The following is a 57,671-nucleotide window of genomic DNA, read 5'->3' as shown; positions in this document are numbered from 1 at the left end:
GCCGGCCAGCGGGTCCTTCATGTCCAGAGTGGGAAAGGGCATTCCGGCCACATAGCCCTTCATCCGATAACTGCCGTCGCCGGTGGGCTCCAACGTTACCTGCTTGCTGTATTTCTCGGTTGCGTCCCAGAAGCTGTGCGGGACCGGATAAGAAACCGTGGGTTTGATTACGATTTGATAATCGGCAGGCATGCTGAGTTGCACCTGGTTCATGGTGCATTCATGCCCCAACACCTCGGTCATGTGATCGAGGTATTGCTGACAGTTGGCTTTGGTTATGACGGTGCCAACCGGGATTTTTGCGAAAGGGTCGGCGTTGGCGGTACCGAGCCCAGCGATTGCCAGTAGTCCCACCGCGACTACCAGACTAATCAGTCTATTCATCCTACTATCCCCCGCTAGTTATTCTTCTCAGATGCGTTTGCTGTCCAAGGGTTGCAAATGACTCTGGCGCGAAGGAAACGAGCAATCGCCATCTTCGCCCCGAGCCACTCGTCGCGGCGTCATCGGGCGCAGCACCGGATTGGCAAACAGGCCACCAGCACGCTCGCGCGGCTCGCGAAAAGCCGCAGGTTTGAGCAGCAACGTTACCGGCTTTAATTTAACCGGCCCGAAGCCCAGATTGAGATAGACGGAAAGCTCGTCGGAGTGATTCCAGTCCGAATTGCCGGCGATGCTAGTGGCTATCGGAGGAGGTGCGTGCAGCGCCTCCATGGCGTCGGCGGGTGGCAATGCGACCACCGCGCCAATGATGCTCAGCGCAAGTACGATTCTGACCAGCATGTGCGGCAAACTTTGTTCCCCCAGTGGGTAACGACCGTTCCCGACCCCAAGCTTCGAGCCGTAGGCCTCTCGCTCCGGCAGAAAGCTCGCACGTATCGCACGCTATGGCTGACCCCTACGCCCCCACTGTAACAAGCGGTGGCCATCTGCAATTGATCCATCCCCACGGAGCAATTGCCGAATTGCACGTACGCTACAAGGTGGGGTTCGCGATTGTCAAGGTGCGATTGCGGACGTGGCCGCGCCTGACGCTGCCATCGGGCTAACGCAACAATGCGACGTCTGACGCTTTGCCAAAGCGTCCGCGCTTTGTAAAGCTGCAAGATAACGCCAAGCTCCGGCTTCGCCGGGCGAGGAGAGAGAACATGGCCAGCCAGGTAGCCTCGCAGATAACCGCGCCGCTCAATTACCTGGGCGAGATGGACGAAGCGCCCTACAGCTATCGTTATGCACCGCCGGCTGGGGTGCCGATGACCAACGTTCGCCACGATCCTCGCCCGCAGCCGATCCATGATGGGCGGCCGCTGGTGGACGAGCTGAGTCTGGATCGCCAGGGCTTCATGTTGCTGCGCAGTCCCACTATGGTGCGTGATTTCTACGACGAACAGGAGGTGCGCGCGGTCTACTATCCGGAGATCGAAGCGTTGGCCAAAAGCGTGACCGGAGCGGAGAAGGTGCTGATTTTCGATCACACCCTGCGCTGCGCCGCCTTGGCCAAGCGAGGCGAGCGCGGGGCGCGCGAGCCGGTCCGCAACGTGCACAACGATTATACCGCTAATTCGGGTCCCCAACGCGTACGCGATCTGCTGGAGCCGGCCGAGGCCAAGCTGCGTCTTAGCCGCCGCTTCGCCGAGATCAACGTCTGGCGGCCGCTGTCAGGCCCCGTGTTGGAATCGCCGCTGGCAATCTGCGACGCTCGCACCATCGCGCCCGAAGACCTCATTCCCAACCAATTGCGTTATCGCGACCGCAACGGCGAGACTTATTCTGCACGTTTCAATCCCAACCATCGCTGGTACTACTTTCCGCGCATGGAACGCGACGAGGTGGTCTTGCTCAAGTGTTACGATTCGGCCCTGGACGGCCGCGCCCGCTTCACCATCCATACCGCCTTTGATGATCCGACCTCGCCGCCATGGGCTCCCGCACGCGAGAGTATCGAAGCGCGGATGCTGCTATTTTTCGCCGCCACCGCAGAGACCTGAACCCGGTTGGCGGCTCGAGGAAAGACCAGGATGCCATATGTAGAAGCGATCGACCGGACCCGCCTCTATTATGAAGAAGTGGGAGAGGGCAAGTCGGTGGTGTTCGTCCACGAATTCGCCGGCGATTACCGCACTTGGGAGTTGCAAATGCGCGCGCTGTGTCGGCGCTATCGCTGCGTGAGCTTTTCGGCGCGCGGCTACCCGCCCTCCGATGTGCCGCGCGACGGCCTGCATTATTCGCAGGACTTGGCGCGCCAAGACGTGATTGCGCTTATGGACCATCTGGGCATAAGCCAAGCCCATGTGGTGGGCCATTCGATGGGAGCCTATACCACCTTGCACGTCGGCCTGCTCCATCCCGAGCGCTGCCTGTCCTTGACCGTCACCGGTTGCGGCTTTGCCTCTCATCCCGACCAGCGCGCCGCCAGCCTGGAGCTGATCGAGCGCAACGCCGACTTGTTTGCGCATGCCGACATCAAGGTCGCTGCTGCCCAGTATGCCGACGCGCCTAATCGTCAAGCCTTCAAACGCAAGGACCCACGCGGCTATGCTGAATTCGTCAGCCGCTTAGCCGAACATTCGGGCTTGGGCAGTGCCCTGACACTGCTGGGTGTGCAGCGCCGCCGCCCCACCCTGTGGGAGATGCAAGCGGAGCTGAGCCGACTCAGCCTGCCCCTGCTGGTAATCTGTGGCGACGAAGACGAGGATTGCCTGGATGCTGGCCTGCTGCTCAAGCGAACCGTGCCGCGCGCCGCGTTGTCGATCCTGCCGCGCAGCGGCCATTGTCTGCCAGTGGAGGAGCCGGCGGCCTTTAATGCCGCCCTGTTTGACTTTTTTGCCACGGTGGAAGCGGGACATTAGGATCGACGGCGGAGTGACGCCGGGCCTGCACGCTTGGCGACGAGCTTGAATTCGACTCGCAAAGCAACTAAACAGCAGGGCATGAGCGCGGGCGCGGTGCTGCCGGCCGGTTATGCCTGTGCCACAGCCTTTACGGGTACTGTCCGCGCGCTGCAGCCGAGGTTATGACCGTGAGCATCCATCAACGCTGAGCAAGCCCAAGGTGCGGCCGTGGGCCGCCACAAAGGAGTAATTTTTTCGATGGCTCTATGGAAACCCGATCCCAGTTTTTATCCTTCGGCCCGTCAGGCCTCGCAAGCCCCGCCCGAAAAACTAGCCTACGTGGTTAGCTTCGATCCCCAGGCTGCTCTCGGTCAGGCTCATGGGCGCCATGATGCGCTCAACGTACTCGATCTCGATCCCGCCTCCTCCAGCTTTGGCAAAATCGCCGGCCGTTTGGAGATGCCAGGGATGGGCGACGAGATGCATCACTTTGGCTGGAACGCCTGCAGCGCCGCCCTGTGTCCCTATGCGCCTCATCCCCACGTCGAGCGGCGCTACCTGATTGCTCCCGGTCTGCGCTCCTCGCGCATCTATATCATCGATACCAAGCCTGACCCGCTGCGGCCGTCGATCGCGCGGGTGATCGAGCCCCAGGAGCTGGCGGCACGCACCGGCTACAGTCGCCCACATACCGTTCATTGCGGCCCCGACGCGATTTACCTAAGCGCCCTAGGTGCGCCCGACGGGAACGGGCCGGGCGGCTTGTTTTTGCTCGATTGCGAGAGCTTCGATGTCCTCGGGCGATGGGAAGTCGAACGCGGAGCGCAGAATTTGGCCTACGATTTCTGGTGGCATCTGGGCTACGACGTCGCCATCACCAGCGAGTGGGGCACGCCCAACATGATCGAGAATGGGCTCGATCTGGAACTGTTGACCGGTGGGCGCTACGGCCACGCGATCCACCTGTGGGACCTGCGCCGGCGCCGCCATCTCAAGACTCTGGACCTGGGCGCCGAGTATCAGATGGCATTGGAATTGCGCCCCGCTCACGATCCGACCAAGGCCTACGGCTTTTTCAACGCAGTGGTCTCGACCAAGAACCTCGCCTCCTCCATCTGGCTGTGGTCCCATGGCGCCAACGGATGGGAGCTCAACAAGATCATCGAGATTCCGCCCGAGCCCGCCGATCCGGCCCAACTGCCGCCCGCGCTCAAACCGTTCAAAGCGGTGCCGCCACTGGTCACTGACATCGTTCTAAGCCTCGACGATCGCTTTCTGTACGTCGCCTGCTGGGGGACTGGCGAAGTGCGCCAGTATGAGGTTTCCGATCCGCGCCATCCGCGCCTCACCGGGAGCGTGGCGATGGGCGGGATTGCTCGTCACGCCGCCCATCCCAAGAGTGGACCCCTCAACGGCGCGCCGCAGATGGTGGAACTGTCGCGCGACGGCCGCCGATTGTATTTTTCCAATTCGCTTTACGGCGCCTGGGATGCCCAGTTCTATCCCGAGGGAATCAACGGCTGGATTGCCAAGGTTGATGCAAACCCCGAGGGTGGGATGGCGGTCGATCCAAATTTCTTTGTCCCCTTTGAAGGCGAACGACCCCACCAAATCCGCCTGCAGGGTGGAGACGCTTCTTCGGATTCTTACTGCTATCCATGATCGCGGACTGGCCGTGGTTGGCGATTTGCCTGATGGGCGCCTACCACGGCCTCAACCCGGCAATGGGTTGGCTATTCGCGGTTTCGCTGGGCTTGCAGGAAGGAAAACGCACCAAGGTTGTTCAAGCCTTATTTCCCATCGCTTTGGGGCATCTGGCCTCGATCGCTCTGGTGGTCGCGCTGGTGGACTGGAGTCGACTGATAATCAGTCCGCGCGCGTTGGAATGGGGTGGAGGCTTGGCGCTCCTAGCCTTCGGCCTGTTTCGCCTGTGCTCCTCGCGCTGGCATTACCGCTGGGTCGGGATGCGGGTCAGCAGCCTGGACCTAGGCGTGTGGTCATTTCTTATGGCTTCGGCCCATGGTGCCGGCTTGATGCTGTTTCCCATCCTGATCAATCTGCCGGCCTGCGGTCTTACGCGTACCATTTCGACCGCGTCTACCTGGGCGGGCGTAATTGAAACCGGGAGTGCGGTCGTGATCGTCCATACCTTGGCGATGCTGCTGGTGATGGGTGCGGTCGCGCTGCTGGTTTACGATCGTCTGGGCCTGGCGATCTTGCGCAGTGCCTGGATCAATCTCGATAAGCTGTGGGCGGCCACGCTGGCTGCCTGCGGCCTGATCGTGCTGCTGGTCTGACAGCGATTAAATAAGCGAGTCCCGATTAAACGCTGCAAAAGATGGAAGGTCCGCCACGACGGCTCCTTTCGTCATTCCCGCGCGCCTGTCTGGCGCGCGCGAGGAATTCCGGATTACGGAAGCCGCGCGCGAGGATGAGGGGGAAGAATCGAGTAAAACAGCTCGGCCACTTTGACAGGCAGGGTTCGGTAATGATGGTAATGGACCCACGCCGGATCGTGAAGCTGCTCCGAATTGACCCCTGGGTTGGGACGCGCGACGCTGGAGCCTTTTTTGTGTTTTGCCGAGATAGTTTGAAACAAAACAACTTTACTGAATGTGCAAAATCGGAGAAAAACAAGATCGGCTCGAGAACCGGCGCGGAGGATTTCGCTGGCCGCGGTTATCTTTATTCACGATGGGTGTAGGGGCTCGTCAAGTCATTAAACGGGGAGTGCTAAACAATTTCATGGAACACAAAACGTTCAAATTCGTGGGCCTGTCGCTGGCTCTGCTCTTGACGTTCAGGGTTGGCGGGGCCCTGGCCGATTCGTCGACCCCGTTGCCGGTGGGCACGGTCATCACCAAGGCCAATTGCGCGAAGTATCTCGACCACATGGTTGAGGTGCTGGGTCACGAATGCACCTCAACCGCCGTCCAGACCAGCATTCCCAGCGACTACCAGATAGTGATTGGACCCACCGGTTCCTACCCCCTCCCCGCCAGCTATTGGGCAGCTACCGAAAAGTACAGCAAGCAGGTCACTTTGGTGCCCACCGCCGACGGCGGCTACCTCATCAAAAACTACATCGCGGGCCAACCTTTTCCCTTCGCCCAGCTCAGTACCAAAGATCCGCTAGCCGGCTACAAGCTGATGTATGACGCCTATTTTCAGTATCAGCCGGCGCGCATGATCGGCTACGGTCTGCGCTCCATCCTTACCGATCGCTACGGCAACCGCAGTGAAACCGACACCATCACCGGGGCCTACATGCTGGAACACAATACCGACCCCGCCTATCCGATGACGATGCCGAATTCGCCCGGTACCAAGCATGGAGTGTACATGGTGCTGTATTCGGAATTGCTTTTTCCCACTCAGCTTCAATATCTGTCCGGAGTGGAATGGGATTACAGCGATCCGGATCGGGTCCCCGAGAATTGGGCCTACATCCCCAGTATCCGGCGGGTCTTGGAACTTTCGCAGGCCGCTCGCTGCGCTCCCTACACGGCTACCGCCAACTTCAGTTATGACGACCATTCGCGCATCCAGCTACCCGCGGCTTGGTTCAAAGCCCAATACCTGGGCACTAAATATGAAATTGGCTACGTGGTCCCCACCGATCGGCTGAAGGCCTCCACCGAGGATAAGAATTGGGAATTTCCCTACAACCAATGGCCCTTGCCCTCGTTGGGCGGTCATTGGGAAACCCGCGCCTACTTGCAATTGGCCACCGAGCGGCTGCCACGTTACGCTACCGGCTATTGCGAAGCCAAGCATTACATCTGGCTGGACAAGGAGCAGACCGCGACGGTGGATTACGACGACTTTGACCAGAACGGTAATTTTTGGCGTGGCGAGTACAACTTCCTGCCAGTCAAGCCGGTTCCGGGGGGAGGCTATTCCTTTTATAACGGCACCTACGGCATGCAGAACCCCGATTTCCAGAACCTGAGCAACTCCACCCTGAGGCCGTTTCCCAAGTTCTGGTACAATCAGGATATTCCCACTCGCTTTATGAACCTGGATCGCTATGCCACTCCAGCGGGTCTCAACGAGGTCGTACAGTAGGCGATCGTTCCAGCGATCACTACTCGGGCCTCGGCAGGCCGCCTCCTGGATAAAAAAGATGGCCTGCTTTCTCAATCTTGTAACCCTGATTGGGGTGAAGAGCGAGGAAGCAGGCCGCGCGCTGTACGCCTCACACAGCTACTTCCAATTTCAGTTACGACAATCATTCGCGCATTTATCCGCGGCTTGGTTCAAGGCTCGATAAAGCCCGCGTCAGGACGGCTCTGAAACTGCCACCGGCTGCGCTCTTCGCCTGTCCAATTTTGTCATTAGCCTCCATCAGTCACTTTTAACATCGCGTGTAATCATAAAATTGCAGATAACAGCATAAATCTGCGTAGGTTAGAGGCTAAATTAAGATTTAGTGAATCATAATTTGTTATTGACATTTAAAATAAAGCTATTACTATCGCCAGTCGGCCTTAATGGCAGTTTGGTGTAGGCGTCGGCAAAACAAGAGGGCGGCATTGCGGCTCTTTCACATCTCGGAGGTCACAGCTGGGGCTAATTTGAGCCCAGAGAACGCTTTCAGAACAAATCGGAACAAAGAGGAGGATAGCCCGTGGAACGAAGTGTTCGCACGATTGAGGCTCTGTTAGTGTTCATTCTGAGCATGGTGTTGGCAGCCTGCTCGTCTGGCTCCAGTTCCAATCCCGCGCCAACGGCCGCGCCGACTGCGTCGCCGACGGCAGCACCAACCGCCGCCCCCACGCCCACGCAAATTCCCGCTACACCGACTCCGACCGCGACGCCATCACCTGCCCCGGCGGCGGCGGCAGGCGCGCCGATGGGCGCGATGGCGCTGGCTGTAACCGGTTCTTTCTCGCCCCCCTCGTTTGTACCCGTGATGCCCTCGGCGTTCCCGACACCGGGCGGTGGGATAGCTTCGGCGGCTGACCAACTGCCCAAGCCCGCGACCACGCTGGCACGGCTGGAGAATTGGATCGGCGGACAGGCCAGCCATTGGCGCCACCGGTTGGGGGAGCGCGAGGCTCTGGCCGCCACGCCCAGTGGCTACATCGCGGCGTACGCCCCGCTTGGGAGCTGGAGTGAGACCACCACCGGCGTAGCGCTAATTCCCATCGCGGGCAGTGGCGTTACCGGCGGCGTCATCGCGACTCCGGACGTAGTCAACTCGTGCTCGCTGGCTCCCAGCGGTACCTTCGTTGCGGGGAGCCCCAACCCCGAAGCAGTGTGCGTGGCCAACGGCACCGACATTTACTTGATCGATGGCACAAGCATCGTGAAAACTCTGACCAGCGGTGGCGCCGTCGGTCAGACGCTTAACTTCAGCGGCGGCTCTTGTACGACCTGCGGCGTGGTAGTGGACGCCTTAAGCGGCAACGCCGTCATCAGCGTGTCAACTGCGCCGGTCTCGGGGACGGTATTCGGCGGGTTTCAGTTGCTCAATTTGAAAAGCCAGGCGCTCAGCAACGTAATTGCGATAGGCCCCGATGATGCCATCGCCGAGCATTTCGGAGTTTTCCCGGTGAGCTCAGGGCTGTTCCTGACGCTCTCGCCGACCGAGGAAAATACCGGCAGCGATGGAGAAGACTATGACATCGTTGCCGTCGCACCGCCGTCCGGCACCAGTTCGGGTGGTAGTCTGAACTTGGCTTTTCTGGGTCGGTCGGCCCTCTCGTCCACGGCAATGGATACGGCGGCGCTGGATTCGACCGGGATCATTTACGCCCAGGACGAGTACACTGGCAATCTTTTCCTGGCCGATCTCACCCAGGCCACGGTCAATTCCTCGACCACTCCGCCCACTTGGAACGCACCCAACCAGATCCAGAGTTTGTCCGAGCTCAGCATAGGCCACATGGACGGGCTGGCGGTGGCCTTTGGGGCGCATGAGGCGCTGACGGAGCAGGAATTTGGCGCTAGCGCGTTCGGCGCGATCAAGCTACCCGCCCAAGCGGGCAGCGGCACGCCGGCGGCATCAGATTGGGTAATCGGTAGTATGCCTAACGATCCCTCAGGCGCGCCGTGGTCTAACCCGCTCGATCCTCACGGTCTGACCGCGGCCTTTGCGTCATACGCGGTGAGCAGCGGATCGATCACAGTTGGTCCGGGGCATGGCTTTGGGCTTCTGATGAACGATGCCCGGACGTACGTGGCGGTGATCGATCTCGATGCCATGCTGGCGGCGCCCCGCCAGGCCACTTCGGGTACGGGTTCGCACACCGTCAGCTCCAGCTATAACCTGGTGGCCAACGGCGTCGTGACGTTTGTGAAGTTTCCCTAGACTTCGGCTGGATTGACCCCTGGGAAGGGCTGGCGCGCAAGCCGCGCGCCAGCCCCGTGTCCCGTCGAGACTGCGGCTATTGCCGGCCTTTTGCGCCAGTTAAGACAGCCCCATCGCCAGCGCCATCGCGAGGATCAGGAATCCAACCCTGTGCCTTTCGTCGCGGTGTCTTCGAAAGGGCGCAGGTTCAGGCCCCATCTGCCTTCGGCGAAGTCCTTTCTCTGGCCGGTCTTGTATAAGTGCGGCAATCAAATCGTGTGCTTGACGGGCGGAGAGGGCTAGAGCGCAACAGGCTAGAGTTTTCGGATTGGTCGGGGCGGCCGGATTTGAACCGGCGACCACACGCACCCCAAGCGTGTGCGCTACCAGGCTGCGCCACGCCCCGACCCGCAAGCCTTTGACAGTATAGTGCGCGCCACCCTCCGGTCCAGAGCCCACGCCGCTCGCAAAGCCGCGTACGATTGCTCACCAGTTCCGTCCACGCCGAAGTTTCAGATTATCCCGAGTGGCCGATGCGAAGGGTGCCTTTCGTGGTAGCGCCGCGCTACAGGGCCTTAAAAGTAGAGCTCAGCTTTTGGGCGCGGGCGGCGCGGGGCGGCGGGCCGCGACCCGCGGCCGCCACTGCGTCGCCGAGCGCAGATCCAGGGCGAAGCTCCAGGCGTTGCGCGGTTGGCGGATCAGATGGACGATTTCGTCAGTGATGGCGGCCGGCGAGACAAAAGCGTCGGGCCCCGCTTCGGGTGCGGCCTCGCGCACGCGCGGGCTATCCACTGCGCCATCGACGTCGAGGGCGGCGGCGTGCACCCCGCGATGCATCAGCTCGTGGGCCAGCGACTCGGCCAGCGCGCGCTGGGCATTTTTCGAGGCGTTGTAAGCGGAATAGAGCGCCGGGCCGCCACGGCTCTCCGATCCCAGCAAAAAGATCACGCAGCCACCCTGCTGCCCTTCCGGACGCGCCAGCATCCGGCGGACCACCGCCTGGGTGCACAGAAATGGTCCGTAGGTGTTAACCTTGAGCTGAAAGTCGAACTCCTCGACGCTGATTTCTAGAAAACTTTTGCGCAGGTAGGCGCCAGCATTGTTGACCAGCACGCCGATCGGCCCCAATTCGCTTTCCACCGACGCCACCGCTGCTTCGACCTGCGCCGCAACCGCCACGTCTGTAGGCGCAACCAGCGCTCGTCCGCCCGCGCGGCGTATAAGGTCGGCGCTCTCTTCCAACTGCGACCGGGTGCGCGCGATAAGCCCGACCGCATATCCCTCGCGCGCCAAGCGCAAGGCTATCTCACGACCGATACCCCGGCCGGCACCGGTCACCAACGCCACTTTAGACTCCGCCATAACTCGCCATCTTAACCGCGGCGCGGGGTGCAGGAAAACGATCGCTCAAGCCAAGCGATTGAAAAAGGGCGGCAAACTCGGGTTGCATCGCGAGGGTATCCGCGCTGATCTTAAGAAGGTGGCGGAAAAAGGGCTTAAGTGGTGGGTTCGATGCTGATTACCGTTGACGTGGGCAATACCAACACCGTGATCGGAATCTACGAGGGGTCGCGTCTGTGTCACCATTGGCGGTTAGCCACCGTCAACGAACGCACCACCGACGAGTACGGCGCGATCCTGAACACGCTGCTGGGCGCGGCAGGCCTGGGCGGCGCGCTCCATCCTGACGGGGTCGCGATCGCCTGTGTGGTGCCGCCGCTCAATCAGGTGATGGAAGAGCTGGCGCAGCGCTATTTCCACAGCACGCCGCTGATGGTTGGGCCCGGGGTCAAGTCAGGGATGCCGATCCTTTACGAAAATCCCAAAGAGGTTGGCGCCGACCGGATTGCCAACGCGGTGGCCGCCTACGACCAGACCCACGAGGCCTGTATCGTGGTCGATTTCGGTACCGCGACCACGTTCGATTACATCACCGCGCGTGGCGAGTATGCCGGCGGCGCAATCGCGCCCGGGCTGGGGATCTCAATGGGGGCGCTGTTCGAGCATGCGGCCAAGCTGACCCGGGTTGAACTGGTGCGCCCGCGCGAAGTGGTGGGGCGAACCACCGTGGGCGCGATTCAGTCGGGCCTCATCTTCGGCTATACGGCGCTGGTCGACGGCTTGGTAGCACGCATCCGGCGCGAGCGTGGCGAGCCCGCCCGTATCATCGCCACCGGTGGCTTGGCCAGCCTCATCGCTCGTGAATCGGAAACGATCGAGCAGGTCGAGGAGTTTCTAACCCTGCAGGGCCTGCGCCTGATCTTCGAGCGCAATCGCAAGGGATGAATGGCGATGGCAGCGGGCGTTGAGCGGGTGGTCAAGGATTCGATGACGGGGCTCAAGCTGCCCGATTACACTCGCCATTCCGCCCTGGTAGCTAGTGTGTTGGGCCAAAATCCTGGTCCGTTCACTGGTCCCGGCACCAACACCTACCTAATTGGCCGCGGCGCCCATCCTATTTTGCTAGATACGGGACAAGGGATCGCAACCTATCCGCCAATCCTGGCTCGGGCGCTGGCGGAGTTGTGCGAAAGCGGCGCGCCCGAGCGAATCGTGCTCACCCACGCCCATCCCGATCACATCGGCGGGGTGGCCCAGGTGCGCGCGCGCTGGGGCGAGCTGGCGGTGCTCAAGCGGCCTTGGCCCGAGCGCGATATTGCAGCGGGGCTGTCTCCGACACCGATCGACGAGGGCGATATCGTCAAAGTTGCGGGCGCCACCCTGCGGGCCATCTTTACTCCTGGCCATGCCCCCGACCATTTGTGCTACTACTTGGAAGAGGAGCAGGCACTGTTCACAGGAGATGTGGTGTTGGGTGCCGGTACCACGGTAATTCCAGACGACAGCGGTGATCTGAGCCAATATATGGACTCATTGCGCCGACTGCTGAAGTTGGCCCCGCGCCGTATTTATCCGGCCCACGGCCCCGTGATCGAGGCGGGCGAGGCCAAGATTCGCGAGTACATCGCCCATCGCGAACTGCGCGAACGGCAGATCGTGGGTGTGCTCAAGGCGGGACCCGCGACGGTGGCAACAATCGTGCAGGTGATCTATCGCGATTTGCCCCAGGCGCTGCAGGGCGCAGCCGCCAGTTCGGTGCGATCCCATCTTAAGAAGCTGGCAAATGAAACGCGGGTGACGGTGGAGGCGGGAGCGGATTACTGGAAGCTTAGGGCATAGGGGCGCGCTTATGCGTAAACGCACAACCGCAATCCTTTTGCTGGCGACTGTACTGGCGACAGTGCGCTGCGCCCGTGCCGCCGGCGCTTCCCCAACCGGAGCCGTTGGTTCGACTCCAGTCATTCAGCCCAGCAACCCAGGCGATTCCGATTCCACGACCGTAATTCCGGTGGCGCCCAGCCAAAGCGTCCAGCCTGAACCCGGCCCCGACCAAACCGCCGCTCCGGCTCAGACCACCGCGCTTCCTCCGGTTTCAGCCATGCCCGACGAAACGGCTGTACCGCTTACCCCATACGTATACAGCCTGCAGGATTTCATGAACGAGGGGGGAGGACAAAATCCCATTGGGGTCGAGGTGCGTGAAGATTGCGGCCGGCTGCACCATGAAAAAATCTGCGGCCTGCAAGTGATGGGTGTTCAGCGCAATAGTCCGGCTTGGCGGGCCGGCATCCGGCCCTACCACGCACTGGGGCGCTATGTGCTCAACGGCGCCGGGATCGCCGCTGCGATGTTCTTTCCGCCCGTAATCGTAGCGGTGGGGATCATTGACCAGACCCACATCGGCGAATCCTATGACATGATCATCGGGGTCGATGGGCAGCGCGTGCGCCATATTATCGATTTAGAAGACTTGACCGCCAATGACAAACCCGGAGACACGCTTTACCTGATGATCGTGCGCGCCGGCAAGCGGATACAGGTCCCGGTGCAGTTGCCGGGCATGGGGGCGGCGACCGCAACGGCCCTGGCCCCTTTCACCAACTGAAAGCCGGCTCGTCCATTCGCGAGCCGGTTCCCATTGCCCAAGGCCTTCCAGTGAGCTTTACAAGCCACGGTCGGCTGTAATATTGATTAATCCGCTTGCGTCGAGGCATTTTGCCCGGCGAAAAGCAGCAGGGTGAGTGGTGAGGATGTAGCAGCCGCCGCGTTGGAGCAGCGGCTTGGTTGCCTGGATCCGTGACGGACCGGGACTCCGAGCAGGCCTGAAGTTGCAGCCTTTCGCACGGATCGCCGGTCGGCGGTCCGTTTTTTATTTCGGCGATTCCTTTTTGGTTTTAAAGAGGCCAGCGATGGAAGCGAAAGTGCGAGTGCCCGATCTGATTCGGATGAAGGAACGGGGGCGCAAAATCACCATGCTCACCGCCTATGACTTTCCCTTCGCCCGGCTCTTTGACCGGGCAGGAATCGACGTGCTGCTGGTGGGCGACAGCCTGGGCATGGTAGTGCAGGGAGAAGAGAGCACGCTGGCCGTTACGGTCGAGGATATAATCTACCATCTACGCATGGTCACTCGCGCACGCAGCCACGCCCTGGTAGTCGGCGACCTGCCTTTTATGACGTATCAGGTAAGCCCCGAGCAGGCGATTGCCAACGCCGGCCGCCTGGTCAAGGAGGGCGGCGCGGAGGCGGTCAAGCTGGAGGGGGGAAGCGCGATGGCGGCCACGGTCCGCCGCTTGGTCGAGGTCGATGTTCCGGTCATGGGTCATATCGGGCTGACTCCGCAATCGGTTCATCGCATGGGAGGCTTCAAGGTGCAGGGACGCGGCGTGGGCAGCGCCGCCGGCTCGCGCCAACGGCTTTTGGAAGATGCCGCCGCGTTGAGCGAAGCCGGAGTCTTTGCTCTGGTGCTGGAAGGAATTCCTGCGGAATTGGCGGCTGAAATCAGCGCCCAAAGCCCAGTACCCACCATTGGGATCGGCGCCGGTCCCGCCTGCGACGGCCAAGTCCTGGTGATGCACGATATGCTGGGTTTGAACGATACTTCCTCGCCCCGTTTCGTCAAACGGTATGCCGAGCTGTGGCAGGTGGCCAGCGAGGCCGCCGCCGCCTATGCCCGCGAGGTGCGCGAGGGAATTTTTCCCGGCCCGGAGCATTGCTATTCCCGCTGATTGGATAGCCGTTCGATGTTGACCCTGGAAAGCTTGGTCGCGATGCGCCAATGGGCGGCGCGGGCCCGCCAAAAGGGTGAAACGATCGCCCTGGTACCTACCATGGGAGCTCTGCACGCGGGTCATCTGAGCCTTATCCAGGAGGCTCGCAAGCGTGCCTCCCGGCTGGTGGTGTCGCTGTTCGTGAACCCCACCCAATTCGCTCCTGACGAGGACCTGGCACGCTATCCGCGGACCTGGAAGGCAGATCTGGCCTTGCTGGAAAGTGTGCCGGTGGACACTGTCTTCGCGCCCAGCGCCGAGGAGATGTACCCATCGGGCGCGCAGACCTGGGTGGAAGTCGGCGAGCTGACTCGCGAGTTATGCGGATGCTACCGGCCCGGCCACTTCCGCGGAGTTACCACGGTCGTCGCCAAGCTCTTCAACCTGGTCCAGCCTCATGTGGCAGTATTTGGAGCCAAGGATTACCAACAGCTGCTGGCAGTACGCCAAATGGTGCGGGACCTGAATTTCGACGTCGCAATCGTCGCGATGCCGATTGTGCGCGACGCCGACGGCTTGGCGCTGAGCTCGCGCAACGCCTATCTTTCGGCCGATGAACGCCGCCGCGCGCTGTCGCTTAGCCGAGGTTTGCGCGCGGCGGCCGCCCTCTTCGCGCAAGGCGAGCGCAACCCGCGATTGCTGGCCGCGGCTGTGCATCGGGAATTGGCGAGCGCCGAAGTCGAGCCGCAATACGTCGAGGTGCGCGATGCCGTCAACTTGGCGGCCGTGGAGCGGGTAGAGGGAGCGGTGGTAGTGGCGGTGGCCGCGGTGATTGGCACCACCCGGCTAATCGACAACGTTGTCCTGGGCCAATAGGGACGATGGGGCCCTGAGCCGAGAGCGGCTTACGCGGGTTAAGCAGCAAATCCGGCAATCGTTGTTAGCTTAACGTCATTCTTTGGGCGCCACGATTTTGGCGACCGGCAAAATTTTGCCGGCCGCGATAAGACCGGCCGAGGAAATAGGTTGGCTTTTCGGCGGCTTTATCCGGCACAACAATTGTTAGGGTAGCTGCCACGAGCTTGATGCTCGGATAAGGGGGCAGCGAGATGATAATCAACGACAACAAAGTGCTGACGGTGCGTGAACTTTCCGATTATCTGAAGGTTCATCCATCGACCATCTATCGTCAGCTCAAGCGCGGGCGCATTCCCGCTTTCAAGGTGGGGAGCGATTGGCGCTTCAATATTGAGTCGATCGACCGCTGGCGCCTGGAGCAGGATGCACCGGTCCACAATGGTGCTTCGGCGGCAGCCTGAGCGGGGCCTAAGTGGGCTGGGGCTGGAATCAGGCAGGGGCGGGCCCGGCGTATTCCAGCGCCAGCCATCCGCGCAGCGGATCGATGGTCACGGGGCGGACCAGAATCTTGGCTTGGTTGGGCAAATTGGGCGCGCCGCGCAGGGTGCCGCGGATAGCGGAGTCGGCCAATTCGGCACTGGCGCCCTCGCGCCAGACCAGCGCGGTGAGCGGGCCGTGCTGCGGCAATTCCGCTAACCAACGCAAAGACCAGTAGCGTTTGGCGCGTCGTTCCAGCTCCTTAGCCTCGGCGTCGGCGCTCTCGGCGCTGGCCAGTACCGCCAGCAGCTCTTCGCTACGATAAACTGGGGAAGGGCGTCCTTCGAGCGCGCCCAGCACTTGGCGCTGAAGCACCAAGTCGGCATAGCGGCGGATAGGGGAGCTGACTTGAGCGTAGCAGGGCAGTCCGATCCCGGCGTGAAAGGCCGGAAACAGCGATAGGCGTGGGTGCTGGTTGGCCAGTTCGCTGCCCATTGAGGGCTGGGTGCGGTAAATCAACTCAAGCTGATTTTCGGCCGCAAAACGGGCCGCCAAATGATTGGCCAGAACCATGTATTCGGCCACCATCAAACGACTGGGAGCGGCGGTATCAATCACCTCGAGCTCGATTTTTTCGCCGCGCACCCGAATTTTGCTCTCGCGCCGCGCGATCAGCAGCGCGCCCGCGCGCCGCCGCCGCTCGCGCAGCAAATTTCCCATTGCGGCCAGCGCTCGCAACATGGTGGCGGTTTGTTCCCCCGCCGGCGCGTTGGCCAGCAATTGATCGGCCTGATGATAGGTCAGGCGGGAAGAAACCACGTTCATACTCGGATAGATGCGAAAGTCGAGCACGCTAGCGTCCGCGCCAAGGTGCACTTCGGTGGTCAGCACAGCGCGCGGCAAGCCGGCGATCAGGCTGGCCTTGTCGCACGAGACTGCATCGGGCAGCATCCGGACAGTGGTCTCGGGCAGGTAGACTGTGGTGGCGCGCGAGGCCGCCTCGCGGTCCATCGCGCCTCCCTTGGGCACCAAAGCCGCAACCAGCGCGATATGGATCAGAACGCGCAGGCCGCCGTCGGTCATCGGCTCGCAGCTCAAGGCGTCGTCTATTTCCACCGTCTCTTCGTCGTCAATCGAAACGGCAAGCATTCGGTTGGCGGCTGGGTATTGCGGGGCGTTGACGGTTTGCGCCTCGTTCAGAACGGTTTCGGCGAAACCCGAGGGTAGCGCACCCACCGCAGCGAAACGTGGTTGCGCCGGCGCCTGTCCCAAGCGCTCCAGGATTTCGTAGGCAGCCTCGGCGGGGTTGAGGTCTGGGGCGGTCTGAGTCAGCTGCGCGGTCAGTTCGCTGGAACGAGTGTGGGGATTTTCGAGATAAGCGCACAATTGGACAGCCAGCGGCTTCGCCTCCTCGGCTGTAATCGCTTCTTGCGAAAGGGCGGCGCGCAGCAGGCTCAAGGTTTTACGGCTGCTTTCGCTCTTGAGCCGCAGCCGTTCGTGCTGTACGCGTAAACGCTCCACCCGCTCGGCGCTTTCAGCGCTGAACTCCAGATGGCGGCGGGTAAAGTACAGCCGGTCGTTGAGCAGGGCCTCCAGCACCACGCTGGTGGCAATTGGCGCCCGGCGGCCAAAAAACAATTCGGCCAACTCCTCGGCGCTGAACCCTCTCCCTTGTTCGCGCACCACTTCCCACAAAAGCTTCAAATCCAGTTCGGCGCTTAGGCGGGTGCGCTCCTGTTCCAGCTCGGCGACGGCGGCGGCAAGGGTAGCAGGCTCGACCGCGGCACGGTCGGAATGGCGCAGCAGCACCAGGTCGCGATGGATCAGCTTTTCGCGTCCGTCGGGCTGCAGCAGCGCCAGCCGTTCGCCCTGTTCGCGGACGATCAAGCCTGGTCGCAGCTTGCCTTGATCCAGAAACTCGACCAGGCGGGAGGGGTTTTTGATAACTTTGGTAGGCACAAAATTCAGCGAAAACAAAGATCCATTATACCTGACGCAATTCAGTGCGGCACATGCCGTGATGGCGCGGCTTGAGCGCTAATCCAGGCAGGTGGCTTTATTATGGGCCTAGAAAGCGTCTGCCGACGAGGATGTGCGCGAGCACAGCCGATGCTTCAGGCGCCCGCACAAATCACAGGCGAAAGCCTGTGCTCCCAAGACCAATTGGGGTGGACCAGAATCCTTCAGTGGGCGGCAGAGCGGGCGATCGCCATCGCTTGCTGGCGCGCCCGCACCAGTTGTAATTCGTTTTGCGCGTTTTGATATTCGGGTTCATAGAAGCTCAGGCGGCGCAACTTTTCTTCGGCTTGCATCAAGGCGTTGGTCAAATCGTCGCCGGTCACGTCCTCGGCCCGTTCGGCAGTGCGTGCCAACACCGTCAGTTGGCCGTCGCGTACCTCCGCCAGGCCGCCCGAAACAAGGTAGAAATGCTGGCCGCCGTCGGCCAGGACGACGGTTAGAATTCCCGGCAGCAAGGCAGTAATAAAGTTTACGTGCTCGGGCAGAACCCCGAACTCACCCCGCACGTTGACCGCGGTGACCTCGCGCACCGGCTGATCGAACAGGATGCCGGTGGGGGTGACGAGTTTGAAGGGCAGTTGAGCCGCGGCCATCGTGAACTCCTTAGCGAGCCTCGCCCCGGGCCAAGCGTTCGGCCTTGGCGCGGGCATCGTCGATCGTGCCGACCAGGTAGAAGGCCTGTTCGGGTAGGTCGTCGCACTTGCCCTCCAAGATTTCCTTGAAACCGCGCACCGTCTCCTTGCGTGGAACATAGGCGCCCGGCGTATTGGTGAACACCTCCGCCACATGCATCGCTTGCGATAGGAAGCGCTCGACCCGGCGCGCGCGCGATACTACCAGCTTGTCCTCGGCCGACAATTCGTCCATGCCCAGGATGGCGATGATGTCTTGCAGGTCGCGATAGCGCTGCAGGATTGCCTGCACCTGACGCGCGACCTGGTAATGCTCATCGCCCACTATCTGGGGGTCGAGGATGCGCGAGGTCGAAGCCAGCGGATCGATTGCCGGAAAGATACCCTTTTCGAACAGTCGCCGATCGAGCACCGTGGTGGCGTCCAGGTGGGTAAAGGTAGTGGCCGGCGCGGGGTCGGTCAGGTCGTCGGCGGGCACGTAGATGGCCTGCACCGAGGTGATCGCGCCTTTCTTGGTCGTGGTGATCCGTTCCTCCAACTCGCCCAGGTCGGTGCCCAGGGTGGGTTGATAACCGACCGCGCTGGGCATCCGGCCCAGCAGTGCGGAGACTTCGGAATTAGCCTGCACAAAACGGAAGATGTTATCGATAAAGAGAAGCACGTCCTTGCCCTCTTCATCGCGAAAGTATTCGGCTACGGTGACGCCCGACAAGGCCACCCGGGCGCGCGCGCCCGGTGGCTCGTTCATCTGGCCGTAAACTAGCGCGGTCTTGGTCAAGACGCCCGATTCCTGCAGTTCCAGATAGAGGTCGTTGCCCTCGCGCGAGCGCTCGCCCACGCCGGCGAACACCGACACGCCGCCGTGTTGTTTGGCGACGTTGTTGATGAGCTCCATGATGGTGACGGTCTTGCCTACCCCAGCGCCGCCGAACAGCCCGATCTTGCCGCCGCGCGCATAGGGGCAAATCAGATCGACCACCTTGATCCCGGTTTCGAAAATCTCGACCTCGGTGGCTTGCTCGTCGAAGGCGGGGGCGGGTCGATGGATCGGCATACTGCGGGCGCGGTCGATCGGTCCGGCCTCGTCCACCGGCTCGCCGATAACATTGAGCAGGCGGCCCAAGGTAGCTGGTCCTACCGGCACGGAAATGGGGCTGCCGGTGTCGGTGGCTGTCATCCCGCGCACCAGGCCTTCGGTGGAATCCATCGCGATGCAGCGTACGGTGTTCTCGCCTAGATGCTGTGCGACTTCCAGCACCAGGTTGCCAGGCTTATCGCCCAGCGCAGGATTACTCACCCGCAGCGCGTTGAAGATCGCCGGCAACTTGTCGCCGAACTGGATATCAACCACGTTCCCCAGTACCTGGGTAATCTGTCCTTGATTGTCCATAAGGTTTGGCTTCTCGAGCTGTCTGCGCGGGCTAACTGAGCGCCTCGGCGCCGCCCACGATGTCCATCAATTCACGGGTGATGCTGGCCTGCCGGGCCCGGTTCATTTCCAAAGTGAGCCGATCGATCAGATCCGAAGCGTTGCTGGTGGCGCTGTCCATCGCGGCCATTCGCGCCGCGTGCTCGCTGGCCTCGGCTTCCAGCAGACCGTGAAACAGCGCTTCTTCCACATAACTGCGCAAGACTTCCGGAACCAATTCTGCCCGCCCCGGTTCCATTAGGTATTGGTCCAGTCCGGTCTGTTGGTCGCCTTCGGCCGGCGGTTTGACGGGCAGAATCTGCTCGTAAGTAGGGCGCTGCGAGAGGGCGGAGCGAAACTGGCTATAGAGCACGCCCACCTCCTCAAACTTGGCAAGCTGAAACTGGCTGAGTAATTGGGTTGCCAGCGCGCTTGCCAACTCTACGGTGGCCAGCCGGGGATGGTTGTTGATCCGCTCGCCTTCACGCGGGTACGAGGCGCGGCGCAAATGGTCGAGGACCTTGCGCCCCACCGCGATAAAATGTACCTGGCGGCCGGCTTGGCTGCGCTGACGGGCGATCTCTTCCGCCATCCGCAACAGATTGGCGTTGTAACCGCCGCATAGGCCGCGGTCCGAGCCGATTACCGCGATTAGCACCGCCGGCCGCGCGCCGGGCGCCGGGGCGCGCAGCGCGGCCTCGCCCGCCAGCAGCGATTCCGCCACCCGGGCCAGGGTTTCCGCATACGGGCGCGCCCGCAGCAGTGCCTCCTGGGCGCGCCGGAGCTTGGCGGCCGAGACCAATTTCATCGCGCGCGTGACTTGCTGGGTGGATTTGACCGACGCGATTCGGCGCCGGAGCGCTTTAAGGGTTGCCATCTATCGGGTGTCAGCCTCTCACGCGGCCTTGGCGCTGGCGTGCTCGGCGCTGAAGCTGGCCGCGAACTCATCCAGCGCTTTGAGCAAACCCGCCCGCAACTCCTCAGACAGTTCGCGCTTGGTGCGGATCTCTTCCAGCAAGCTTGCATACTTGGCGTCGAAAAAGTTGTACAGCTCGTGCTCGAAGGCGCTTACCTGATCGATGGCCAGCTTGTCCAGGTAACCCTGGTTGCCGGCCAGGATGAGTACCACTTCCTTCTCCATCGAGACCGGTGCGTACTGGGGCTGCTTAAGCATCTCGGTTAGCCGCTCGCCGCGATGGAGCAGGCGCTGACTGGAGGGGTCGAGGTCGGAGCCGAACTGGGCGAAGGCCGCCATTTCGCGATACTGGGCCAGATCCAACTTGAGCGTACCGCCCACTTGCTTCATCGCCTTGGGGGCGGCTGAAAAACCCACCCGCGACACCGACAGGCCGACGTTGACCGCCGGCCGAATGCCCGAGTTGAACAAATCGGTGTCCAGCACAATCTGACCGTCGGTAATCGAGATCACGTTGGTCGGGATATAGGCCGAGACGTCGCCAGCCTGGGTTTCGATGATCGGCAGCGCGGTCAGCGAGCCGCCGCCGTACTCCTTGCTCATCTTGGCGGCCCGCTCCAGCAGGCGCGAATGGAGATAGAAGACGTCGCCCGGATAAGCCTCACGCCCAGGCGGCCGGCGCAGGAGCAGCGAGAGTTGGCGATAAGCTTGGGCGTGCTTGGACAAGTCGTCGTAAATCACTAAAGCGTGCTTGCCGCTGTCGCGATAATATTCACCGATCGCGCAGCCGCTGTAAGGCGCGATGAATTGCAGGGGGGCCGCTTCGGAGGCGGTCGCCGCCACCACCGTGGTGTACTCCATCGCACCATGGCGCGACAGCCGTTCCACCACCTGGGCCACGGTGGAACGCTTCTGGCCAATGGCGACGTAGATGCAATGCATGTCCTGGCCGCGCTGATTGATAATCGTATCCAGCGCTACCGCAGTCTTGCCGACCTGGCGATCGCCAATAATCAGTTCGCGCTGACCGCGACCTATCTGGATCATCGAATCGATCGACTTGATGCCGGTCTGGACCGGCTCCTTGACCGGCTGGCGGCTGATGATTCCCGGCGCTTTGAGCTCGATCCGCCGCTGCTGGGTCCCCTTGAGCGGCCCCTTGTCGTCGATCGGCTGGCCTAGCGCGTTGACCACCCGCCCCAACAGCGCCTCGCCAACCGGGACTTCGGCAATCCGGCCGCTGCGTCGCACCTCATCCCCTTCGCCGACCGCCTCGGCATCGCCAAACAGCGCTGCGCCCACGTTGTCGTCCTCCAAGTTGAGGACCATCCCGTAGATCCCGTGAGGAAATTCCAACAATTCGCCGGCGGCAGCATTCTGCAAGCCATAGACACGGGCGATTCCATCGCCGCACGACAACACCCGTCCGGTTTCCCGCACGTCGACGTGACTTTCGAAGCCCTTGATTTCGGCTTTGAGAATTTCGCTGATTTCTGCTGGTCTTATCTCGGCCATAGCTTTTTTGGTTCTTTAACTGGTTTTCGTCATGCCGCCTGAAATTCAAGCGCTTTCAGGCCCGAGCGAGGTCTGAAGGGCCCCGTGGTTCGCATCGATACTTTCACGAGATCAATTGGCTTTGCAGCCGTGCCATCGCGGTTGCCAAGCTGGCATCGTAGGTGCGTCCTTCGACTTCCGCCATCACCCCGCCCAACAAGTTGGGGTCGATTTTGACCGTGGCCAGGACGCGCTTGCCGCTGCGCGCTTCCAGCGCGGCCACTACGGCGCTGGTCTGCTCGGGGGTGGGGGCGATAGCGAACGTCAACTGTGCCCGTACCCGGCCCAAATGACGGTCGAGCAGGTCCTGGTAGGACAGCGCTATCGCGGGCAGATCGGGCAGGCGGCGATGGCGCGCCACAACCATCCCGAACGAGCGCAAGGGAAAGCTCAGACCCAGCTTCTCCCCGATCAGGGCGACGGCCTGTAAGCGCGCGCTGTCGGCCAGTTCAGGAGAAACCAGTTGCGCGGCCAATTCGGGCGCGCTGATTAATTGGGCCAGACGGGTCAATTCCTCGCCCCAGGCTTCGAGCTGGTTCTGCTCGAGCGCCAGTTCGAGCAAGGCGCGGGCGTAGCGGTTAGCCACCGTGGAGCCGGTCACTGGCGTTCCCCATCGCGTACGACGTCCATGAATTCCTGGACCAGGCGGGATTGATCTGCCGGGCCGAAATCTCGTGCGACCAGCTGGCGCGCGCTTTCGATGGCGGCACGCACCAAGCGCGCGCTCAACTCGCGCCTGGCTCGCTCGGCGGCGGCTTGCGCGGTCAATTCACCATCGCGCCTGATCCGTTCGGCGGCGGCGCGAGCCTGCTCCTGGATCCGCCGGGTCTCGTGCTCGGTCTCCGCGCGCATCGCACTCTGCAAAGCCGCCTTTTCCGCTTCCAGTTTGCCCAGCGCGGCACGAGCCTGCTGTTCCTCGAGTTGAGCGGCCTGAAAATCGCTCTGCAAGCGATTGAGATTGCCCCGAATAGCACTCGCCCGCTCGTGGAAGAAATTGCGTGCCGCAGGCGCTGCGTAATGGGAGACCAGATAAACGAAAATCGAAAAATTGATGACGTAGAGTAGCCACACCAGCCAAGAGCCGCCCGCCTCGGCTGTCGCTGGCGCGGCCCACGCCAGAGCTGGCAGCATCCAAGCCGCCAAAGTAAGAGCTGCGATCGACGGTCGTTTCATTCCGCTTTTAGTTATCCGAATAGACCTGGGGGCCGCGGCCGCGCAGGGGCCGGCCTAGCACTTGTTCCGCCAGTTCCGCCGCCAAGTTGTCGCTCAGCGTACCCAATTGTTCTTCGGCCGCGCGCAATTCGCGCTCGATTTGCGCGCGCACCCGCTCCAATGAATCTTTGGCTGCCACCCGCGCCTCCTCAAGCACTTTACCCGCCTGTTCCTCGGCCTGCCGCCGCCGCTCCTCGCGTTCCAACAGCGCTTGCCGACGGGTTCCACTCAATTCCTCCTCCCGTCGCTGGCGTGCAGTGCGTCCTTCTCTGAGCAGCAACTCGGTGCGCTCTTGCAAGCTTTTCAACGTGCGCTCGCGATCGCTCAGAAGGCGGAGGAAAGGCTCGAACAAAAGACGTTTGAAAATAAACCAGAAAACCAGAAAAGAAACAATCAGGACCGCGAAGGTCCCCCAATTTGGTGGTAAGCTGAGCATAATTAGGCGTCTCCCGTGCGGGACGTCTGAGTGGCTTTCATCTGTAAGCGAACCGGGCTGGAACGGGACAAGGTCTAGGTGCTAGGCCTGCTTTTGACCGCCCGCGGCCTGCGCCACGCGCTCCTCCTTGGCGATCGGGGTGACTTTGCGTTCCTCGCGAGCGCTCTCCGCCCGCATCGTGCAATGTCCCTCGAACAGCGCACCCTCATGGACCGCCAGCAGGGGCGTGGTCAAATTACCAAAGACCCGCGCCGTGGGACGAATCTCCACCCGCTTGTTGGCCGTAATGTCACCGCTTATCTTGCCCGAGACCACTACCGACACTGCCTTGATTTGGGCGGTTACAATCGCCCCTTCGCCGATCGTGACCTCATCATTGGCGCTTATCTCGCCGTCTACCTGGCCGTCGATCCTTACCGGTCCCTCGAAGAACAACTTGCCGCTGATCTTAGCGCCACGGTCCAGGTAGGCCCGTGACTCCACGCCTGCAGCCGGCGCTGTGCGCGGCGCAGGATGGGCTTCAAGAGGAGGACTGATGGGCGGGACCGGATTGGCGATAGCCGGCGCGGCGAACTTGTTATTGTCCGCAGGTCGATTCTTCTCCGCCTCTTTATTAAACAGCGCCATGCTTCGCTCCTTAGCCAGTATGCACGCCCGACGACCGCGCTCCGCAGTTCTCAAGGGCTATAACCGATGCCCTGACCGGAGTCAATTTTTGGCCCTACGCATCGGTTAAAAAATAGTGTCAGGCCGAGCCCTCGACGGTCAAGAGCAGACGCTGGCATCCCTTGCGATTAGGGCCCAATAATGGATTGATTGAAACTCGTCCCGGCCCAGGAGGGGCACTGTCATGGCGAGCAAGATTCCCGCTAAATACCTTGATTTGTTCACTGATAAGGTCGCCTTCGCGGTGTTGGCCACGGTGATGCCCGACGGCTCGCCGCAAGCCACTCCGCTGTGGTTTGACTTCCGTTCAGACACGCTGCGGATTAATACCGCGGTTGGCCGGCGCAAGGAACGCAACCTGGATTCCAACCCCAAGGTTGCGTTGGTAGTGATGGACCCAGCCAACCCCTACCGTTATGTCCAACTGCGCGGCCATGTAACTCGACGCACCGACGGGCCCCCAGCCGAGCAACATATCGACATTCTGGCCAAGAAGTATCTCAACCAGGAGCGGTATCCCCATCGCGCTCCGGGCGAGCGGCGAGTCATGTATGAGGTCGCGATCGATAGCTGCCAGGTGATGGGCTGAGCTCACTGCGCGGGATTGCGACGAGAAGCGCGCGATATCCGCTAATACGTTAAAGATAGCTAATCAACGACTACCAATGGAAGCTCCAGAGGCGCGGCTGGCGCCATGCCTCCTGGAGCGCGCCCGCGCGCTACTGGCGGGTCCACTCGCCCGAGAGCTGGGCCACGTTGGCGTTGAGGTTGGAGGTCTTCACTAATTCGCCCCCCTGCGCGATGACCAGCGCCTGCGTGAGCGAGCCCTGGCAATTGGCGTCGCTGTTGTTGGTACCGTATTTGAAAACCGCCAGGCCGGTGCCGTTGGGATTGATGGTATAGGTCCCGCTCAAAGCCAAATTGGAGCAGACGTCACCCTCGGTGTCCGTGTAACTCTCGCTGCCGCTCAAGTTGCCGTTGCCGTCGGCCACCATTACCCCGTTACCGCCGGTGTAGGAGATCGAACCATTGCTGCTGCCCACCGCGACCGCAAAGGAAAGCGCGTAGCTGCCTTTGAGGCTGGCGTTGTTATAGACAGATTGGGCCGAGCTGTTCGAACTGCACCCCGTTAATAGTAAGCCGAGCGAGGTCAAGAGGCACCACGGGACGGATATCTTGAAGTTCATCGAACCCTCCTAAAGCCGCGGACTGGGGCGCATCGTAGCCCACAGGACCGTGCTAGGCGACCGGGTGGGAGCGAGATTAACTCCCAGGCAAGCGCGCCGCCCAACTGTTGAGAACGGCGCCGGCGGTGTAAGCTTGGAGCGCTATGATAGCGGTTACCCAGGTCATTATCGGCACCGCCGGCCATATCGATCACGGCAAGACTGCGCTCATCAAGGCCCTCACCGGCCAGGACACCGATCGCCTCAAGGAAGAAAAAGAACGCGGCATTTCGATCGACCTGGGCTTCGCTTATCTGAGTCTGCCCAGCGGGATGCGAGTGGGAATCATTGATGTGCCGGGGCACGAGCGCTTTATCCATAACATGCTTGCAGGTGCCCATGGCATCGATCTGGCGCTGTTCGTGGTGGCAGCCGACGACGGAGTGATGCCGCAAAGCGAAGAGCATTTCGACTTACTCCATCTGCTCGGTGTGCGGCGCGGCATCTTCGTCATTACAAAGGCTGACCTGGTACCTGCTGCCCGCTTAGGCGAGGTCGAAGAAGAGATTCGCATCTTGGCCGAAAGTACCGTGCTGGCCGAGGCGCCGGTCATCGCGGTGTCGGCGATCAGCGGACAGGGTATCGAGGATCTTCGCCAAGAGATCGCGCGCCAACTCGCCGACTTCCAGGCGCGCCGTGCCACTGGTCTGTTCCGCCTCCCGGTCGATCGCGCCTTCGTAATGAAAGGGCATGGCACCATCGTAACCGGCACGGCTTTGGGAGGCTCGGTTCACAACGGACAAAAGCTGCGCCTTTTGCCCGGCGGGGGCGAGGTGCGAGTGCGCTCAATCCAGGTCCATTCACAGCCGGTGGAAGAGGGTCAACCCGGCCAGCGAGTGGCGCTCAATCTGGTCGCGCCCGAGAAGCTAGAGATCAGCCGCGGTGCGGTGCTGGCCGACGAACGGTTGGACGTGCAGAGCGATCGGCTCGACGTGCGGCTGGAGGTGCGGCCTGCGGCTAAGCGGGCGCTAGCCAACAACACACACATCAGGCTGTTTATTGCCACTGCCCAGGCTCTGGGCCGGGTTATCGTGTTGGAAGCCGAGGAAGAAATCGCGATCAAGTCCAGTGGCTTGGCCCAACTGGTGCTGCAAACCCCGGTGGTCGCGTTGGCCGGTGATCGCTTCGTGATTCGCGATGAAACCAGCCAGCGCACCCTGGGTGGCGGGGTCGTGCTCAATCCGCTAGGCCGGCGCACGCGCCGCCCGCGCGAGCTCTATCGCCAGCGCCTGCAATTGCTGGAAGGACCACCGGACGCGGCCGCGCTGGAGGCATTTTTGAATCTCCAGGACAGCTTCGCGACGGCGGCCCATCGCGTAGGCATCCTGCTCAATCGCAGGCCCGACGAATTGGCCCCAGCGCTGACCGATCCGCGCCTGATTCGCCTGACCCTGGGCGAGGAGGAAGTCTATACCACCAGCGAGAAATGGAAGGAATTGAAACGCCTGAGCCTGGCGGCGGTTCGTGAACATCATCAGGCCAATCCGCTCTCGCCGGGACTGGAGATGGAGCTGCTGCGCGCCCAGCTACCTTTTGATATCTCGGCGCGGGTGTTCCGCACCGTGATCGATAAACTCGGTACTGAAAGCGAGCTGGTGCGCGACGATAGTGCGCTGCGACTCAAGAGCCATCAAATCCGGCTGGCGGGCGAGGATGCACAACTGGCCGACCGCATCGGCACGGTGCTCAAGGATGCAGGATTGCAGCCGCCCGAAATTCGCCAACTCAGCCACTACACGGGCCTGACCGATCAGCGGATGCGCCCGCTGCTGACGGCGCTGGAGCGGCAGGGGCGTATCGTGCGCCTGTCGCCGGAACACTATATCGAGAGTACCCAGCTTGAGCAGGCCCGGCAAAAGCTGCTCCAGGTGCTGGGGCGCCAATCCGGGATCGCGGCCGGCGCGTTTCGGGACTTGGTTGGGGTATCGCGTAAATTCGCGATTACACTGCTAGAATATTTTGATCGCTCCGGGCTGACCGTGCGGGTAGGAGATGAACGCCGGCTGCGCCAGCCCCAAGCGAGCATCCAAAAGTGAGGGAAGCGTTGGTGACGGAGCAGAAGGGCGTGGACCCGCAGCATCGCTTGACCGCGCGCTGCCGGGCCGCGGGTTGAGCCGGAAAACTCGGTCCGGCGGACCTGCACGAAATCCTCGGCCCGCTTAAGCTCAAGGGCCATCCCGATTTGCTGGTCGGCATCGCTACCGGCGACGACGCTGGGGTCTATCGACTTACCCCCGACTTGGCGCTGGTCAACACGGTGGATTTTTTCACCCCGGTGGTGGATGATCCCTTCACTTACGGCCAGATCGCGGCGGCCAATGCTCTGTCCGATATCTACGCGATGGGCGGAGTGCCTCGCACTGCGCTCAACATCGTCTGCTGGCCGCAAAGCGGATTGCCGGCCGAGATGCTGACCGAGATTTTGCGCGGCGGCGCGGCCAAGGTCGAAGAGGCCGGAGCCGTGATCGTGGGCGGCCATAGCGTGGCGGACGAAGAGGTCAAGTATGGCTTGGCCGTCTCCGGCACGATCGACCCGCGCCGCATCATTCGCAACGTTGGCGCGCAGCCCGGCGACGCCTTGCTGCTAACTAAGCCGCTGGGTACCGGCGTGCTGATGACCGCGCTCAAGCGCGACCGCCTGCGTGAGGAGTTCTATCAGCCCGCGGTGCGCACGATGGCGCAGCTCAATCGCGCGGCGGCGCAGGCGATGCTCCAGTTTCCGGTCCACGCCAGCACCGATATTACAGGCTTTGGCCTGATGGGCCATGCGATAGGGATGGCCGAGAGCAGCGGGGTAACGCTGGTGTTCGAGGAGTTCGACTTGCCGCTACTGCCCGGTGCGCTGGAGGCTTGCGAGGAAAAGATGTTGCCCGGCGGCGCGCTGCGCAACCGCGACTACTTCGCGCCACGGGTTGCCATTGGCGATGAGGTGGTAGAAAACCTGGCTACCCTGACCTTCGATCCACAAACTTCGGGCGGATTGCTGATTGCGCTGCCCGAGGCTCATGCTGCCGACCTGCTGGCGGCTTTGCAGCGCGGCGGTTGCCTGGAGGCCGCGATCGTCGGCCGGGTCATTGAAAAGCGCGCCTTCGCGATCGAACTGCGCTAGTTGCTGTCTCGCGAATCTCGTTAACAAACGAAGCTGCTGACTCGTCATCTTGATGCGTGCAAGGCTAACGCCCGCGAGCCTGAGCGGGGTGGGCAGCCGGTGCCCGCGCTAACGATTGGCGGGCACGGCGGCCTACCCCACCAAGCCGGTAGCGGTTTCTGCGATCCCCAAGCGCTCCGCGTAAAATAAGTTGATTTCGAAACTTCAAACTTGCCAGTCGCCTTCCCGCTACGGAAGCGTCCGACTCGCTATTATTGGATATTTAGCGGTTGACGTGCTACTAAGCGTCTGATATCTGATAGCTACTCTAAAAGCCACCCGCGTACCCGATGGCGGCAGCACCTGATCTGCCGTAGGACGCCTGGAGTTCCGCAATGTTGGGATCTCGGCGGATGGCTTGTCGGCGTAAGATAAATTCCCTCCGAGTCGCGTTACCCGCAAAGTCCGTCTTTGCCTCGCCTCGTGCTCAGGCGCACCCGGTGAATCAGTTCCCCCGTCGGCTGCTGTCCGCTAACGAGGATCTGGCGCGATGAGGCATCGATCGCGTATCCGACACTGGCGTCCGGTTTTCAGTCACTCGCGCGGCGACGCCAAGCTATTCTTCTACGCTCGGGCCAGACCGGCCGAAGGACTGTTCTTCTACCATCACCATCACGGTGACCAACAGCCCCATCTGCATCTGGCACAGCCTTCCAGCGGTGCCCGCCGCCATAATGCCATCCACAGTGTCGATCGCCCGTTAGCCGGCGGTGAGCACTCAAGTTCGCATCGGGAAGGCGGCCACTGGCATTTCGCGCCTGCCGCCGCTCCCGTACCCGGCATTCCAATCTTGGTTCTCGCATCGCAATGGATTGTCGAGCCTTCTCATGAGTCTGTGGGCCCGGCGCTTTCGTTAAGCCGCAGCCAATGGGCTCGCCCACCACCTCCGACCGTTTAGTCCGAAAATCTTGGTTTTAACTACCGCGCGCGACGCAATCGCGCCGGTAAGTGGCTTGCGGCCTTGGCTGACCAAGCGGGCGCGGTGTTTTGCCCAGCGTTCAGCCCTGAACTGTCAGCGGCGCGCAATTGCCTTAATGCGCCCCAGGTCGCCCCCGAGCTTGGTTTGGAGGATCAGATGGCCTTCGCGCGATCGCGAGTTGCCAGAGGTATTACCGCGCCTGCTGCGCGGCTAATCTCGACACACATTTTCGCCACCTTGGTGCTTATGGCTTCGCTTTTGTTGCAGGTGCTCACATGCATCCAGGTTTGCGCTGGCGAATTCCAGTTTTCGGGAGTGGTGAAAGACGCCCTGGGTCGGCCACTAGCGGGAGTGCGGCTCGAACTACGAAATCAAACTCACCACCGCTTGATAGCGGCTTCGGACGCCAAAGGTCGTTTTCACTTCGCGCTCAAGCAGCCGGGAGATTACACTCTCAGTGCAAAGCAATCGGGCTTTCGCGCCGCCCGCATGGATGTGATGATCCCGGCTCCGGCACCTATTGAGTTGGTGATGGAGGCGCGGCGAACCCTGACTGTGCCGATCAGCGAAAAGTTGTTGGCCGCGCAAAACGGCCTAACCGCAACCGGGACGAGCAAATACACCCTGACGGCCAAGGACATTCAAAACCTGCCGGCTGGAGAATATACCCCGTTTAACGGCGTGCTGCTGCAAATGCCGGGAGTCGCGCTGGATCAGAACCAGGAAATCCACATCCGTGGCGAACACATGGGCATTCAGTATCAGATAAATGGCGTCATGCTCCCGCTGGATGTCAACAGCGATCCCACCTTCGTGCAGTTGCTCAACGCTTTTTTCGTCAATCGCGTCAGCCTGGCTGATGGCGTCCTACCACCGCGTTATGGCTTTCGAACCGCGGGGGTGATTGAGGTCCAAACCAAAAGCGGTTGCGACTCGGGTTCAGGAAATCATTTCAGTGTCATGGGGGGTCAGCGCGACACGGCCTCGCCAAGCTTCGAAGTGGCCGGATGCCGGGGAAAGTTCAGCTATTTTTTGACCGGACTCTATCAGCACGACAACCTTGGCTTCAGCTCAGCCACTCCCGGGCCTGATCCGATTCACGATCTTAGCGATCAGGGCCAAGGGTTCGCCTATCTCACTTACGACGCCAGCCCATTGACCCGCTTTAGCCTGCTCGCGGGTAGCACAATTTTTAGCTCGCAATTTCCCAATCGACCCAACGAGCCGCCGCTATATATGCTCAACGGCGTCAACCCGGACACGTACCCATCGACCGCGATCGACTCCGGGCTCGACCAGCAGGATTATTTCGCGGTTTTGGCCGCAAATGGCCTGATCCAAGTGGGCAACGGAATTAGCTATCAGCTTGCCTACTCGGCGCACTACAACGCGCAGCGCTTTTATCCGGATCCTGTGGGCGATCTAATTTACGAAGGAGTCTCTTCGCGCGTATTTAACAGCGCCTTGAGCAACAGTCTTGAAGGGGAACTGTTTTACGACGCATGGCAAGGGCACGCCTTGGCGGCGGGCTTTTATATGGGCGAGTACGGCGTAGAAAGCGACGATTTCTCCCTGGCTTTTCCGGCCCCCAACGGCGTGCAGACCTCGTCTTATCCACTAGGCTTTACCAGCAACCTGAACAAGATCAATCTGCTCTACGGAGTGTTCGTCCAGGATACCTGGCGGTTGACCGAAAAGCTCAGCGCCAGCTACGGCTTGCGCTGGGACGGAGTCAGCGGTTTCGCCAACGGCACGCAATTCAGTCCCAGGATTAATTTTACCTACAAGGCACGCCCCGCCACGACCCTGCACGCCGGGTTCGCCCGCTATTTCCAGGTGCCCAACTTCCAAGGTATCGCGCCCGAGACCTATCAAACTTTTGCCGGTACTACTGCCGCTGTCGGCTCGCCCGGTGCGACCTTTCCCAAGCCGGAGCGGGATTATTACTGGGATGTCGGCCTGATTCGGCGGCTCAGCAACACGCTGACGGTGACGCAGGACAACTATTTCCGTCTGGATCATGATTATCTTGATGAAGGGAATTTCGGCTTCGTGCCGATCGACGCGCCCTTCAACTATCGCCACGGCTACGGCTGGGGCGTGGAAAATTCAGCCTCCTACAATCTCGCCACGCTGGCATTGCGGGTGAGCGTATACATCGCGCGCGAAGAAGACGAAGGCGTGGCCACTGGTCAGTTCAATTTCACGCCAGCCGAGTTGGCATACATGAACAGCCATTACTTTATCTTGGATCACACGCCATTGGTGGGAACGTCGGGAGGTGCGGCGTATCGTTGGCGCCAGTACCTGTTCACGGTGGATACACTCTATTCAAGCGGCTTGCGCGGGGGATTCGCCAATACCAACGGCCTGCCCGACGTGTGGCAGGTCGATCTCAGCGCGGCGCGTGATCTGTGGGTGCCCATTCTGGGCAAGATCAACGACCGCATCATTTTGCTCAACATTTTCGACCGGACCAATTTGATTCGACCTCCCACCGGGATTGGGGTCTTTCAGTCCGCATACGGGCCTCGTATTACCGTATACGATGCCTTGACCATCCCCTTGCCGTCGTTTTAGACCGTGCGTTTATTGCCGCCGCGAGACTTACGGGAAGCTCGGCGCTGACGTCTCCGACTCCGCTTAAGAGCGCGGCAGTGCTTCGGCCGCGAAGCGCATTTCAACGGACCGTCAGCTATGAACCAAAATTGTTCCCAATCCCCGCTTGCCACTAAGCGCGACACGATTGGGTTGGAGGGCGTGCTGGAACCGGCGCAACCGAGGCCTCGGGTGGAACGATGCCACCCTATAACCTTAGGTCTCGCGGCCCCAGCCGCCGATCCATTATATCGCCGAGTTCGGGGTGGGGGCGCGAAAGAAATCAGGTAGCGAAGGTCGTGGGTTTCCCGGGTAGGGTTCCTTATTTCTTGGCCCCGGCGCGCCGCCGCTCGCCGCTGGTGCGGCGCCCGACGCTTTTCGCTGTTTTGGCTTCGCCCTCCACGGGCGGGGCCTTTGGCTGCTCGGCAGCTTCGCCCAGCTTCAGCCCGCGCTTCTCCAGCGAAGCCTTGAGCGCGCCCATCAAATCGATCACCTGGCCGCGCCGCGGCTCGGGCGCGGCTTCGGTCACCTGCTGGCCCGCCAGCTTGCGCTGCGCCGCTTCGAGTACCCGCTCGCGGAAGCCGTCGTGGTATTTTTCGGGCTGGAAGCTCTTCTCCGCCAACTCGCCGATCAGGCGCTTGGCCAGAGCCAGTTCGGCGGGTTTGACCTCGGCGTTGAGTCCCCGATCGACCTCGGTGGCGGCGCGCACCTCGTCGGCATAGAACATGGTATGCAGAACCAGGCCTTCGGACAGCGGCCGAATCAGGACCAGATGCTCTTTGCCGCGCATGGTGAAGCGGGCCAAAGCCACCTGCCCGGTCTGCGCCATCGCTTCGGTGAGCAGGCGATAGGCCTTGGCCGCGACCGGTTCGCAGGCCAGCCAGTAGGCGCCCTCGAAATAGAGCGGATCGACTTTGTCCAAAGGCAGGAAATGATCGATCTCGATGGCGTGATCGTCCTGAGCCTCCAGCGCCTTTAGCTCCTCGTCGCTGAACGTCACATAACGGCCTTTTTCAACCTCGTAGCCGCGCACCAGCTCGCTGCGATCGATTATTTTGTCATCTACCGGGCAATAGATCTTCTGCTGGATACGGCTGCCGTCCTTGTTGTGCAGCAGGTTGAAGCTGACCTGCCTGGAAACCGTGGCGGAAAATAACCGCACCGGGATCGAGACCAAGCCAAAGGAGATCGTGCCGTTGGAAACCGGTCGCGCTGCCATTTAAGTCGCCTCCCCGCGGGCATCCCCAACCCCGCTACCATTTTACTGTATAATCCGAGCAAGGCTTTGGCCAACCGGGAAATCGATGGCTCTTGAACGATACCGCGAAAAGCGTAACCCCGAGCGTACCCCCGAACCCTTTGGCTCCGAGCCCTTCGTTACAGGCCAGCGCGGCGGCATCTTCGTCGTGCAGAAGCACGCGGCGCGCCGGCTCCATTACGACTTCCGCCTGGAGATGGAAGGAGTGCTGCGGTCGTGGGCGGTGCCCAAGGGTCCCTCGCTCGATCCCAGCGTCAAGCGACTGGCCGTGATGGTGGAAGACCATCCGCTGGAATATGGCGACTTCGAGGGCATCATTCCCCAGGGCAACTATGGCGCCGGCGCGGTCATCGTCTGGGATCGCGGCGTGTACGAGGCCCTTGAGCCGGATATGCCGGTGGCGAAGGCGATCGCGACCGGCAAGCTGGATTTCATCCTGCGCGGCTACAAGCTGAACGGCGCCTTCACCCTGGTGCGCACCAAGTTCGGCAGTGCCGATAAACCGCAATGGCTGCTGATCAAGAAGCGCGACGAAGCCGCGCTCCCGGGCGACGATGTGCTCACCGCCCATCCTCGCTCCGTGCTCTCGGGGCTGCTGGTGGAAGAGATGCACGAAGCGGCCCGGGTCCAGGAGAAGACGCTGGCGACTCTGGGCAAGCTTGGGGCCGCGCGCCACGACGGGCCGCTGCGTTCTGCCGATTTCCCCCTGGCGCTAGCCAAACTAGTCGAGCAGCCCTTCGACGGCGATCAGTGGCTGTTCGAAGTCAAATACGATGGCGTGCGCGCGCTGGCGATTCGCGATCAGGGCCGACCGCGCCTGTTCGGCCGGCGCGGCAACGACATCAGCGCGCAGTATCCCGAAGTTGTGCTGGCCGCCAACGCCTTGCCTTACGGCCGTTTTATCTTTGACGGCGAAATCGTCCAATTCGACGAGCAGGGAAAGCCCAGCTTCCAGCTCTTGCAGCGACGCATCCATCTGAACGATCGGCGCGCGATCGCTCGGCTCAGTTTTGCCCAGCCCGTGCGCTACTTCGTTTTCGATTTGCTCGCCTTCGGTTCCTACGATCTGCGCGGGCTGGTGCTCGAGCGGCGCAAGGAGTTGCTCAAGGATCTGATCAAGGGCGAAGGTGTGCTGGCTTACTGCGATCATCTGGTCGGACAAGGTAAGGAATTTTTTGCCGCGGTTGCGGAAAGCGGTTTGGAGGGGATCGTGGCCAAGCGCCGTGCGGCACCTTACCGCGGCCGGCGCAGCGACGATTGGCTCAAGATCAAGGCTCCGCGCACCAGCCGTTTTGTGATCGGAGGCTACACCAGGCCCGCCGGCAGCCGAACCCATTTCGGTGCTCTCCTGCTGGGACAGTACGAGCGCGACGGACAGCTACGCTTTATCGACAAGGTTGGCACGGGCTTCGATCGCGAGAAGTTGCGAACTATTTACGCGCTGCTGCACCCGCGTGAGCGCTCCAGCTCGCCTTTTCGCCCTTCCCAGCCCGGGCAACCAAAGCCGCCGCGCGCCGCCACATTCTGCGAGCCGGAGCTCGTTTGTGCCGTCCGCTTCGGCGAATACACCAATCAGGGTGGAATCCGCCATCCCAGCTTCCAGCAATTGCTGCCTGAGGTCTCGCCCCGTGACTGTATCTACGAGGGGCCACAGGCCGAAGCCGCGCAAACAGCCTCGACCAACGGCGCCGCACCCGCGATAGATAGCCCGCTGCAACAAGCCGCGGCCCCGGCGCACGGCCCGGTTCATCGCTTTAGTATTACCAATCCCGACAAGATTTTCTGGCCCGAGGAAGGTTACACCAAAGCCGATTTGATCGACTACTACTTGGGGATCGCGCCTTGGATGCTGCCTTACCTGAAGGAACGGCCGGTGATGCTGACGCGGTATCCCGATGGCATCACGGGCAAGAGTTTCTATCAGAAGGATGCGCCAGGCTTTGCCCCTTCCTGGCTGCGCACCACCCGGATCTATTCACAAGAATCGCGGCGCGAGCTTGCCTTCTTTGTCCTGGACGACGCCGAGGCGCTGGCGTATGTCGCCAACCTAGGCACTATCACGATTCACATCTGGTCCTCGCACCTGCCCCAGTTGGAACATCCCGACTGGCTGTTGTTCGATATCGATCCCAAGGGCACTACGACCGCGCGCGCGATCGAGGTGGCCCGCCGGGTCGGCGACGAGTTGCGCGCCCTCGGCCTGAGGCCGAGTCTGAAAGGGTCGGGGCAGGCCGGCTTTCACGTCGTGGTGGGCCTGCAACCGCGCTACACTTACGAGCAGGCGCGGATGTTCTCCGAGCTGGTGGCGCGCCTGGTAATCACGCGCATCCCCGAGCTGGCGACGATCAATCGCAATCCGCGCACGCGCCAGGGCAAGGTTTATATCGATTATCTGCAACTAGGCCACGGTAAAACCATCGCCGCGCCCTTCGCCGTGCGGCCCCAACCGGGCGCGCCGGTTTCGGCGCCACTTAGTTGGGAGGAGTTGGAGCCCGGTTATGATCCCTCCGCGTTCACGATCAAGACGATGCCGGCGCGAATGGCGCGGCTTAGAGAAGATTCGTTTCTCGGCGCGCTGCAGGATAAGCAGACACTGGAGCAGGCGTTGCCGCGACTGGAGAGCGCGCTGCGAAAGCCGTGAAGACCCCGGCCGATTTTTGCGCCAACAAGCACCGCCAACCTCTATTCGAGGAGGATGGGCGTCGCGTTCCTCATTGGCGCGAGGCCGGAGCTCGATCGCGGGCGGGCTGCGCCAACTTCGCTCTCAAGGCCGCGGTTGCGCCCGCGTCCACTTGTCCCTGCTCGTCGATCACCACCCCGTACAGCTGGCGGGCCTGCTCGCGGCTGACATACTCCTGCGCCACGTCGTCGGCCACCCGGCGCGGGTCGCGTCGCAGGGGATCGCCGAAGCCACCTCCGCCTCCGGTGCGTACGACGAAGGCGTCGTCGGGTTGCAGCGGCTGGGTCAGCACCTTGGCGTTGGGCAAGTTGGTGATCTCTTGGCCTTGCAGGCGCAGGGTGACCTGATTACCCATTCCGTCGAGTCCGCCCGCCAAGCCCCAGGGAGGACAATGGACGCGATCGATCTGCATATTGACGGTGACCGGGGCGCGCGCCCGGATGATCTGCTCGATTCCCAAGCCGCCGCGAAATTCGCCCGCGCCACCGGAGTCGTTGCGCAAGGCGTGACGCTCGATCAGCAAGGGGTACTTGGCTTCCAGTTGTTCGATCGGATTGTTGTGGGTATCGCCGTCGTTGAGCGCCACGGTCGCGCTGACCCCGTCCTCGCCTAGCTTGGCGCCCCATCCGCCGCCCACCGGTCCGGTGCTGGCCAAAAACAAACGCTGATCGCGGGGCGAGATGCCATGGACGGTGGCCACTGCCAGGTCGGCATGATGGCCGGCGATGGTGCGCTCGGGAATCACCGTCGAGAGCGCCTTGAAGACGCTATCGACGATAGTCATGGGAAAAGTCATCCACCAGCGCATCGCGGCTGGCCGCACCGCGCTTACGATCGTGCCCGGCGCCAGCACTACCTTGAGCGAGCGGAAGCTACCCTCGTTGATCGGATAGTCGGTGGGCGAGGTCAGACATTTGTAGGCCACCTGCGCGCAGGCGTAACCCGTGGTCGCGCCCGAATTGTAGAAGCCGCGCACCTGCCGACTGACTTCCGACAAATCGATCGTCATTTCCTCGCCGGCTACTTCTACCCGCACTTTGAGTGGGATGCGTTTGCCGACCTCTACCCCGTCGTCGTCCATGTAGGCTTCGGCCTCGTAAACGCCATCGGGAATGGAGCGGGTGCGAGCGCGCGCGGCGGCTTCGGAATGATCCATGATACGCGCGATCGCATCGAGCACCGGTTGGCGACCGTAGCGATCGAGCAGCTCCAGAAAGCGCCGCTCGCCGGTGGTCACCGCGGTGATCTGAGCCCGCAAATCGCCCATCGCGCGCTCGGGCAGACGCACGTTCATGCGCAGGATATCGAGCAGGTCTTGGTTGACCACCCCGGCGCTCTGATACTTCAGCAGCGGGATCTGAATTCCTTCCGAATAGATATCGGTCGTGACTCCGCCCAGGGTCCCACCCACGTCGGGCCAATGCGCCATGCAGCAGGCAAAGGCCACCAGCACGCCCTGATGGAAGATTGGCAGGCTGAAGGTGAAATGGTTGAGATGGCTGCCGGTCAGATAGGCGTCGTTGGTAACCAAAATGTCGCCGGGAGCCAGTCCACCGGGCCCAAAGTGCCTTAGTTCGGCGCGGATGGTTTCGGCCATCCCGCGGATAAACATCGGCAGCCCCAGCCCAATCGATACCGTCTCACCGGTGGCGGTGAACAGCCCGACGGTAAAATCCAGCGCCTCGTAAACGATCATGTTGTAGGCAGTGCGCATCAGATTGGTTTTCATTTCTTCGGTCACTGCGATCACGCCGTTGCGAATGATCTCGGTCAGGACCGCATCGGCGCCCGGCGCGCTTGGACGCCGCTGGCCGCGCGCGCGGACCACGGCCCGGGGCGCGGACGCCAGCTTGAGTTTGTTTTTGGATTTGCCGCCAGCCTTTCCCACTTTCATTACGCGGTCCTTCCGACCTCGATTAACAGATTGCCGAACTGGTCTACGTGCAGACGATCGCCCGGTAGCACGACTGTGGTTGAAGCGTGTTCCTCGATCACTGCCGGCCCCTCGATCTGGTTGCCGGCGCGCAGCTCGGCGCGAGCAAAAGCGGGAGTTTTGAGCGCGCGATCCGGCTCGAAAAAGATGGGCCGGCTGCCGCGCGAGGCTGCTGCGATGGGGGTGCGCCCGCCGCGCCCAATAGCCTCGAGCGCCGGTTTTTTCATCACACCGGTTACGGTGGCGCGCAAGCTGACGATTTCCGCAGCCTCGCCCGGGGCCGAAGTGCCGTAGCGCAACTGGTGGACCTCATCGAAGCGCCGCTTGATCGCGTCGCGATCGCGGCGGGCGAAAATGGCCGGACCTAGTTCGATGGTGACCGCGTGTTCCTGGCCGACGTAGCGCATATCCACCGCGCGCCCCAGCACGACACGCCGCGGCCGTACCCGGCTGCGCTCAAGCGCTTGGCGCCCTTGGGCGAACAGGTTGTCGTAAACCTGCTCGATCTCGGCAAAGGAGGCACCCGCCAACGGGGTGAACCAGGTCCGCACGTAATCGTAGCGCAAGTCGGCAAACAACATCCCGAAGGCACAAAAATGGCCGGGGGCGCGTGGTATGATGAGCTGGCGCATCCCGATCTCGCGCGCAATTGCGCTGGCGTGCAGCGGTCCGGCTCCGCCATAGGCAATCAGGGTGAAGGCGGCGGCGTCCAGCCCGCGCTCGGTGGAGACGCCTTTGACGGCGTAAGACATGGCGCTGACCGCTATGCGAAGGATACCGGCGGCGGCCGCCGTTGGCGCCATTCCCAAGGGCGCGGCGATCCGTTCAAGTGCGCGCTGAGCGGCGGCCACATCCAGCTTCATTTCGCCGCCCAGGAAGCGATCGGCGCCCAGGCGCCCCAGCACCAGGTTGGCGTCGGTTACCGTGGGCTGCTCGCCCCCGCGCCCGTAGCAGGCTGGACCGGGCTGGGCGCCTGCGCTGCGCGGCCCCACCCGCAGCGCGCCGCTTTGGTCCACGCTGGCGATACTGCCGCCGCCGGTGCCGACCTCGAAAATGTGAATCATCGGCAACTGCACCGGCAAGCCTTCGGCGTAACCGCCCACCAGCGCGCTGCCGGTGGTCAGTTCTTCGCCACGATAGATCACTCCGGCCTTGGCGCTGGTCCCACCCATGTCGAAAGCAACGGCATCGTCCAAATGTAGTTCGTGGCACAGGGCACGTGCGCCGATTACCCCGGCGGCGGGCCCCGATTCCAGCATGCGGATGCATTCCACCCGCGCCCGGTCGGCTTCGTACAGGCCACCGGTGGATTGCACCAGCAGGAAGGCTCCGGGACAGGTTTCGTCGGCCAAGTGCTGACCAATGCCACTCAAGTAATCGCGCACGCGCGGACCGACATAGGCGTTGGCCACGACGGTGGAGCAGCGTTCGTACTCGCGGTATTCCTGGGATAACTCGTGCGAAGCGGTGACAAAGACTCCCGGCAGGCGCGCCTGCACGATAGCCTTGACCCGTGCCTCATGAGCGGGATTGCGATAGGAGTGCAGAAGCAAGATCGCGACCGCCTCGATCCGCTCCCTGTCCAGACGATCGCAGATCGCCTGAACACTACTCTCATCCAACGCCACCAGCACTTCGCCCTCGGCGCTCATACGCTCGCGAACCTCCAAGCGCAGAGCGCGCGGAACCAGGGGCACATGCTTGCGGAAAAAGAGGTTGTAGGAGTCGGGCCGATTGATGCGGCCGATTTCGTATATATCGCGATAGCCCTGGGTTATCAGCAAGGCGGTTTTGGCTCCGCTGCGCTCCAGCATCGTGTTGATCGCCACAGTGGAGCCGTGCAGGAACAGCGCCGCCTGGCCAAAGCTACTGCCGGCTTTCCTGACGCCCTGCGCGATGCCCTCGACCAAGTCGTGGGTGGTAGAAAGAGTTTTGCCCAGGAGCAGGCGGCCGCTTTTCTGATCGAAGGCCGCCACATCGGTGAAAGTGCCGCCGATATCCACCGCCAGGCGCGTGGCCGCCGTTTGCTTGACCGCTTTCCGCTCCCTCACCATGCTCCGCCCTATCGCCATCGCCAATTCGCCTTCTCTTTTGCGCTCCCGCTCAAGCAGGTTAACTCAAGTCGCGTTGTGGAATCCAAGCCCGTGCCACAAAGCGGTTTGCCCACCAGCCGACTCTCGCTAAGGTAGAGGAAAAATCGGCACGGCAGCGCGATCGCCCACGCGTAGGCCGGGGTCCGTTTGGGGAGGGCTTGCGTTGAACAGCGAACAGCGGCGCGAATTTGTCCTGGCCCACCGCACCTGCATCTTTGGCTACAACCGTAAGCACGACGGTCCCTCGATGTCGGTGGTGTACTACATGATGGACGGCCCTGACGATATCCTGGTGGTGACGATGCAGGAGCGCGCCAAGGCCAAGGCGGTGGCGCGCAATCCCAAAGTTTCGATCTGCGTGCTGGATGAAAAATGGCCGCCCACCTACCTGCAGGTCTACTGCGACGCCCAGATCGAGGCGACCATGGACAGTCATCCGACCTACGTTACCGATCAGATGGTCCGTCTTTATGGCGTGATGGCGGGCAAACCGATGCCGGCCGAGACTCGCGCTCACGCCGAAGAAACCGCGCGACGGGAGCGGCGCGTGGTGCTACGGCTCAAGCCGTACGCAACCTTCGAAACCCCACCACGCCACGTCTATAAGCCTGAAGACGCCGTCGGTCTGACCCATTGGCTAGGGCAATTGATGCCCTGGCGCTGAGTCCCTAGTCCATCGGTTGCCCTGGCCGCCGGCAAGGTCTTGCCGCGAATGCTCGTGGGTGAATGGCTCGCTCAGCTCCATAGCGAGGATTCCCCACAGTTCAATTCCGCGCGAGCTGGCTAGCGCTGGACGTATTAGCTAGCTCATAGAGCGGTAAGCAAAAAATCCTCACCGGGGCAAAAATCCCAATTGCGTACATCCCACCACGTGCGCGATCGGCATACCGCCGGCTCACGAGGAGTAACGAGAACACGCTGAGCGTCTCTCCCAGAATCCGGGCTTTCAGATAAGCGGACAACCGCTTAAAAAGCCTAAGGCAATCTTAAAGCGCGTCTTCGTAGCTCAAAGATTTCCATTACTAATCACGAGACGGCATACAGATGCGCATAGATAAAGGCCAGAAGTAAAGGGAGCACTCAGATCTTGCTTCCGGAAGTTGGCATCTTTATAAGCGTATAAAGAAAATCTAGGAGCAGGAGGTCCATCTAAAGGATGCTACTGGCGATTGTAGCCTCAAGTTATGGGTGGGCTGCAGGCCAGCACCACGCTGTGAAGCTTAGAGATCTGGTCGGCGAGGTTGCGACTCCGGTCCGTGCCCGCATCGACTCGTCATAGGCATCGAAATCGCTGAATTATTAGTCAAGTAGTGTTTTTAATGGCTAACATTATCAACCATCGGCAACCCTATTTGGAGGTTTGGTCGTGCATCGGTGGGTTAAGCGGTTGGAAATTGCAGTTTTGCTGGTTTCTTTGACGCCGGTGTTAGCGTGGAGTGGCACACCGCCTGGGCTCGCTCAAAACGCTGCGCGCTCTGATTATTTCGCCTTGCGACTCGGGCTAAACGGCATGAATCTCGGCGACGAGACTGCCGGTATCGCAGAGCTACAGGCCCTGCCGCCGATTCATACCAACAACGGTTGGCAATCGGTGGGGCCCAATCCAGTGGCCGACGAGGCGATGCTTGGTCCCAACGGTTATTGCCCGCCGTCGCCCCTTGCGCCCGCCAGCGGCCGCGCTACGGCTATCGCCTTTGGCGCGGAAGGCGCGATTTATCTTGGTGCTGCAGGTGGCGGAGTATGGAAGAGTATCGACGGTGGAACGACTTGGGCTTCGCTCACAGATACTCAACCTTCGCTGGCAGTTGGTGCCATCGCAGTTGTTCCTGGCGCCAACCCGTCGCAGGACGAAGTCTACGTCGGTACTGGCGAAGCCAATAATTCCGCGGACAGCCAGTACGGCCAGGGAATCTTAAAATCCGATGATGGGGGTCAAACCTGGACCCAGCTCGGATTGAGCACGTTTGCCTACGATTCCTTTGCTCGCTTGGCGGTTATCCCCGGTCAAGCCGGTAGTCCCGATACGATTTATGCGGCGACCACCAGGGGGTCGGTAGGTGGTCGGGCGTCAGTCCAGCCTCCTTCTTCGGTGGCCGGGCTGTATAAGTCCAGCGACGGAGGAAACACATGGAGCTTGCTGTCTGGCAATGGCGGGCTCCCAGCATGGGATGGAATCAACGGTGCGGCAACTGATGTCGCGATTTCACCCGGCAACCCGGCAACAGTTTTTGCGGCGATCAGCTGTATCAAGGATTGCTTTTCGGGTGGAGTCTTCCGGTCGGAAGATAGTGGTGCGACCTGGAGCCATCTTGACGCTCCCTCATTTTCGCCTCGCATCGCCTTGTGGGTACCTACCGCAACGCAGCTTTACGCAGCTTTTGCGGGGGGCCATTTCGACCAGTTGTTTGGGGTCTTCCATTCGTCCGACGGTGGCAACACTTGGCAACCTCAGCGATTTGAACTGCCGCAGGTTGGACCCGGAGGCTGCTTGCCAGACAACCAGGCGACATACAATCTAGCTTTGGGCGGCGACCCGGCGGTTCCGACTACCGTTTATCTGGGCCTTATTGGCCTTTACCGCTCGACCGATGGAGGCAATCGCTGGAGTTACACTATCGATCAGTCGCATTCCGATTTTCACGCCGTGGCAGTCAACCAGGGCACGATTTATGCCCTCAACGACGGCGGCTTGTCAGTCAGCACCAATGGCACCAATTGGAGCCAAAAGCTCAACGTCGGGTTAGCAACTCTGCAATTCACAGGCGCGGCGCTGGGCCCGCAGACTGCGAATCTGGCGTATGGCGGCATGCAAGACAACGATCTGGCCATTTACACAGGCAATCCCCAATGGCTCTCGGGCAATACTATTGCGGATGGAGGTTTCACGGCGATTCCACCGGCCGGAGATGTGATCTTTGGCGAAACCCAGGGCATACACCTCCTACGCTCCACCGTCGCCCAACCCGATCTTAATCTAGATATCACTCCGCCTGTTGACAGAGGCGAGCGCGCCCTCTTTTATGCCCCCTTCAGCCTGGATCCAAGCAACGGCGACCGCATCCTATACGGTACTCGTCGCATTTGGGAATCGTGTGCTGAGGGTGTATGCAATGCCACTACCGGCGGTACTACCGACGGCAGCTCGCAAACCCCGGTGAATTGGAGCGCCATCAGCCCTCCTCTCAACCCGGGCTGTGTGGAAGATACCGAAGGCGGACCGATCGAGCATTGCCTGGTCACTGACGTGCGGGTAGCCCCCACCAACCCGGCCATTCTGTATGCGGTGACCGCAAACTTCGGCACCATGGGGCCGTTTGCTTGGGTCTCGACTAACAGCACCTCGAGCCACCCGACTTTTACCAACATAAGTTCCGGTCTTCCCGCTGCACCGTTGGAATCGGTGGCAATTTCTCCCGTTAACCCCAGCACCGTGGTTGTGGCTGTGGGTGGCTTTACCAGCGGTGGCGGGCACCTTTTCGAATCAACCGATCAAGGTTCAAATTGGAGCGATATTTCCAGCGAAGCTTCGGGTTTTCCCAATCTGCCGGTTACCAAGGTGCTGTTTGACGCTAACGATACCACTGGCCAGACCTTGATCGTCGCTACCGCAGCCGGTCTGTTGCGCACAACGGACAACGGAAAGAGCTGGCAGAACTTTACGCAAAATCTGCCTTTGGCACAGATTTTCGATTTGGATCAGAACCCCAACTACTTGCTGGCGGCGACCCATGGCCGCAGCGTTTGGGTGCTGGACACCGCGGTCAGTGGCGGCAGCGTAACCACGGTTGCGGCCAATAGCAGCGCAGTAGCTGGACAACCCGTAGCCGGCGGAACCATCCAGATAACCAACTCTGGCGCGTCCACGGCGAATCTGATCGCGTTGACCGTGGGGGCGAGCAATCCGACCCTGTTCTCCTCGATGGCCCTCACGGGTGGCGGCGCCGCCGCTCAAATCAACGCTGTCTCGACCGCAAACACGTTCCACTTTTCGCCTCCGCTTGCGATTAGCGTAGGGCAAAGCGTCAGCCTCAGCCTTAGTGCGATGCTCGCCCAAAGTCCCACCTCCACAACGACCACCGCGACTACAGCGAACGGTAGTGGGGGTTCAATGGCTGTCCGGCTTGCCTCATGGCGCCTTTCTTTACCCGTCAGCCCCCTTGCCGGGGTATTACTCGGGTTGTGCGCACTGGGCATGGTTTTACTGGTTCGGGTGGCGGGCTACCCTTGGGTGCCAGCCATTGCTGGGGGCATGCTCATGGTTTTTATAATTACTCAAGGTGGATGTGGCGGCTCGTCTTCACCGGCCGACGGTTCACACACCGCCCTTGGTAGTTCATCGCAAACTGTTACCCAAGTTTGGCTGGCTTCCAGCGGACAATCCCTGCAGGTTACGGGTTTACCCGCCTCGATGGGTTCGATTACCGCTACCAACTAAGAGTAGGGGCGATGGTCCAACGCGCTTGGAAAAGCGCGTTGGGGGCCATCGCCCCATCCGCAGCCTTCGCTGGAACTATCGCCGCACAGTTTGGCCGCGACGCAGTGTTATCTGCGCGCGAGCGATCCAGCAACGTGGTGTCACGCCCGGTCAGCCTCGGGCGCTAGGATCGCAACCCTTGCCGAGGGTCCTGCCGTGACCATCTCGCACGCTCACTTCGACTCGCCCGTCGCACTGGCCGCGAAGCGCTCGCGGTCGGCGGCATCGTGCACGTGCCCTTTGACCACCCCGTCGAGTTCATGGCGCCCAGTCAGGTCGAACCTGGGGTCGCTGAAAATCGAGACGTAGCCATTGGCGGACTCGTCCACCGCCACGATCTCCCACCAGTTGCCGTCCAGATCCTGGAAGTAAAAGGCATAGTCACCATGCTGCTCGGCGGGATGGCTGAGTTTGCGGATGCCGTACTCGTCCTTGACTTGGGCCAGGAGTTGATAGGCACGATCGACCGCCTCGCGGCTGGGCACGTCCAGGCCGTTGTGGTTCAAGCGGGACATCTCGCGCTCCAGCTTGGGATTTTCCACCACCGCGTAACTGTGGTTGAGCCCCTTGCGAATCAGCAGCGAGCGCGGGCTGGTTTGAATCACGTCGAAACCCAGCACCTCTTCGTAAAAGCGTCGGGTTTTGACCAGATCGCGACTCTCTAGGGTGCCGTGGCCGATCCGCTTGATATCGAGCAAGGGCGCCTTGGTGGAGCGGTCCGTAATTACTGCCATGGTCGGCCTCCAGCATTAAACTTTAAATCGGGCGCTATCATGCCTCAAGCCGCTCAGGAGTCCAAGCCCGGGGGCTGGACTCCTCAGTCCAGTTCGCGCGCCCAACCACGGTTGAGTGCAACCATGAAGAAGGGGGCGACGCGGCGCGAGCTGAACAGCCAGCGCCCCTGTACCAACCGGTAGTCATCGTAGATCTTGCCCGCGCCAATCAAGCTTTCATCGCCTTGCTTACCGCGATTGTCGAACCAGCACCAGCCACTGGCCTGGTTGTCGGCGTGAAACTCGATGTAATGGTTGGTGAAAAACGGCCGAATGCGGCGGGACCAACCGCGTCCATAAAACTCGGCTAGGGCGACGCGGCCACGATGGATACCCTGGCCTAGGGCGCTGAAATCGGCTGCGCCGTCTTCAGTGAAGAGATTAGCCAGCCCTTCGGCGTCGCGCCGAAAGATGCATTCGCCGTACGCGTAGGTCAGCGACTTGATTTGCTCGCGATTCCACAGCTCTTCGATCTTTTGCTCCAGGCTTTTATCCATGGCCGCCTTCCTATGAGGTATCTGCAGCTAGGGACTAACCTATCGCGACAGTTTGATCCAGCCAGAAAACCGCGGCGGAAAACGGCGTACCGTCTCCCGCCGCGGGCAGCCATGCTTTTAAAAACCCGGTTCTTGCCAGACCCGATTGTCCATCAGCGTCTTGACCTGGCTGATGTAGGTCTGAGCTGCCGAATCGTACCACTGGCCACTGTACCATTGCCCCACGCAGCCCCACAGCGCAGTGCCGCTGTCGCTGCTCGGATAACCGTTGGAGCCCTGCAAATAGCCCAGCTTGCCATCGAAGCAGGCCCGCTGATAGGCCAGCTTCCAGTCCACGTTGAAGGCGGTGCTCTCCTGACTCATCGGCACGGTGGACGGGTAATCGGTGCTCTTGATTTGCAAGATGCCGAAGGTGACGCCGTCGTCGCCGTCCGCGCTTTGCTTCCACCAGCTCTCGTTGGCCGCGATGGCGCGCACTAGGTTGACGTCGAAACCCCACTTGCACGCGCCCCACTGCAGGATTTCATCAGTGGTGCCGGTGAAATTTCCGGTCACTCGCGCGAAATAACTGGTGGGCGCGCCGCCATCGGCGCTCACGCTAGCATCGGCCACCGAATCTAATTCGCTACTGGTTGGAGTGGTGTGATTGGCGGTCTCATTCTGGGGCCGCGGCTCCCAGGAAGAATAGGCTACTTGGGCCGCGCATTCGGAGTCGCTGGGAAGCGAAGAGCCCGAGGCCAGCGTGGTGAATTGATCGCTTCCGCCGTCGCTGCTCGTAATCTGGGCCGCCGAACTGGCGTTGACCGCGGCGATGGTAGTCGTGGCGGTGCCTGAGCCCACGGTTACATTGACCGAATCGCTGCCGATTTCCTGGTTGGACGTGTTATAGCCGCGCACCGTGATGGTGTGTGCTCCATTGCTGGCGCCGCTGGCGTTCCAGGTGAAGTTATATGGTGGGCTGGAGCTGAGGTAAGTGCCATCCACATAGATATTCACCCAGCTTACTCCAGCAGCGGCGGTAGCCGTGATCGCCACCGACCCCGAGACGTTGGCATTGTTTGCTGGCGCGGTCAGCGTTACTACGCCGGGCGCACCGTTGGCGGTTGCATTGGGGGCGGTTACCGTTACGCTGACCTGCGCGCTGCCCACCAATTGGTGAGCGGCATTGTAAGCATTGACGCTCAAGGTGTGACGCCCGCCGTTGGTGGTGGTGGAATCCCAACTATAGGCGTAGGGAGGCGACGAGCTGCGATAGTTGTCATCAACATAGAAATTGACCCACTGCACATTAGGTGCCGCCGTCGCCGTGAACGCGACCGTACCGCTGACGGTCTGTCCGTTGCTGGGGCTGGTTATTTGCACTTGCGCCCAGCTCATGCCAGAAGCCGTTACAAGGGCCAGCATCGCCGCCGATAACGCGATCGAAATCCTCAATCTCACGAAAACCTCCATTGATGGTGATGGCGGCCGCCACCCTTTCGAAGCCGCGGTCGAAAGGTTAATTCATTTACCGTGACGACAGCCGATGAGTTACGCGTAGATCCCTTGCGCAAAGGCCATGCCATAAACAGATGACTAGCAATGTACTGGATTTATGGAGCTGAAGAGCTCGCCGGAGTTCCGTCGCGAGACACCGCTGCTCTAATCAGGACGCTATGCGACACCCCGAAGATTGATTCCAAGTAGGTCACTTGACACGTCCCTGAAAGATTGAAGTCAAATCAACTAGTGATTTTGCAGTCTGGCAAATGCATATAGCGGCGGTTGCGGTCAGCAAAGCTGTACTGCGGTCTAAAATTTTCTTACACCGTCAGCGGCATGACTGAAAAACAACGGCGGTGTACGGCCGCTTGGTATAGCTATAGTACAAGAAACGAGTAGTCTAAACTGCCGGGCGAGCAGCCAGATCGTATACTTCGGCTAGGAGTTCATACGAGCGCATCCGTGCGCGATGGTCGTGCACGATCGTGACAATCATCAATTCGGATAGGTGGAGAGCACTCGCGATGGCGTCGAGCTGGCGGCGTACTTGATCGGGGGTTCCCACCGCGTAGCGGGGAAATTCGCCGCGATCTTCGGCCAGTGGGTCGGGACCGTGGCGCAGCTCCTCCAATGCCTGTTCGGGCGGCGCGATGGGACGGCGGTCGCCCTGGCGGATGCGTCGGCGCTGTAACCGGGTACTGGCGAACAGGCGCTGCGCCTCGGCCTCGCTGTCGGCGCACAGCGCGCCCAGCGCCACGATCGGTTGGGGATGGGCCAAGGCGCGCCGCGCTGCGAAGTGGGTGCGGTAGTATTCGACAGCGGCGCGCGTGTGATGGGGATCGATAAAATGAGCGAAGGCGTAAGGCAGTCCCACCTGGGCCGCGGCCGAGGCACTCCACATGCTGGAGCCCAGCAACCAGACCTCAGGTGCTCCGGCTGTTTCAGGGGACACCTTGATACGAGAGAAAGGATGGTCGGACGGAAAGGCGTGATCCAAAAACGCCAGCAGCTCAACTAACTGTTCGGGGAAATCATCTTCGCGCCATTTGTTGTCTTCGCGGTCGCGGCGCAAGGCGAAGGCTTCCAGCGGACCGCTGCCCGGGGCTCGTCCCAGCCCAAGATCGATCCGCTCAGGATAGAGCGCGTGCAAGGTGCGAAAGACCTCGGCCACCTTCAGCGGACTGTAATGCGGCAGCATTACGCCGCCCGAGCCCACCCGAATCGCGCGGGTTTCCGCCGCCACCCGCGCGATGACGATCTCGGGTGCCGGACTGGCCAGGCTTTCGGTCGCGTGATGCTCGGCGATCCAGTAGCGCTCGTAGCCCAGCCGATCGGCCAGGCGGGCCAGCTCGATAGTGTTGCGCAGTGCGTCGCCGGGCGTGAAGCCGGCCGGCACCGGCGACTGGTCGAGGATCGAGAGCTTCATCAGATTTCCTGCCTCGCCGCATAAGATTATCGGCTGGCGCCGGCCCGAGGCAAAAGGCGACGCATTCCCCCCAACGATGGCTTGATCTAACATCGCGCCAGGGAGCGGCAAAGATGAAAGTTGCGGTACTCGACGATTATCAGAATACGGTCAGGAACCTGCGTGCCTTCGCCGGCGCGGCGGGCCATCAGGTGACCATTTACAACGATCATACCAAGGACATCGATGAGCTGGCGCGCCGGCTAGCCGATACCGAGGCGCTGGCGCTAATTCGCGAACGCACGCCCGTAAGCGCCCCCTTACTGGAGCGGCTGCCGCGGCTGCGGATTATAAGCCAGACCAGCGTTTACCCCCATATCGATGTGGCGGCCTGCACCCGGCGCGGTGTAGTGGTCTGCTCCCACATGGGGGGCGGCGCCCCCTCCTATTCGACCGCCGAACTGACCTGGGGCCTGATTATCGCCGCGATGCGGCGAATCCCGCAGGAGGTCGCCGCGCTTAAGGCTGGACGGTGGCAGGGTGCCAGCATCGGGATTGGGCTGCGCGGCAAGACCCTGGGGATTTACGGCTATGGCCGGATCGGCGCGGTGGTGGCCGGCTACGGTAAGCAATTTGGGATGAAGGTCCTGGCCTGGGGCCGCGAAAATTCACGGACCAAGGCGGCCGCCGATGGTTTCGCCGTGGCCCCCGACCGCGCCACGTTCTTCTCCCAGGCCGACGTCGTCAGCCTGCATCTGCGTATGATCCCGGAAACCCGCGGAATTGTCAGCGCCGCCGATCTTGCCCGGATGAAGCCGACCTCGTTGCTGGTTAATACCAGCCGCGCCGGCCTGATCGAGCCCGGCGCGTTGGTGGCGGCTTTGCGCGCCGGCCGTCCCGGGATGGCGGCGGTGGACGTCTTCGAAGAGGAGCCGGTGGTGGGCGGGAGCCATCCACTGTTGGCGATGGAGAACGTGGTGTGCACTCCCCATCTGGGTTATGTGGAGCAGGACAACCTGGAGTCGATGTTCAACGCCATCTTCTCTCAGATCAATGCTTTCGCCCAGGGTCATCCGATCAACGTGGTCAATCCCGAGGCGCTGACCGCGCGCGCCTGAACTACCTCAGGACCGCGGCCGGGCGAGGCGCGGTCGCGGGGTGGCTGACGCGCGCTTGCAGATAGTCGATTACCTGCTGCGTGGGGATCACGTCGGCATACTTGCGCTGCATGTCGTAAAGATTGATCGCGTGCGAGGCCTCGCCGCGATCGAACGAGCATTCCTCGGGCACGACGATCTTGTAGTTGAGCGAGAAGGCGTCCAACACCGAGCTACGCACGCAGCCGCTGGTGGTGCATCCGGTGACGATCAGGGTGTCCACCTGGCGATCGATCAGATAGGAGACCAGCGGGGTGCCGAAGAAGGCGCTGGGCTTTTTCTTGGCGATTACAAATTCGCCTGGCGCCGGCGCCAGCTCGGCTACAATTTGGGTGCCCTTGCTGCCTTCGACGCTCATCGGGTGAACACCTTCGGGATGACCGCGGCGCCAAGCCCCTTCGTCGGCTGCGTCCTCGCGATAGCCGGTAATGGTATAATAAATAGGAATATGTGCCGCGCGTGCTGCCTGGAGTAGGTGCTGGGTGTGCCGAATCGCGCTCCAGGCCTCTTCGCCGCAGCTCAGTGGATAGCGCTTGATGGACTCGCGAATCGGCTCGCCCTCGCCGGTGAAGGCGTAGGTGACGTCGATTATCACTAGGGCCGGCTTATGGCCGAAACCACCCGCGCGCCCCTCGGCCGGAAACAGCTCGCGGTCGCGCTCGCTCAGATAGCGATCCCATGCTCGCATGGTAGTATCCTCCCAAATTGGTCCGCTGCGCACGCCCTCGTGTAATTCGATGCGGCGGTCAACTAAACCAATTCCATCTCCCGCAGGTGGGGACTGATGCGCAGGTGCGGTTCACTCAGCTCTTGGACTTCGGCTGGCGTCCATCCTGGCAGGACCTCCACCAGAGTGAGGCCTTGCTCGTCGATTTCCAGAACTGCGATGTCGGTGATCACCAGATCCACACATCGGGGCGCGGTCAGTCGGTAGGCGCATTGCTTTACCAGCTTGGGTCGCCCGTGCTTGTCGGTATGCGTCATCATGACGATGACCTTCTTGGCGCAAAAGGCCAGGTCCTGTCCGCCGCCCAGGCTGCCGACCTGTTTGCCTGGGGTGGTATTGTTGGCCAGATCGCCGAATTCCGAGACCACGTGGGCGCCCAGGACCGAGATGTCGATATGGCCGCCGCGAATGATCGCGAAGCTCTCGGCATGATCGACGATCGCCATCCCGGGCCGCGGTTTGACTGGCTGCACCCCCGCGTTGATCAGGGTCAGGTCAGCCTCGCTCGCGTTTTCCACCGTCGGTCCGTAACCGATCAGGCCGTTTTCGGCATGCAGCAAGATCTCCTTGTCTGGGGGCAGAAACATCCCGCACAGGGTGGGCATGCCAGAGCCCAGATTGACGAGCATTCCGTCTTGAAATTCCTTGACCACTCGCAGCGCCAGCGCGCGTGGCTCCAATCGATCGCCCGCCATCATTTCCTCCTGTTACATCGGCTCGTTCCAGGGGCGTGGGCTTGAAGGGCGCACCACCACTCGCTGGACGTAAACTCCCGGGGTGACGATTGTTTCGGGATCAAGCTGGCCCAATTCTACCACTTCGTCGACCTCGGCCACCGTGACAGTGGAGGCGCCGGCCATGGTGGCGTTGAAGGTTCGCGCCGAGTTGCGATAGACCAGGTTGCCGAAGCGATCGGCCTTGTGGGCACGGATTAGTGAGAAATCCCCCTTTAGCGCGCGCTCAAGCAGGTAGGGGCGGCCGTCGAACTCGCGCACCTCTTTGCCCTCGGCCACAAACGTCCCTACCCCGGTGGGGGTGTAGAAGGCGGCGATCCCGGCCTTGGCCGCTCGCACACGCTCGGCGATGGTGCCCTGGCCCACCAACTCCAGCTCGATTCGGCCCGCCATCACGCCCTCCTCGAAGGGAGTGGTGACGTGGCCAACCGCCGCAGGAAAAGCCAGGATCCCCTTGCGAACCTGGCCGCGCTCGACCAGGAGGCCGGGGTCATAAGAATCCTCGGGCCAATGCATGATCTCTTTCATCCGGCCGCGCACCAGGCCCATGAACTCCGACCCGCGCCCGCCGTGATTGCCGACGATGGTCAGGTTCTTGACCCCACGCCGAGCTACCGCCGCCATCAGGTAGTTGGCGCAGTCGGCGGGACCGCCAAAACCGCCTACCAGAATCAGCGCGCCGTCGCGCATATCGGCGACTGCCTGATCGAAGCTTGCGACAATTTTATTGATCATGTCTGCCTCGTCGGGGGCGCAAGCCTGCTACTTGAAGCGGCTTCTTTTTCATACCGCGCACGCTCCTAGTAAAAGTTAGAATCATAAGGAACCCCAAGCTATATAAAAAGGGCGGGGCGTGAAAATGGGTTTGGGCGCCACTGCACCGGAGGGTCGAGCGTTGAACCGTCAAGTAGCCGTGTTGGCAGGCAGCTTGCGAAAAAACTCCTTCAATCGCATGACCGCGAAGGCCCTGGTAGCCCTAGCACCGGCTGGGCTCCAGTTGGAAATCCTGGAAATCGGCCAACTTACGCTCTACAACCAGGACCAGGAGGAAGCTGGGCCGCCGCTGGCGTGGCAGGAGTTCCGCGCCCGCGTGCGCGCCTCCGACGCGGTGCTGTTCGTGACGCCGGAATACAATCGCTCGGTGCCAGGGGTGCTCAAGAATGCGCTCGACGTGGCGTCGCGGCCCTACGGACAGAGCGCGTGGGAGGGCAAGCCGGGCGCGATCGTGAGCGTCAGCCCCGGTGCGATGGGTGGTTTCGGCGCCAATCAGCATCTACGCCAGTCGTGCGTTTTCCTCAACGTTCCTGTGATGCAGCAACCCGAGGCCTACGTAGGCGGCGCGGCGGCCTTGTTCGACCCCGCCGGCAATCTTATCAATGACAGCACCCGGCTCTTTCTCAAGGGTTTCATGGAGGCCTATGCCCGCTGGATTGAGCAGCTCTTGACCGGTCATTGAGCAGTTTGCGCCACCACGTGCAATCTGGTGATCTTGGCCATGGCGATCTTGGTTATGATTGAGTCAGACCCTTGCTGCGATTTGCGGTAGCGGGCCGGATCGGAAAGGCGGTATCAGGCTGATGGCATTCGTAATTACCCGATTGTGTATCGATCACGTCGACACTTCATGCGTGGCAGTCTGCCCGGTGGATTGCATCTATACCTACACCGGAAGCGATCGCGAGCGTTTCCCTAACCAGCTCTATATCAATCCCGACCAATGCATCGATTGTGGCGCCTGCGCCCCGGAATGTCCGTGGGAGGCGATTTTCGACGCCCCCTCGGTGCCCGAGGTCTTCAGCGCCGACACCGCGCTCAATGCTCTGACCACCGAACTGGCCGACGATTTCAAGGTCCAGCGGCACGAGAACAATACCGCGCCCACGCCCGAGGAGGTCGCGGCCAACAAAGCAAAGTGGGGATGGACCGAATAGCTTGAAGGGCGCGGCGGGGGTAGCCGCGCCGGCGCGCATCTTGTCGCTTCCGAGCCGTGTTGAACCCGACGGCCACCGTACACCCAGTCGCCGACGGCCAGCCGCCCGCGCGGCGACGGCGCCGGGCCCCTTGCCGGCAGGAAGCTTGCTCAGCCCTATTTTTTGTTTGACCGGCCGCCTCCGGGCTTCGTGCCGCGGACCATCGATCTGGTTTTGCCGGCCATGACGGGGTCGAGGTAATTCTTTTCCTTGATACCCAGCTTGCGTTGCGCCAACCCGGTGAGCGCTTCGAGAATTATCCGCCGGGCGTTCATGACCGTGGTGATCCCCGGGTCGAGCAGCGGCGCCACCTCCACTACCTCAAATCCCACCACCGGAGTCTCGTGACAGATCCGCCGGATGGCAGGGAGGATTTCGCGCGGGGTCAGACCGCCGGGTTCCGGAGTGCCGGTGCCGGGCGCGAAGGCTGGGTCCATCACGTCGACGTCAACCGAGACATACAGATATTCGGGACCGTCCAGGGCTTCGTCGATCGCCCGGTTCAAAACCGCATCGAAGCCCAGCCGCTCGATCTCCGCCATGTGATGAGAGCGCAGGCCGTTCTTGAGCATCCAGGCCAACAGTTCGTCGTCGGGGACCAGGAAGCTGTGTAAACCGACCTGGACGAAGTTTTTCCCCGGAACGTGTTCGTCCTGGATGAGCCGGCGGATTGGCGTTCCGTGGGCGATGTTATGTCCCATGACGCTTTCGGCGCAGTCCACGTGACAATCGAAGTGAACCACGCCAACCTTGCCCGGTCCGTACACATCGGCGATGGCGGCTGCGTCCGGCCACAGGATGGTATGGTCGCCGCCAAGCACGATCGGAACCGCGCCGGTCGCGGCGATCTCTTTGACCACCCCGCGGATTTCATCGCACGAGGCCTTCAGGTCGAGCGGATCGACGGCGGCATCGCCGTAATCGACTACTGTCAGGACTTCGAAGGGTTTGACGCGGGTATCGGGATTTTGGAGCATCGCGGGAATGTAGGGTACCGTGCGCTCATCGGCGCGAATGTAGCGCGGGCCGTACTGGGCGCCACGATGGCCGAAGCTGGTATCGACCGGTGCACCTACGATGGCAACTTCCACTTTGCCGGCCTTGAGGTCCTCCGGCGTCAACGCCAATGGTAATCCCATGAAGGTGGCGATTCCGCTGTAGGCCATCGAGCCCGTATAACGCTGAAGATTAATCGGGCCCGGCTCGCGCTTGGGCTGCTTGCTAAGGTCCGCACGCAGCTTCCAGAATGGTCCCTCTATTCCAGCCATATGTTGATGCCCATTTTTAGCCAAACCCACCAGAAATTAGTAAATTTAACTGACTTGACAAACGTGGTCATTAGCCCGATCGCCCTTCGGCGTCAACTCGGCACTGGCGTGGCACTTTCGGCGCGCCCAATGTTCTTCTGGGATTGTCGTCCATTTGAATCCTCTTTTCGCTGCCGGTTAGCGGATGGCGCGATTAAGCTATCGAACGAGAATTTTTCGAATTTTGGCGAAAACTGCGCAGACATTTTGGGCTCAAGCTTCGTGCCAACAGATTTTTAAAGCGCCATCCTGTCTGGTATACTTCTGCGGCGCGGTGTAATTGGAAAACTACACACGATTGGAGCATTTCCGAATTGCGCGCGTGGCAGGCTCGGAGATGGGGTGAACCGCGGCATGAAAGTAATCTGGACAAACAAGTATTTCGTTGGCGTTGCGCTGACCATATCGCTACTGGCGTTCGCGGCATGGACGGCGTTGGCGGCCAATCCTTCGCCCTCGCGCAGCCGCGCCCAGGCGGAGACTGATTTCGCCAAGTTGTTTGCTGGAATACCCGGGGGCGACATTCAACCCTGCCGCGCCGTGTTAGACATGTATCCGGAGTTCAACGGGGTTGCGGTCGATCCGAAGAACAACATAGTGCTCTTCAGCGACACCAACCTCAAAAGTCTGCTGGTGTATCGGCGCACTGCGGGCTCTGTGGATTCGCCCGAAGTGACTCCTCCCTTGGCACAGATCATGGGGCCGGCCACTTACATTTCGTTCGCCGCCGGAGTTGCGATTGATCCAGTACATAAAGAGATCTACGCCGGCGAAAATGATATCGGCGACGACGTGGCGGCCTTTCCCTACGGCGCCAATGGCGACTACGCGGCCCGCGTTCTGGCCACCCCGCACGAGGTGTACGGCATCGGCGTCAGCCTCAAGCTCAATCAGATGGCCTTGGCGATTGAGCACGACGAAGAGCTGATTTTCTTTCGCCTGGGCGCTCATGGCGCCGAACCACCACTGCGTGAGATTCGAGGGGACAACACGGGGCTAGCCGATCCCCATGGCGTCTATTGGGACGATACCCACGACGAGATTTTCGTCGCCAATCACGGCAACTGGGCGCGCGGGGCGTGGGATCCCGATTACCAGGGCGGCGGCCGCTATCAACCGCCCTCGATAACTGTGTTTTCGGCCGATGATCGGGGCAACGCCAAGCCGCAGCGCACGATTCAGGGTAGCAAGACCCGGATGGATTGGCCCGCGGGAGTGTCGGTCGATGACCAGCGCGATGAAATCGCGGTGGCCAACATGGCCAGCAATGCGATTACCATCTACTCGCGCACGGCCAATGGCAACGTGGCGCCGATTCGCGAGATCAAAGGGCCGCGGACTGGCATCACCACCCCGATGGGGGTGGCGTTTGATCCCATCCATCACGAGCTGTGGGTCGCCAATTTCGGCCACACGGGCTTGGTCTTCGACAGCGATGCCGACGGCGATGCCCGCCCCAAACGGATCATTCGCAACGCTCCCAAGGGCACCGCGATCGCCGGCTTCGGCAACCCGATGGCGATGGCCTACGACAGCAAACGCGATGAATTGCTGGTTCCCAATTGAGTCAGCGATCCGCGGATCGCGGCCTTTGCCAGGTTGGCAAGTGGCAATACTAATGCTGTCCGTATCATTCAAGGACAGAAGACCAAGCTGACGCGCGCCGCTCACGGCATCACTTACGACAAGGCCCGCGATTTAATCCTGGCCAGCGAGCCGCTGGCCGCCGCAATCGTAACCTTTCCCGCTGGCGCTCATGGCGAAGTCGCTCCGCTGCGGGTCCTGCAGGGACCCAAGACCGAGCTCCATCGCCCTTTCCAGCTTGAAGTCGATGACGTTCACAAGGAGCTGGTGGTCGCCGACTCGGTCTCCAGCCGGATTTTGTTCTACCCTTGGGACGCCAACGGCAATACCCCGCCCTTGCGCTATATTGGCGGCCCCAAAACCGGAATGTATGGCGGCGTGATCGGGGTCGCCGTGGACCCGGTGCGCAACGTGGTGGTAGCTACCGCCAGCGACCAGAAGCATCGCGGGGCGATCTTTGTGTTCGACCGCCGAGCCAGCGGCGACGTGGTCCCGCTGGGAGTCATAACCGGGCCTCACACGGGGATCAAATCGCTCTGGCATGTAGCTGTCTATAACGGCAAAATTTTTGCCGTAGCCTTCAATAGCGGGTATTTTCCACCTTACGATCGGGGCGGCTTCGCACCTTTGCCGGGCTGTACCGGACCACCCCGGCCATGGCTGGCGCCGATTGGCTTTATTGGGGTGTGGAACCTCACCGACAACGGCGATGTGCCGCCGCGCGCCTATATCCGCGGCGCGGCCAGCGACCTGCTGCATCCAGCCAGCATCGCCCTGGATCCTCCTGATGGGGAGTTGTTCACCGGTGACGGCGGGCGCAATGGCATATTTGCCTTTCAAGTTCCGCAGCTCTTAGGCGTGCCGGGTCAGGGAGGTCTGGGTAGTGGGCCGATCAAGGACACCTGGAGTCACTAAGGGACCAGGGCGCCGCGAATTTTTGGGGTCTGACCGCCGTCTGTTCAGGCAGGCGGCTGGGTTTGGGGACTGAAGATAGTCCGCTGACATTGAAGCTTCAGCGCCCGGCTGAGGCATGACGCTTTGGGAGGGTGGCCAATGAGATGGTCGGCTAAGCAGACGCCGTTTGGGCTTGGCACGGCTGCGCTACTGGCGTTGCTGGCGGTAGGGCTGGGGCCCACCCAGGCCGCCGCGCAGGAACGCAAGCACAGCAGTGCGGACAATGCGCTCAAGCAAGTCTTCGATAAGATCGCTCCCGGCATTCCCGGCGGCAATATTCCGGCCTGCCGGCGGTTGGGTGATCCCTATCCAGAATTTAACGGGATTGCGGTGGATCCCAAGAACAATGTCCTGGCGATTACCGACACCAATTTAAAGAGCGTGCTGGTGTACAAGC

49 protein-coding genes and 1 tRNA gene (1 of these 50 running past the window's edge) are annotated in these 57,671 nt (G+C 61.4%); 25 read left to right on the top strand and 25 right to left on the bottom strand.

Going from position 1 to position 57,671, the window contains the following annotated elements:
* Both VKV28_05270 and VKV28_05265 read right to left on the bottom strand, forming a co-directional pair.
* On the bottom strand, positions 1-384 hold the start of the coding sequence (locus tag VKV28_05270) for a DUF1329 domain-containing protein (protein HLH76201.1). Its footprint begins 927 nt before the window's first position; 384 of the gene's 1,311 nt are visible here — the first part of the coding sequence; the start codon lies at positions 382-384; its stop codon lies beyond the left edge, outside the window.
* A 27-nt stretch (positions 385-411) separates the two neighbouring features.
* Positions 412-783, bottom strand: a complete 372-nt coding sequence (locus VKV28_05265) for a hypothetical protein (GenBank protein HLH76200.1) — start codon at positions 781-783, stop codon at positions 412-414.
* Between the two features lie 365 nt (positions 784-1,148).
* On the opposite strand from VKV28_05265, the gene VKV28_05260 reads away from it, so the two are divergent.
* The 6 genes from VKV28_05260 (at position 1,149) to VKV28_05235 (ending at position 9,147) form a co-directional block, all read left to right on the top strand.
* On the top strand, positions 1,149-1,988 hold the full coding sequence (locus tag VKV28_05260; GenBank protein HLH76199.1) for a CmcJ/NvfI family oxidoreductase: 840 nt from the start codon (positions 1,149-1,151) through the stop codon (positions 1,986-1,988).
* Between the two features lie 30 nt (positions 1,989-2,018).
* Positions 2,019-2,849 (top strand): alpha/beta hydrolase, encoded by an 831-nt coding sequence (locus VKV28_05255; protein ID HLH76198.1) that lies wholly within the window; start codon positions 2,019-2,021, stop codon positions 2,847-2,849.
* A 240-nt stretch (positions 2,850-3,089) separates the two neighbouring features.
* Positions 3,090-4,493, top strand: a complete 1,404-nt coding sequence (locus tag VKV28_05250; GenBank protein HLH76197.1) for a selenium-binding protein SBP56-related protein — start codon at positions 3,090-3,092, stop codon at positions 4,491-4,493.
* Positions 4,490-5,128: a hypothetical protein gene (locus VKV28_05245; protein ID HLH76196.1), complete on the top strand. Its 639-nt coding sequence runs from the start codon at positions 4,490-4,492 to the stop codon at positions 5,126-5,128. The genes VKV28_05250 and VKV28_05245 overlap by 4 nt, the downstream gene beginning before the upstream one ends.
* A gap of 448 nt (positions 5,129-5,576) precedes the next feature.
* Positions 5,577-6,899, top strand: coding sequence for a DUF1329 domain-containing protein (locus VKV28_05240; protein HLH76195.1), 1,323 nt, complete (start codon positions 5,577-5,579; stop codon positions 6,897-6,899).
* Positions 6,900-7,461: 562 nt separating this feature from the next.
* The gene (locus VKV28_05235; protein ID HLH76194.1) at positions 7,462-9,147 is read left to right on the top strand and encodes a hypothetical protein; all 1,686 of its coding nucleotides are present in this window, start codon (positions 7,462-7,464) and stop codon (positions 9,145-9,147) included.
* Positions 9,148-9,455: 308 nt separating this feature from the next.
* Here VKV28_05235 and VKV28_05230 read toward each other — a convergent pair.
* A tRNA-Pro gene (locus VKV28_05230) sits at positions 9,456-9,532 on the bottom strand.
* A 182-nt stretch (positions 9,533-9,714) separates the two neighbouring features.
* Positions 9,715-10,488 carry an SDR family NAD(P)-dependent oxidoreductase gene (locus VKV28_05225; GenBank protein HLH76193.1) on the bottom strand — a complete coding sequence of 258 codons (774 nt, stop codon included), beginning with the start codon at positions 10,486-10,488 and terminating at the stop codon, positions 9,715-9,717.
* A gap of 150 nt (positions 10,489-10,638) precedes the next feature.
* Between VKV28_05225 and VKV28_05220 the strand changes: the two genes are divergently transcribed.
* The 6 genes from VKV28_05220 to VKV28_05195 all read left to right on the top strand — a co-directional run bounded on the left by VKV28_05220 (position 10,639) and on the right by VKV28_05195 (position 15,496).
* Positions 10,639-11,412 carry a type III pantothenate kinase gene (locus tag VKV28_05220; protein ID HLH76192.1) on the top strand — a complete coding sequence of 258 codons (774 nt, stop codon included), beginning with the start codon at positions 10,639-10,641 and terminating at the stop codon, positions 11,410-11,412.
* Positions 11,413-11,418: 6 nt separating this feature from the next.
* Positions 11,419-12,306 carry an MBL fold metallo-hydrolase gene (locus VKV28_05215; protein ID HLH76191.1) on the top strand — a complete coding sequence of 296 codons (888 nt, stop codon included), beginning with the start codon at positions 11,419-11,421 and terminating at the stop codon, positions 12,304-12,306.
* 10 nt (positions 12,307-12,316) lie between these two features.
* Positions 12,317-13,072 carry a PDZ domain-containing protein gene (locus VKV28_05210; protein ID HLH76190.1) on the top strand — a complete coding sequence of 252 codons (756 nt, stop codon included), beginning with the start codon at positions 12,317-12,319 and terminating at the stop codon, positions 13,070-13,072.
* Between the two features lie 304 nt (positions 13,073-13,376).
* Complete coding sequence (gene panB, locus VKV28_05205) at positions 13,377-14,195, top strand: 3-methyl-2-oxobutanoate hydroxymethyltransferase (protein HLH76189.1); 819 nt, start codon at positions 13,377-13,379, stop codon at positions 14,193-14,195.
* A gap of 15 nt (positions 14,196-14,210) precedes the next feature.
* On the top strand, positions 14,211-15,053 hold the full coding sequence (panC, locus tag VKV28_05200) for a pantoate--beta-alanine ligase (protein ID HLH76188.1): 843 nt from the start codon (positions 14,211-14,213) through the stop codon (positions 15,051-15,053).
* Positions 15,054-15,286: 233 nt separating this feature from the next.
* Complete coding sequence (locus tag VKV28_05195; GenBank protein ID HLH76187.1) at positions 15,287-15,496, top strand: helix-turn-helix domain-containing protein; 210 nt, start codon at positions 15,287-15,289, stop codon at positions 15,494-15,496.
* 28 nt (positions 15,497-15,524) lie between these two features.
* On the opposite strand, the gene VKV28_05190 is transcribed toward VKV28_05195, so the two are convergent.
* From VKV28_05190 to VKV28_05150, 9 genes are all read right to left on the bottom strand, one after another.
* Positions 15,525-17,471 carry an RNB domain-containing ribonuclease gene (locus VKV28_05190; protein HLH76186.1) on the bottom strand — a complete coding sequence of 649 codons (1,947 nt, stop codon included), beginning with the start codon at positions 17,469-17,471 and terminating at the stop codon, positions 15,525-15,527.
* Between the two features lie 224 nt (positions 17,472-17,695).
* A complete protein-coding gene (gene atpC / locus VKV28_05185; protein HLH76185.1) occupies positions 17,696-18,124 on the bottom strand; it encodes an ATP synthase F1 subunit epsilon in 429 nt (142 codons plus the stop codon).
* 10 nt (positions 18,125-18,134) lie between these two features.
* A complete protein-coding gene (gene atpD / locus VKV28_05180; protein HLH76184.1) occupies positions 18,135-19,553 on the bottom strand; it encodes a F0F1 ATP synthase subunit beta in 1,419 nt (472 codons plus the stop codon).
* 31 nt (positions 19,554-19,584) lie between these two features.
* Positions 19,585-20,448 (bottom strand): ATP synthase F1 subunit gamma, encoded by an 864-nt coding sequence (gene atpG, locus VKV28_05175; protein HLH76183.1) that lies wholly within the window; start codon positions 20,446-20,448, stop codon positions 19,585-19,587.
* Positions 20,449-20,466: 18 nt separating this feature from the next.
* On the bottom strand, positions 20,467-22,002 hold the full coding sequence (gene atpA / locus VKV28_05170; protein ID HLH76182.1) for a F0F1 ATP synthase subunit alpha: 1,536 nt from the start codon (positions 22,000-22,002) through the stop codon (positions 20,467-20,469).
* A gap of 103 nt (positions 22,003-22,105) precedes the next feature.
* Positions 22,106-22,642 carry an ATP synthase F1 subunit delta gene (atpH, locus tag VKV28_05165; protein ID HLH76181.1) on the bottom strand — a complete coding sequence of 179 codons (537 nt, stop codon included), beginning with the start codon at positions 22,640-22,642 and terminating at the stop codon, positions 22,106-22,108.
* Positions 22,639-23,214 carry a hypothetical protein gene (locus VKV28_05160; protein HLH76180.1) on the bottom strand — a complete coding sequence of 192 codons (576 nt, stop codon included), beginning with the start codon at positions 23,212-23,214 and terminating at the stop codon, positions 22,639-22,641. Before VKV28_05160 ends, atpH begins: the two co-directional genes overlap by 4 nt.
* A 7-nt stretch (positions 23,215-23,221) precedes the next feature.
* The gene (locus VKV28_05155) at positions 23,222-23,689 is read right to left on the bottom strand and encodes an ATP synthase F0 subunit B (protein HLH76179.1); all 468 of its coding nucleotides are present in this window, start codon (positions 23,687-23,689) and stop codon (positions 23,222-23,224) included.
* Between the two features lie 81 nt (positions 23,690-23,770).
* Complete coding sequence (locus VKV28_05150; GenBank protein ID HLH76178.1) at positions 23,771-24,316, bottom strand: polymer-forming cytoskeletal protein; 546 nt, start codon at positions 24,314-24,316, stop codon at positions 23,771-23,773.
* Positions 24,317-24,539: 223 nt separating this feature from the next.
* On the opposite strand from VKV28_05150, the gene VKV28_05145 reads away from it, so the two are divergent.
* Positions 24,540-24,944 (top strand): PPOX class F420-dependent oxidoreductase, encoded by a 405-nt coding sequence (locus VKV28_05145; protein HLH76177.1) that lies wholly within the window; start codon positions 24,540-24,542, stop codon positions 24,942-24,944.
* A 130-nt stretch (positions 24,945-25,074) separates the two neighbouring features.
* Here the strand turns inward: VKV28_05145 and VKV28_05140 are convergent, their stop codons facing one another.
* Positions 25,075-25,542 carry a hypothetical protein gene (locus tag VKV28_05140; GenBank protein HLH76176.1) on the bottom strand — a complete coding sequence of 156 codons (468 nt, stop codon included), beginning with the start codon at positions 25,540-25,542 and terminating at the stop codon, positions 25,075-25,077.
* A 143-nt stretch (positions 25,543-25,685) separates the two neighbouring features.
* Here VKV28_05140 and selB point away from each other — a divergent pair, with 143 nt between their 5' ends.
* From selB to VKV28_05125, 3 genes are all read left to right on the top strand, one after another.
* A complete protein-coding gene (gene selB / locus VKV28_05135) occupies positions 25,686-27,617 on the top strand; it encodes a selenocysteine-specific translation elongation factor (protein HLH76175.1) in 1,932 nt (643 codons plus the stop codon).
* Positions 27,618-27,646: 29 nt separating this feature from the next.
* Positions 27,647-28,690, top strand: coding sequence for a selenide, water dikinase SelD (selD, locus tag VKV28_05130; protein HLH76174.1), 1,044 nt, complete (start codon positions 27,647-27,649; stop codon positions 28,688-28,690).
* 1,276 nt (positions 28,691-29,966) lie between these two features.
* Complete coding sequence (locus VKV28_05125; GenBank protein HLH76173.1) at positions 29,967-32,228, top strand: TonB-dependent receptor; 2,262 nt, start codon at positions 29,967-29,969, stop codon at positions 32,226-32,228.
* 340 nt (positions 32,229-32,568) lie between these two features.
* On the opposite strand, the gene VKV28_05120 is transcribed toward VKV28_05125, so the two are convergent.
* A complete protein-coding gene (locus VKV28_05120; GenBank protein ID HLH76172.1) occupies positions 32,569-33,465 on the bottom strand; it encodes a Ku protein in 897 nt (298 codons plus the stop codon).
* Between the two features lie 85 nt (positions 33,466-33,550).
* On the opposite strand from VKV28_05120, the gene ligD reads away from it, so the two are divergent.
* Positions 33,551-36,145: a DNA ligase D gene (ligD, locus tag VKV28_05115; protein ID HLH76171.1), complete on the top strand. Its 2,595-nt coding sequence runs from the start codon at positions 33,551-33,553 to the stop codon at positions 36,143-36,145.
* A gap of 70 nt (positions 36,146-36,215) precedes the next feature.
* On the opposite strand, the gene VKV28_05110 is transcribed toward ligD, so the two are convergent.
* Both VKV28_05110 and VKV28_05105 read right to left on the bottom strand, forming a co-directional pair.
* On the bottom strand, positions 36,216-38,078 hold the full coding sequence (locus VKV28_05110) for a hydantoinase B/oxoprolinase family protein (protein ID HLH76170.1): 1,863 nt from the start codon (positions 38,076-38,078) through the stop codon (positions 36,216-36,218).
* Complete coding sequence (locus tag VKV28_05105) at positions 38,078-40,189, bottom strand: hydantoinase/oxoprolinase family protein (protein ID HLH76169.1); 2,112 nt, start codon at positions 40,187-40,189, stop codon at positions 38,078-38,080. Before VKV28_05105 ends, VKV28_05110 begins: the two co-directional genes overlap by 1 nt.
* Before the next feature lie 184 nt (positions 40,190-40,373).
* On the opposite strand from VKV28_05105, the gene VKV28_05100 reads away from it, so the two are divergent.
* Both VKV28_05100 and VKV28_05095 read left to right on the top strand, forming a co-directional pair.
* A complete protein-coding gene (locus tag VKV28_05100) occupies positions 40,374-40,874 on the top strand; it encodes a pyridoxamine 5'-phosphate oxidase family protein (GenBank protein ID HLH76168.1) in 501 nt (166 codons plus the stop codon).
* A gap of 846 nt (positions 40,875-41,720) precedes the next feature.
* Positions 41,721-44,645: a hypothetical protein gene (locus tag VKV28_05095; GenBank protein HLH76167.1), complete on the top strand. Its 2,925-nt coding sequence runs from the start codon at positions 41,721-41,723 to the stop codon at positions 44,643-44,645.
* 212 nt (positions 44,646-44,857) lie between these two features.
* Here the strand turns inward: VKV28_05095 and VKV28_05090 are convergent, their stop codons facing one another.
* From VKV28_05090 to VKV28_05075, 4 genes are all read right to left on the bottom strand, one after another.
* Positions 44,858-45,418 (bottom strand): VOC family protein, encoded by a 561-nt coding sequence (locus tag VKV28_05090; protein HLH76166.1) that lies wholly within the window; start codon positions 45,416-45,418, stop codon positions 44,858-44,860.
* A gap of 83 nt (positions 45,419-45,501) precedes the next feature.
* Positions 45,502-45,954 (bottom strand): nuclear transport factor 2 family protein, encoded by a 453-nt coding sequence (locus VKV28_05085; protein ID HLH76165.1) that lies wholly within the window; start codon positions 45,952-45,954, stop codon positions 45,502-45,504.
* A 117-nt stretch (positions 45,955-46,071) separates the two neighbouring features.
* A complete protein-coding gene (locus VKV28_05080; GenBank protein ID HLH76164.1) occupies positions 46,072-47,394 on the bottom strand; it encodes an Ig-like domain-containing protein in 1,323 nt (440 codons plus the stop codon).
* 442 nt (positions 47,395-47,836) lie between these two features.
* Positions 47,837-48,862, bottom strand: coding sequence for an LLM class flavin-dependent oxidoreductase (locus VKV28_05075; protein HLH76163.1), 1,026 nt, complete (start codon positions 48,860-48,862; stop codon positions 47,837-47,839).
* A 113-nt stretch (positions 48,863-48,975) separates the two neighbouring features.
* Between VKV28_05075 and VKV28_05070 the strand changes: the two genes are divergently transcribed.
* A complete protein-coding gene (locus VKV28_05070; GenBank protein ID HLH76162.1) occupies positions 48,976-49,959 on the top strand; it encodes a D-2-hydroxyacid dehydrogenase family protein in 984 nt (327 codons plus the stop codon).
* 1 nt (position 49,960) lies between these two features.
* Here VKV28_05070 and VKV28_05065 read toward each other — a convergent pair whose 3' ends face one another.
* The 3 genes from VKV28_05065 to VKV28_05055 all read right to left on the bottom strand — a co-directional run bounded on the left by VKV28_05065 (position 49,961) and on the right by VKV28_05055 (position 52,194).
* Positions 49,961-50,686, bottom strand: coding sequence for an isochorismatase family protein (locus VKV28_05065; GenBank protein ID HLH76161.1), 726 nt, complete (start codon positions 50,684-50,686; stop codon positions 49,961-49,963).
* 62 nt (positions 50,687-50,748) lie between these two features.
* Positions 50,749-51,420 carry a CoA-transferase gene (locus VKV28_05060; GenBank protein HLH76160.1) on the bottom strand — a complete coding sequence of 224 codons (672 nt, stop codon included), beginning with the start codon at positions 51,418-51,420 and terminating at the stop codon, positions 50,749-50,751.
* 12 nt (positions 51,421-51,432) lie between these two features.
* Positions 51,433-52,194, bottom strand: a complete 762-nt coding sequence (locus VKV28_05055; GenBank protein ID HLH76159.1) for a 3-oxoacid CoA-transferase subunit A — start codon at positions 52,192-52,194, stop codon at positions 51,433-51,435.
* A 160-nt stretch (positions 52,195-52,354) separates the two neighbouring features.
* Here VKV28_05055 and VKV28_05050 point away from each other — a divergent pair, with 160 nt between their 5' ends.
* The gene (locus VKV28_05050) at positions 52,355-52,915 is read left to right on the top strand and encodes an NAD(P)H-dependent oxidoreductase (GenBank protein ID HLH76158.1); all 561 of its coding nucleotides are present in this window, start codon (positions 52,355-52,357) and stop codon (positions 52,913-52,915) included.
* A 121-nt stretch (positions 52,916-53,036) separates the two neighbouring features.
* Positions 53,037-53,390, top strand: coding sequence for a ferredoxin family protein (locus VKV28_05045; protein ID HLH76157.1), 354 nt, complete (start codon positions 53,037-53,039; stop codon positions 53,388-53,390).
* A gap of 155 nt (positions 53,391-53,545) precedes the next feature.
* On the opposite strand, the gene VKV28_05040 is transcribed toward VKV28_05045, so the two are convergent.
* Positions 53,546-54,697 (bottom strand): agmatinase family protein, encoded by a 1,152-nt coding sequence (locus tag VKV28_05040; protein HLH76156.1) that lies wholly within the window; start codon positions 54,695-54,697, stop codon positions 53,546-53,548.
* Between the two features lie 393 nt (positions 54,698-55,090).
* On the opposite strand from VKV28_05040, the gene VKV28_05035 reads away from it, so the two are divergent.
* The 3 genes from VKV28_05035 to VKV28_05025 all read left to right on the top strand — a co-directional run.
* Positions 55,091-56,302: a hypothetical protein gene (locus VKV28_05035; protein ID HLH76155.1), complete on the top strand. Its 1,212-nt coding sequence runs from the start codon at positions 55,091-55,093 to the stop codon at positions 56,300-56,302.
* Positions 56,303-56,335: 33 nt separating this feature from the next.
* Entirely contained in the window at positions 56,336-57,235 is a 900-nt protein-coding gene (locus VKV28_05030) for a hypothetical protein (GenBank protein HLH76154.1), read from the top strand.
* A gap of 138 nt (positions 57,236-57,373) precedes the next feature.
* Positions 57,374-57,671, top strand: a 298-nt coding sequence (locus tag VKV28_05025) for a hypothetical protein (GenBank protein HLH76153.1), incomplete at its 3' end; no start/stop codon positions are given.

The sequence above is a fragment of the Candidatus Binataceae bacterium genome, assembly GCA_035294265.1.
In the GTDB taxonomy this organism is placed as follows: Bacteria; Desulfobacterota; Binatia; order Binatales; family Binataceae; genus DATGLK01.
This window is presented reverse-complemented; position numbering and strand designations above follow the sequence as displayed.

Bases quoted from the DNA above. Each gene is read 5' to 3' on its own strand.
- VKV28_05265 (HLH76200.1), bottom strand. From the start codon at position 783: ATGCTGGTCAGAATCGTACTTGCGCTGAGCATCATTGGCGCGGTGGTC.
- VKV28_05260 (HLH76199.1), top strand. From the start codon at position 1,149: ATGGCCAGCCAGGTAGCCTCGCAGATAACCGCGCCGCTCAATTACCTG.
- VKV28_05255 (HLH76198.1), top strand. From the start codon at position 2,019: ATGCCATATGTAGAAGCGATCGACCGGACCCGCCTCTATTATGAAGAA.
- VKV28_05250 (HLH76197.1), top strand. From the start codon at position 3,090: ATGGCTCTATGGAAACCCGATCCCAGTTTTTATCCTTCGGCCCGTCAG.
- VKV28_05245 (HLH76196.1), top strand. From the start codon at position 4,490: ATGATCGCGGACTGGCCGTGGTTGGCGATTTGCCTGATGGGCGCCTAC.
- VKV28_05240 (HLH76195.1), top strand. From the start codon at position 5,577: ATGGAACACAAAACGTTCAAATTCGTGGGCCTGTCGCTGGCTCTGCTC.
- VKV28_05225 (HLH76193.1), bottom strand. From the start codon at position 10,488: ATGGCGGAGTCTAAAGTGGCGTTGGTGACCGGTGCCGGCCGGGGTATC.
- VKV28_05220 (HLH76192.1), top strand. From the start codon at position 10,639: ATGCTGATTACCGTTGACGTGGGCAATACCAACACCGTGATCGGAATC.
- VKV28_05215 (HLH76191.1), top strand. From the start codon at position 11,419: ATGGCAGCGGGCGTTGAGCGGGTGGTCAAGGATTCGATGACGGGGCTC.
- VKV28_05210 (HLH76190.1), top strand. From the start codon at position 12,317: ATGCGTAAACGCACAACCGCAATCCTTTTGCTGGCGACTGTACTGGCG.
- panB (HLH76189.1), top strand. From the start codon at position 13,377: ATGGAAGCGAAAGTGCGAGTGCCCGATCTGATTCGGATGAAGGAACGG.
- panC (HLH76188.1), top strand. From the start codon at position 14,211: ATGTTGACCCTGGAAAGCTTGGTCGCGATGCGCCAATGGGCGGCGCGG.
- VKV28_05195 (HLH76187.1), top strand. From the start codon at position 15,287: ATGATAATCAACGACAACAAAGTGCTGACGGTGCGTGAACTTTCCGAT.
- atpC (HLH76185.1), bottom strand. From the start codon at position 18,124: ATGGCCGCGGCTCAACTGCCCTTCAAACTCGTCACCCCCACCGGCATC.
- atpD (HLH76184.1), bottom strand. From the start codon at position 19,553: ATGGACAATCAAGGACAGATTACCCAGGTACTGGGGAACGTGGTTGAT.
- atpG (HLH76183.1), bottom strand. From the start codon at position 20,448: ATGGCAACCCTTAAAGCGCTCCGGCGCCGAATCGCGTCGGTCAAATCC.
- atpA (HLH76182.1), bottom strand. From the start codon at position 22,002: ATGGCCGAGATAAGACCAGCAGAAATCAGCGAAATTCTCAAAGCCGAA.
- VKV28_05160 (HLH76180.1), bottom strand. From the start codon at position 23,214: ATGAAACGACCGTCGATCGCAGCTCTTACTTTGGCGGCTTGGATGCTG.
- VKV28_05155 (HLH76179.1), bottom strand. From the start codon at position 23,689: ATGCTCAGCTTACCACCAAATTGGGGGACCTTCGCGGTCCTGATTGTT.
- VKV28_05150 (HLH76178.1), bottom strand. From the start codon at position 24,316: ATGGCGCTGTTTAATAAAGAGGCGGAGAAGAATCGACCTGCGGACAAT.
- VKV28_05145 (HLH76177.1), top strand. From the start codon at position 24,540: ATGGCGAGCAAGATTCCCGCTAAATACCTTGATTTGTTCACTGATAAG.
- VKV28_05140 (HLH76176.1), bottom strand. From the start codon at position 25,542: ATGAACTTCAAGATATCCGTCCCGTGGTGCCTCTTGACCTCGCTCGGC.
- selB (HLH76175.1), top strand. From the start codon at position 25,686: ATGATAGCGGTTACCCAGGTCATTATCGGCACCGCCGGCCATATCGAT.
- VKV28_05120 (HLH76172.1), bottom strand. From the start codon at position 33,465: ATGGCAGCGCGACCGGTTTCCAACGGCACGATCTCCTTTGGCTTGGTC.
- ligD (HLH76171.1), top strand. From the start codon at position 33,551: ATGGCTCTTGAACGATACCGCGAAAAGCGTAACCCCGAGCGTACCCCC.
- VKV28_05110 (HLH76170.1), bottom strand. From the start codon at position 38,078: ATGAAAGTGGGAAAGGCTGGCGGCAAATCCAAAAACAAACTCAAGCTG.
- VKV28_05105 (HLH76169.1), bottom strand. From the start codon at position 40,189: ATGGCGATAGGGCGGAGCATGGTGAGGGAGCGGAAAGCGGTCAAGCAA.
- VKV28_05095 (HLH76167.1), top strand. From the start codon at position 41,721: ATGAATCTCGGCGACGAGACTGCCGGTATCGCAGAGCTACAGGCCCTG.
- VKV28_05090 (HLH76166.1), bottom strand. From the start codon at position 45,418: ATGGCAGTAATTACGGACCGCTCCACCAAGGCGCCCTTGCTCGATATC.
- VKV28_05085 (HLH76165.1), bottom strand. From the start codon at position 45,954: ATGGATAAAAGCCTGGAGCAAAAGATCGAAGAGCTGTGGAATCGCGAG.
- VKV28_05075 (HLH76163.1), bottom strand. From the start codon at position 48,862: ATGAAGCTCTCGATCCTCGACCAGTCGCCGGTGCCGGCCGGCTTCACG.
- VKV28_05070 (HLH76162.1), top strand. From the start codon at position 48,976: ATGAAAGTTGCGGTACTCGACGATTATCAGAATACGGTCAGGAACCTG.
- VKV28_05065 (HLH76161.1), bottom strand. From the start codon at position 50,686: ATGCGAGCATGGGATCGCTATCTGAGCGAGCGCGACCGCGAGCTGTTT.
- VKV28_05060 (HLH76160.1), bottom strand. From the start codon at position 51,420: ATGGCGGGCGATCGATTGGAGCCACGCGCGCTGGCGCTGCGAGTGGTC.
- VKV28_05055 (HLH76159.1), bottom strand. From the start codon at position 52,194: ATGATCAATAAAATTGTCGCAAGCTTCGATCAGGCAGTCGCCGATATG.
- VKV28_05045 (HLH76157.1), top strand. From the start codon at position 53,037: ATGGCATTCGTAATTACCCGATTGTGTATCGATCACGTCGACACTTCA.
- VKV28_05040 (HLH76156.1), bottom strand. From the start codon at position 54,697: ATGGCTGGAATAGAGGGACCATTCTGGAAGCTGCGTGCGGACCTTAGC.
- VKV28_05035 (HLH76155.1), top strand. From the start codon at position 55,091: ATGAAAGTAATCTGGACAAACAAGTATTTCGTTGGCGTTGCGCTGACC.